The following is a 55814-nucleotide window of genomic DNA, read 5'->3' as shown; positions in this document are numbered from 1 at the left end:
CCGAGAGGCCGGTCGACTTCTTACTTGGCCTTCTCGACGACCGTGACCAGGCGCCACCGCTTGGTGGCAGAGGTCGGGCGCGTCTCCATGATCTGCACCCGGTCGCCGATGCCGGCGCTGTTCTGCTCGTCGTGCGCCTTCAGCTTGCTGGTGCGACGCAGAACCTTGCCGTACAGCCCGTGCTTCACGCGGTCCTCGACCTCGACGACGATGGTCTTGTCCATCTTGTCGCTGACGACCAGGCCCTCACGGACCTTGCGGTAGCCACGCCCGGCCAGGCCGGGCCCGGTCGAGGTCTCGGTGGTGTTGGTGACCTCGCTCATGCGACACCCTCGTTCGGGGCGACCGAGAGACCCAGCTCGCGCTCGCGCATGATCGTGTAGATCCGGGCGATGTCGCGGCGGACGGTCTGCAGTCGCCGGTTGTTGTCCAGCTGGCCGGTGGCCACCTGGAACCGCAGGTTGAACAGCTCTTCGCGCGACTCGCGCAGCCGGGTGGCCAGCTCGTCGGCGGACAGCTCGCGCAGCTCAGGCGCAGTGAGGCCGGCGGCCATCACACCTCTCCTTCGCGAGTGATGAAGCGGCACTTCATGGGGAGCTTGTGGATCGCGCGGCGCATGGCCTCGCGGGCCACCGGCTCGGCGACACCCGACAGCTCGAACATGATCCGGCCGGGCTTGACGTTCGCCACCCACCACTCGGGCGAGCCCTTGCCGGAACCCATGCGGGTCTCGGCCGGCTTCTTCGTCAGCGGGCGGTCGGGGTAGATCGAGATCCACACCTTGCCGCCACGCTTGATGTGACGCGTCATGGCGATACGCGCGGACTCGATCTGCCGGTTGGTCACGTACGCAGGCTCGAGGGCCTGGATCGCGAAGTCACCGAAGTTGATCGCCGTGCCGCCCTTGGCCCGCCCGGTGCGGTCCGGGTGGTGCTGCTTGCGGTGCTTGACCCGACGTGGGATGAGCACTGGTCAGCCCTCCGTGTTCTCGGCACCGGCGGCCTGCGCGGCCGCGGTGCCCTCAGCACCGGCGGCCTCGCCGATGCTCTGCGCGGGAGCAGCCTCGCCCGAGGCGACGGCGACGGCGCTGGTGGCGTCGGCGGGGACCTCGGCCGGCTGCTCGGTGGAGACCGGGGCGTCGGCCGCAGCGCGGCCGGCCTCGGTGCCCCCGGCAGTGGTGCCGGACGAGCCGGACCGCCGCTGGGGACGCTGGGCGCGCTCACGGCGCTGCTGACGCTGGGCGAGGGCCTCGAGGGCCTCCCGCTCGGCGCGCGAGCCGCTGGCGTCGCCCTTGTAGATCCAGACCTTCACGCCGATGCGGCCGAAGGTCGTGCGGGCCTCGTAGATGCCGTAGTCGATGTTCGCCCGCAGGGTGTGCAGCGGCACGCGACCCTCGCGGTAGAACTCCGAACGGCTCATCTCCGTGCCGCCGAGGCGACCCGAGCACTGCACCCGGATCCCCTTGACCTGCGGGCTCCGCTGCGCGGACTGCATCGCCTTGCGCATGGCCCGACGGAAGCTGACCCGGCTGGACAGCTGCTCGGCGACCCCCTGGGCCACCAGCTGCGCGTCGGACTCGGGGTTCTTCACCTCGAGGATGTTCAGCTGCACCTGCTTGCCGGTGAGCTTCTCCAGCTCACCGCGGATGCGGTCGGCCTCCGCGCCACGACGACCGATGACGATGCCCGGCCGGGCGGTGTGGATGTCCACTCGGACCCGGTCACGGGTGCGCTCGATCTCCACCTTCGAGATGCCGGCGCGCTCCATGCCCTTGCCCATGAGCTTCCGGATGGCCACGTCTTCCTTGACGTAGTCCTTGTACAGCTTGTCCGCGTACCACCGGGACTTGTAGTCGGTGGTGATGCCGAGCCGGAACCCGTGCGGGTTGACCTTCTGACCCACTAGCGGGTCCCTCCCCTCGTGTTGCTCTTCTGCTGCTGGGTGGCCGGGCCGGACTGCCCGGTCTCCCGACGTGCCTTGCGAGACCGCAGGGCCAGCTCAGCGCTGGAGCTGACCTCGGACACCTCGACGGTGATGTGGCTGGTCCGCTTGTTGATGCGGAACGCCCGCCCCTGTGCACGCGGACGGATCCGCTTGAGCGTGGGGCCCTCGTCGACGAACGCGGCGCTGACGACGAGCGCAGCCGGGTCGAGCTGCAGGTTGTGCTCGGCGTTGGCGACGGCGCTGGCGACGACCTTGGCCACCGGCTCGCTGGCGGTCTGCGGAGTGAAGCGCAGGAGTGCCAGGGCCTCGTCCGTGGGCAGGTAGCGGATCATGTCCACCACCCGTCGGGCCTTCATGGGGGTGACGCTGACGAACCGGGCCGTGGCCCGGGCGACCGGCGTCTCCTGTCCCAACTGGGAAGTCATCTGATGTCTTCTCTCTGCCTGGTCAGCCGCGCCGCGAGCGGCGGTCGTCCTTGACGTGCCCACGGAAGGTGCGCGTGGGCGCGAACTCGCCGAGCTTGTGCCCGACCATCGCCTCGGTGACGAACACCGGGACGTGCTTGCGGCCGTCGTGCACGGCGATCGTGTGCCCGAGCATGTCGGGGATGATCGTCGAACGCCGCGACCAGGTGCGGATGACGTTCTTGGTGCCCTTGTCGTTCTGAGCGTCCACCTTGGCGAGCAGGTGGTCGTCGACGAACGGGCCCTTCTTCAGGCTGCGTGGCATGTCTGTCGGACTCCTCTACCCGCTCAGCGCTTCTTGTTGGTGCGCCGGCGGCGCACGATCAGGGCATCACTGGCCTTGCGCTTGCGCGTCCGGCCCTCCGGCTTGCCCTTCGGGTTGACCGGGTGCCGGCCACCGGAGGTCTTGCCCTCACCACCACCGTGCGGGTGGTCGACCGGGTTCATGGCGACACCGCGGACGGTCGGGCGCTTGCCCTTCCACCGCATCCGGCCGGCCTTGCCCCAGTTGATGTTCGACTGCTCGGCGTTGCCGACCTCACCGATCGTGGCGCGGCACCGGACGTCGACGTTACGGATCTCGCCCGAGGGCATCCGCAGCTGGGCGAAGCGCCCCTCACGGGCGACCAGCTGGACGCTCGTGCCGGCCGACCGGGCGATCTTCGCCCCGCCACCGGGCCGCAGCTCGATCGCGTGCACGACCGTGCCGACCGGGATGTTGCGCAGCGGCAGGTTGTTGCCCGGCTTGATGTCGGCCGCCGGGCCACACTCCACCGTGTCGCCCTGCTTCAGCTTCGCCGGGGCGATGATGTAGCGCTTCTCCCCGTCGGCGAAGTGCAGCAGCGCGATCCGCGAGGTGCGGTTGGGGTCGTACTCGATGTGCGCGACCTTGGCCGGCACGCCGTCCTTGTCGGCCCGGCGGAAGTCGATGAGCCGGTAGGCACGCTTGTGCCCGCCGCCCTGGTGACGAGCCGTCACACGCCCGTGGACGTTGCGCCCGCCACGACCGTGCAGCGGTCGGACCAGCGACTTCTCGGGATGGTCGCGGGTGACCTCGGCGAAGTCGGCGACGGACGAGCCGCGGCGGCCCGGCGTCGTCGGCTTGTACTTACGGATGGCCATGGTTCCTCAGAGTCCCTGTCTGTTCTCTCTGGTCCGATCGATGGTCAACGGCGCTCAGGCGCCGGGTCCACCGAAGAGCTCGATGCGGTCACCGGGGGCAACGGAGACGATGGCGCGCTTGGTGTCCTTGCGCTTCCCCATCACAGCGCCCTTGGAGCGCTTCCTCTTCCCCTGGCGGTTGATCGTGTTGACGGCGAGGACCTTCACGTTGAAGACCTGCTGCACAGCGATCTTGATCTGGGTCTTGTTGGCGTCGGGACGGACGATGAACGTGTACTTGTTCTCGTCCAGCAGCCCGTAGCTCTTCTCCGAGATGACCGGGGACAGCAGCACGTCCCGGGGGTCGCGGACGCTCATGCCTTCTCCTCGGTCGTCTCGGTCGTGGTGGCCGGCGCGATCGAGGGCACGTCGCCGTCGATCTCGTGCGTCTCCAGGTCGGGGAGCTCGGCCGAGGAGGCCGCACCCTTGCCGCCCCGGGCCGGGCCGGTGACGTACTCGGTCAGCGCGGTCTCGGTGAAGACGACCTCGTCGGACACCAGCACGTCGTAGGTGTTGAGCTGACCGGCCTCGATCAGGTGCACCCGCGGCACGTTGCGCAGGCTGACCCAGTTGAGGACGTCGTCCCGGTCGAGGACGACCAGCACGCGCTTGGCGGTGCTGACCGCGTCGAGGACCTTGAGCGCCGCCTTGGTCGAGGGCGCGTCACCGTCGACGAACGCGGACACCACGTGCACGCGGCCGTCCCGGGCCCGGTCGGAGAGGGCACCGCGCAGGGCGGCGGCCTTCATCTTCTTGGGGGTCTTCTGCTCGTAGTTGCGCGGCTGCGGGCCGTGCGAGATGCCACCGCCGGTGAACTGCGGGGACCGCAGCGAACCCTGACGGGCGCGACCGGTGCCCTTCTGGCGGTACGGCTTGGCGCCGGTGCCGCTGACCTGGGCGCGGGTCTTGGTCGCGTGCGTGCCCTGGCGGGCCGCGGCCAGCTGGGCCACGACGACCTGGTGGAGCAGCGAGACGTTCGCCGGGGCGTCGAAGAGCTCGCCGGGCAGCGTGACGCTGCCCGAGGTCTCCCCCGCCGGCGTCCGGACGTCGACCTGACGGTCGGTCCGGGTTGCGGTCGACTCGGTCACTTCGCGTCACTCCCCACGGGGCCGCCCTTGACCGCGGACCGGACGAGCAGGAGCCCGCCGCGGGGGCCGGGGACGGCGCCCTTGATCAGGACCAGGCCCTTCTCGGTGTCCACCTGGTGGACCTTGAGCGAGAGCGTGGTGGTGGTGACCGCGCCCATGCGCCCGGCCATGCGCACGCCCTTGAAGACGCGACCGGGGGTGGAGGCCCCACCGATCGAGCCGGGTGCGCGGTGCTTGCGGTGGGTGCCGTGGCCGGCGCCGAGGCCCTTGAAGCCGTGACGCTTCATGACACCGGCGGTGCCCTTGCCCTTGCTGGTGCCGATGACGTCGACCTTGGCCACGTCGGAGAGGACCTCGGCGGTCAGCTCCTGGCCGACCGTGTAGTCGGAGGCGTCCTCGGTGCGCAGCTCGACCAGGTGCCGGCGCGGGGTGACACCCGCCTTGGCGAAGTGCCCACCTTCGGGCTTGTTCACCTTGCGGGGGTCGATCGCACCGAACCCGAGCTGGACGGCGGAGTAGCCGTCCTTCTCGGGGGTGCGCACCTGGGTGACCACGCACGGGCCCGCCTTGATGACGGTCACCGGCACGATGCGGTTGTTCTCGTCGAAGACCTGGGTCATCCCCAGCTTCTCGCCGAGGAGACCACGGAATGTGCTCGCCATGTCTGGGACAGCCCTTACTGGATGTTGACGTCGACCGAGGCCGGCAGGTCGATGCGCATCAGCGCGTCGACCGTCTTCGGCGTCGGGTCGAGGATGTCGATGAGCCGCTTGTGCGTACGCATCTCGAAGTGCTCGCGCGAGTCCTTGTACTTGTGCGGCGAGCGGATGACGCAGTACACGTTCTTCTCCGTCGGCAGCGGCACCGGGCCGACGACGCGCGCTCCGGTCTTCGTCACCGTGTCCACGATGCGCCGAGCCGAGGCATCGATGGCCTCGTGGTCGTAGGCCTTCAGCCGGATGCGGATCTTCTGTCCCGCCATCGGTTGTCTTCGCTCCTGCCGATCGGTTGTGAAAGTACAAGTGGGTCTGCTGACCCTGGGCCGGGTTCCCCGGCCCTGCTGACGGGCGGCGGCCGCAACGGCCGCCGCCCGTCAGGGTGTCACTTGAGGATCTTGGTGACCCGGCCGGCGCCGACGGTGCGGCCACCCTCACGGATGGCGAACCGCAGGCCGTCCTCCATGGCGATGGGCTGGATGAGCTCCACCGTCATCTCGGTGTTGTCGCCGGGCATGACCATCTCGGTGCCCGCAGGCAGCGTGACGACGCCGGTGACGTCCGTGGTCCGGAAGTAGAACTGCGGACGGTAGTTGTTGAAGAACGGCGTGTGCCGGCCACCCTCGTCCTTCGAGAGGATGTAGACCGAGCCCTCGAAGTTCGTGTGCGGGGTGATCGAACCCGGCTTCACGACGACCTGGCCGCGCTCGACGTCCTCGCGCTTGATGCCGCGCAGCAGCAGACCGACGTTGTCACCGGCCTGGCCCTGGTCGAGCAGCTTGCGGAACATCTCGACGCCGGTGACGGTCGTCTTGGTCGAGTTCGGGCGGATGCCGACGATCTCGATCTCCTCGGAGACCTTGACGATGCCGCGCTCGACGCGACCGGTGACGACCGTGCCGCGACCGGTGATCGTGAAGACGTCCTCGACGGGCATGAGGAACGGCTTGTCGATCTCACGCTCGGGCTCGGGGATCGCCGTGTCGACGGCGTTCATGAGCTCCATGAGCTTGTCGCCCCACTCGGCGTCGCCCTCAAGGGCCTTCAGCGCCGAGACGCGGACCACGGGGACGTCGTCGCCCGGGAACTCGTACTCGCTGAGCAGCTCACGGACCTCCAGCTCGACGAGCTCGAGGATCTCCTCGTCGTCGACCATGTCGGCCTTGTTCAGCGCCACCACGATGTAGGGGACACCGACCTGGCGGGCCAGGAGCACGTGCTCCTTGGTCTGCGGCATCGGGCCGTCGGTGGCGGCGACCACCAGGATGGCGCCGTCCATCTGCGCCGCACCGGTGATCATGTTCTTGATGTAGTCGGCGTGCCCGGGGCAGTCGACGTGCGCGTAGTGCCGGTTCTCGGTCTGGTACTCGACGTGGGCGATCGAGATCGTGATGCCGCGAGCCTTCTCCTCGGGCGCCTTGTCGATCATGTCGAACGCGGACGCCTCGTTGAGGTTCGGGAACTTGTCGTGCAGCACCTTGGTGATCGCCGCGGTCAGCGTCGTCTTGCCGTGGTCGATGTGCCCGATGGTGCCGATGTTGACGTGCGGCTTGGTCCGCTCGAACTTGGCCTTGGCCACTGGGATCCTCTCTCCGTGTCTTCGCAGTCGTGCTCGTGTCTGGGGTGGTCCGTGCTCGGGGGGCGGGCCCGGGGTACCCGGGCCCGCCGTCCCGTTACTCGCCGGTCGCCTTGGCGATGATCTCCTTGGCGACGTTGGCCGGGACCTCGGCGTAGGTGTCGAACACCATGGTGTAGCTCGCCCGCCCCTGGGTGCGGCTGCGCAGGTCGCCCACGTAGCCGAACATCTCCGACAGCGGCACCAGGGCCCGGACGACGCGAGCGCCGGAACGCTCCTCCATCGCCTGGATGGTCCCGCGGCGGGAGTTCAGGTCGCCGATGACGTCGCCCATGTTCTCCTCAGGGGTGACGACCTCGACCGCCATCATCGGCTCCAGCAGGGCCGGGCTGGCCTTGCGGGCGGCCTCCTTGAAAGCGATCGAACCGGCGATCTTGAAGGCCATCTCCGAGGAGTCGACCTCGTGGTACTGGCCGTCCAGGAGCGAGGCCTTGACGCCGACCATCGGGTACCCGGCGAGGATGCCGTACTGCATGGCGTCCTGCATGCCGGCGTCGACCGACGGGATGTACTCCCGCGGGATGCGACCACCCGTGACCTTGTTCTCGAACTCGTAGGTCGCCGAGTCGCCGCTCATCTCCAGCGGCTCGAGGGCGATCTGCACCTTCGCGAACTGGCCGGAGCCACCCGTCTGCTTCTTGTGCGTGTAGTCGTAGCGCTCGACGGCCTTGCGGATCGTCTCGCGGTAGGCGACCTGGGGCTTGCCGACGTTGGCCTCGACGCGGAACTCGCGCCGCATGCGGTCGACCAGGATCTCCAGGTGGAGCTCGCCCATCCCGGAGATGACCGTCTGACCGGTCTCCTCGTCCAGCTTGACCTGGAAGGTCGGGTCCTCCTCGGCCAGCTTCTGGATGGCCGTGCCCAGCTTCTCCTGGTCGCCCTTGGTCTTCGGCTCGATCGCCACCGAGATGACCGGCGCGGGGAAGGTCATCGACTCGAGGATCACCGGGCTCTGCGGGTCGCAGAGGGTGTCACCCGTCGTCGTGTTCTTCATGCCGTTGACGGCGACGATCTCGCCGGCGCCCACGCCCTGGCGCTCTTCGCGCTTGTTGGCGTGCATCTGGTAGATCTTGCCGACCCGCTCCTTGCGGTCCTTGGTGCTGTTCAGCACGGGGGAACCCGCGTCGAGCTTGCCGGAGTAGACCCGGATGTAGGTCAGCTTGCCCAGGTGCTGGTCCGTCTGGATCTTGAAGGCCAGCGCCGAGAACGGCTCGTTCTCGTCGGCGTGCCGCAGGACCTCGGTCTCACCGTCGAGCGCGGTGCCGACGATCGACTCGACGTCCAGCGGGCTGGGCAGGTAGTCGACGACCGCGTCGAGCAGGGGCTGCACGCCCTTGTTCTTGAAGGCCGTCCCGGTGAGCACCGGGTTGACCTGGCCGGCGATGGTCGCCTTGCGGATCGCGGCCTTGAGGCGCTCCGGCGCGATCTCCTCGCCGCCGAGGTAGTCCTCCATCAGCGCGTCGTCGAAGTCCGCGATGTTCTCGAGCAGCTTCTCGCGGTACTCGGCGGCCTGGTCGGCGAGCTCGGCGGGGACCTCCTCGATGGAGTAGTCCTCACCCATCTTGGTCTCGCCGCGCCAGGTGAGTGCGCGCATGTAGACCAGGTCGACGACGCCGATGAAGTCGGCCTCGGCGCCGATCGGCAGCTGCAGGACCAGCGGGTTGGCCCCGAGCCGCTCGACCATCATGTCGACGCAGCGGAAGAAGTCGGCACCGGTGCGGTCGAGCTTGTTGACGAAGCACATGCGCGGGACGCTGTACTTCTCCGCCTGCCGCCAGACCTGCTCGGTCTGCGGCTCCACGCCGGCCACGCCGTCGTACACGGCAACCGCACCGTCGAGCACGCGCAGGGACCGCTCCACCTCGACGGTGAAGTCGACGTGCCCCGGGGTGTCGATGATGTTGATGTCGTGGTCCGCCCAGGAGCACTTCGTCGCGGCGGACGTGATGGTGATGCCGCGCTCCTGCTCCTGCTCCATCCAGTCCATCGTGGCCGCGCCGTCGTGGACTTCACCGATCTTGTAGTTGATACCGGTGTAGAAGAGGATCCGCTCGGTCGTCGTCGTCTTGCCGGCGTCGATGTGCGCCATGATCCCGATGTTGCGGGTCTTGGCGAGTTGGGCCTCGTTCTGGGCCATTACGTCACTCCTCTTCTGTCTCGTCCGTGCGCGGCGCCCGGGGGTCGCCCGGGTCCACCGCGGGCAGCGGCTGCTGAGGGACTGTCGTCACCAGCGGTAGTGCGCGAAGGCCTTGTTCGACTCGGCCATCTTGTGCGTGTCCTCGCGGCGCTTGACCGCGGCACCGAGACCGTTGCTGGCGTCCAGCAGCTCGTTCATGAGGCGCTCGGTCATCGTCTTCTCGCGACGCGCCCGGCTGTACTGGATGAGCCAGCGCAGGCCGAGGGTCGTGCTGCGGGACGGACGGACCTCGATCGGCACCTGGTAGGTGGCGCCACCGACGCGGCGGCTGCGCACCTCGAGGGCCGGCTTCACGTTGTCCAGCGCACGCTTGAGGGTGACGACCGGGTCGGTGTCGTTCTTCGCCCGGACGCCCTCGAGGGCGCCGTAGACGATCGCCTCGGCGACGGAGCGCTTGCCGTCGACCAGCACCTTGTTCACCAGCTGGGTCACCAGCGGCGACTGGTACACCGGGTCGGCGACGAGCGGACGCTTCGGGGCGGGGCCCTTGCGAGGCATTAGCTCTTCTCCTTCTTCGCGCCGTACCGGCTGCGAGCCTGCTTGCGACCGCGGACGCCCTGGGTGTCCAGCGAGCCACGGATGATCTTGTAGCGGACGCCGGGGAGGTCCTTCACCCGGCCGCCACGCACGAGCACCATGGAGTGCTCCTGCAGGTTGTGGCCGACGCCCGGGATGTAGGCGGTCACCTCGACACCGCTGGTGAGGCGCACGCGAGCGACCTTGCGCAGCGCCGAGTTCGGCTTCTTCGGCGTCGTCGTGTAGACGCGCGTGCACACGCCGCGGCGCTGAGGGGATCCCTTCAACGCCGGGGTCTTGGTCTTCTCGACCTTGTCCTCGCGGCCCTTGCGGACCAGCTGCTGGATCGTGGGCATGGGTGGCCTGGATCTCCTGCCTGCGCTGGGTCGTGCTGTGGATGTGGTGCACTGCTCGTGGTGTGCCCGGTGGCCCGGCCCTGTCGAGTCTGCCCGCGACCCACCCTCCGGCCCCCGCGCTCGGGCGTGTCGCCCTTTGCGAGAACCGGCCAGTTGATCGGATCGGACTCGTCGCCCCTCGCGACTCGGTACCGGCCACACCACCTTGCAGTGGGCCCCGTCGGTGACGGGAGTGGCCCCCGGCATCCGGTCGGTCCGGAGACCGATGGACACCCAGGTGCACCGCGAACGGGAGCAGGCCCAGTCATCCTGGGCACAGCTGACCACAGTACCCGGCCCTGCCGGACCGGTCAAAGCCGGGTCGACATGTGGGCTGTGCACCGGGTCAGCCGCTCTGTCCGGCACCAACTGCCGGTGCCCCGGGCACATTCCCGGGGGCCTGCACGTGGCCGCCCGAGGGGTCGTGCGGGGGAACGTACCGGACCCGGGCCGCCACCGGCAGGTCTCCCAGCGTCGGCCACCTCCGGCGTCGCGTCGCTTCTGTCGGACCCCGGCCCTACGGTCAGTGCCGACCCGCTCACGTCCCGCACCTCGTTGGTGGTGCGGCCGCCCCTCGGAGGTACGCCGTGCTCCCCGACAACGCCCGCGAACTGAAGGCCCGGCTCTCCAAGCGGCTGAGCGAGGTGCCGCCCTCCAGCGTCGTGGCGAGCTCGGTCGACGGTCCTGCCCGGTGGAGCGGCGTGGCCCTGGGCCTGACCCCGGTGGCCGAGGGGCAGGTGCACCTGGCGATCCGGCTGATCGAGCAGGCCGACGCCGACGTGGTGCTGTCCGGCCTGGACGCCGCCGCCCGGGAGGAGGTCGACGTCCGGGTGATCGGGCCGGTCCGGCCACTGACCTCCCCGACCCCGGAGGAGCTGCAGCGGCGGGCCCGTCCGCTCCGTCCCGGTGCGTCCGTCAGCCACCGCGACGTCACCGCCGGCACCCTCGGCGGGTTCGTCCGCCGCCGCGGCACCGAGGGGCTGCTGGTGCTGAGCAACAACCACGTGCTGGCCAACAGCGACGCGGCGGTGACGGGCGACCCGGTGCTCCAGCCCGGTGTCGCCGACGGTGGTCTCGAGACCGACCGGATCGGCCAGCTGGCCGCCTTCGTCCGGTTCCGCCTCGACCCGGGCAACCTCGTCGACGCCGCGGTCGCCGCGCTGGACCCGGGTGTGACCGCCGATCCCGCCGGCTACCCCGGCGGTCCGCTCTCCCCCGTGGTCGCCGCCGCGGACGACGCCGACCCCGAGGAGCTGGTGGAGAAGGTGGGGCGGACGACGGGCCACACGCACGGACGGATCACCGCCGTCGAGGTCGACGGGGTCGGCGTGCAGTACGACGACGCCGTGCACACCTTCGACGACCAGGTGGAGATCGAGGGCCTGCGCGGTGCGTTCAGCGCCGGTGGCGACAGCGGGTCGGTGATCTGGCGCAGCCGCGACCGGGCACCGCTCGGGCTGCTCTTCGCCGGGTCGGCCACGGGCGGCAGCGCCGGGGGCGGGGTCACCTTCGCCAACCCGCTGGCCACCGTGCTGCGCGAGCTGGACGTGGAGTGGTTCGCGGGCTGAGCAGCCCGCAGGGAGGGCATCGGCGGCCGTTGCCCTGTCCTGATCACGCGGCGGGGGGCACCATGGGTCCATGACCGACCGCGCCGCTGCCCGGGCTGCCAAGAACACGCTGGCCTCCCGCTTCGCCGCCGACCCCGGCGTCGCCGCGGTCGGGCTGGCTCGGCAGGCCACCGACTACGTCGTCCGCGTCGACCTGACGGAGGCCGACGCCGGCGCCCGCGTGCCGGCCGACGTCGACGGCGTACGGGTCGTCACGCACGTGGTCGGCACCGTCCACGCTCTCTAGCGGCCCCGGGGGCCCACCACCCCGGCTGGCCGTTACCGTCGCGGCAGTGGCACCGACGAGGGTGCCACGGACGCCGAGGAGGGCGCGTGCGCATCGGGATCCAGGCCAGCTACGCCGGTGACTTCAAGCAGACCGCGGACGAGATCCGTGACCTGGAGTCCGCCGGGCTCGACGTCGCCATGTGCGCGGAGGTGTACACCTTCGACGCGGTCAGCCAGCTGGGCTACCTGGCGGCCGTGACCGACCGGGTCGAGTTGATGAGCGGCATCCTGCCCATCTACAGCCGCACCCCGGCGCTGATCGCGATGACCGCGGCCGGCCTGGACTTCGTCTCCGGTGGCCGGTTCACCCTCGGGCTCGGCGCATCGGGTCCGCAGGTCATCGAGGGGTGGCACGGACTCCCCTACGACGCCCCGCTGCAGCGGACCCGGGAGATCGTGGAGATCTGCCGCCAGGTGTGGCGCCGCGAGCGACTGGAACACGACGGGAAGAAGTACCAGGTCCCGCTGCCGGCCGACCAGGGCACGGGCCTCGGCAAGCCGCTCAAGCTGATCAACACCCCCGTCCGCCCGCAGATCCCGGTGCTGCTGGCCGCCCTCGGGCCGAAGAACGTCGAGCTGGCCGCCGAGATCGCGGAGAAGTGGGAGCCGATCTTCTTCCACCCCGAGCGGGCGGCCGACGTGTGGGGCGCCTCGCTGGAGGCGGGCCGGGCCAAGCGGGACCCGTCGCTGGGTGACCTCGACGTCGTCGTCGGGGTCCCGGTGGCGATCGGCGAGGACGTCGACCACCTGGTGGAGGCGGTCCGGCCGGGTATCGCGCTGTACGTCGGCGGCATGGGCGCCAAGGGCAAGAACTTCTACAACGACCTGGCCCGCCGCTACGGCTACGAGGCCGAGGCCGAGGCGATCCAGGAGCTGTACCTGGCCGGCCGCAAGGACGAGGCGGCCGCCGCCGTCCCGGAGGACCTTGTGCGTGCGACGTCCCTGATCGGGCCGGAGTCCTACGTGGCGGAGCGGATCGCGGCGTTCGCCGCGGCCGGGGTGACCACGCTCAACCTGCAGCCCCTGGACGACAGCCGGGAAGGCCGGCTCCGCACCGTCGAGACCATGCGCCGCCTGGCGGGCTGAGTCCGCGGGTGCCGGCCCTCAGCCGGCGCCTTCCGTCACGTGACGGCTGAGGGAACGCAGAAGGGCCCCGGGAGCTCACGCTCCCGGGGCCCTTCTGTCACTCACTCAGCGCATCAGCGCCAGTCGTACTCCTCGAGCCGGACGGCCTCGCCCGTGCCCTGACCGAAGACGTCGGGGCTGTAGTACTGCCCGTCGTCGTAGCCGGCCATGGTGTAGACGGCGGCGCGCGCCTCCTCGGTCGGCTCGACCGTGATGTTCCGGTAGCGGCTGATGCCGGTACCGGCCGGGATCAGCTTCCCGATGATCACGTTCTCCTTCAGGCCGAGCAGGCTGTCGCTCTTGCCCTGGATCGCGGCGTCGGTGAGCACCTTGGTCGTCTCCTGGAAGGAGGCGGCCGACAGCCACGACTCCGTCGCCAGCGACGCCTTGGTGATCCCCATCAGCACCGGACGGGCCGAGGCGGGCTCGCCACCCTCGGCGACCACCCGGCGGTTCTCCGTCTCGAACAGAGTCCGCTCGACCAGCGCACCGGGCAGGAACTCCGTCGCGCCCGAGTCGATGATGGTCACCCGCTTCAGCATCTGGCGGATGATCACCTCGATGTGCTTGTCGTGGATCGACACACCCTGGCTGCGGTAGACCTCCTGGACCTCGCGCACCAGGTGCAGCTGCACCTCACGCGGGCCCATGATCCGCAGCACCTCGTGCGGGTCGACCGCACCCTCGGTCAGCTGCTCGCCGACCTCGACGTGCCCGCCGTCCTCGACCCGCAGCCGCGAGCGACGCGACAGCTTGTCGTAGACGACCTCGTCGGACCCGTCGTCCGGGGTGATGGTCAGCTTCCGGAACTGGTCGCCGTCCTCGATCCGGACGTTGCCGGCCAGCTCGGCGATCGGGGCCTTGCCCTTGGGGACACGGGCCTCGAAGAGCTCGACCACACGCGGCAGACCGTGGGTGATGTCGGCACCGGCCACACCGCCGGTGTGGAAGGTGCGCATCGTCAGCTGCGTACCGGGCTCACCGATCGACTGGGCGGCGATGATGCCGACCGCCTCGCCGACGTCCACGAGCTTGCCCGACGCCAGCGACCGGCCGTAGCAGGTGGCGCAGGTGCCCAGCAGGGACTCGCAGGTGAGCACGCAGCGCACCTTGACCTCGGCGACCCCGGCGTCGACGAGCTGGGCGATCAGCACGTCGCCCAGGTCCGCCCCGGCCGGGGCGATCTGGGTGCCGTCGGCAGCGACCACGTCAGCGGCCAGTGCGCGGGCGTAGACGCTGGTCTCCACGTGGGCGTCGCGGATGACCGCGCCGTCCACCACGGTGCCGATCGGCATGATGACGCCGCGCTCGGTGCCACAGTCCTCCTCGCGGATGATGACGTCCTGCGAGACGTCCACCAGCCGGCGGGTGAGGTACCCGGAGTCGGCGGTGCGCAGCGCCGTGTCGGCCAGGCCCTTGCGCGCACCGTGCGTGGAGATGAAGTACTCCAGCACGGACAGACCCTCCCGGAAGTTGGCCTTGATCGGCCGCGGGATGATCTCGCCCTTCGGGTTGGCCACCAGGCCACGCATGCCGGCGATCTGGCTGATCTGCATCATGTTGCCGCGGGCGCCGGAGTTGACCATGACCCAGACCGGGTTGGTGGTCGGGAAGTTGTCGACCATGGCCTGGCTGACCTCGGCGCGGGCCCGGGTCCAGATCTCGATGAGCTCGGAACGACGCTCGGCGTCGGTGATGACACCGCGGTCGTACTGGCGCTCGATCTTGCGGGCCTCGTCCTCGTGCCGCTCCAGGATCTCGGCCTTCACCGGCGGGGTGACGACGTCGTCGATGGCGATCGTCACGCCCGAGCGGGTCGCCCAGCGGAAGCCGGCCGACTTGAGGGCGTCCAGCGTCGCCGCCACCTGCACCTTGGGGTAGCGCTCGGCGAGGTCGTTGACGATCGCGCCCAGCGCCTTCTTCGGCACCTGGTAGTTGACGAACCGGTAGTCCTCCGGCAGGGCCTCGTTGAAGAGGACCCGGCCGAGGCTGGTGGAGACGACGGCCGGCTGACCGGGCTCCCAGCCCTCGGGGGCCTCCCACGGGTCGTTCGGGCCGCTGTCGACGCCGAAGACCTCGTCCAGGCGGATGAGGACCCGCTCCTGCAGCCCCAGCGCGCCCTTGTCGAAGGCCATGACCGCCTCGGCCGTCGTCGAGTACGACTTCGGCCGCTCACCCTCGGGCACCTCGACCGACCCGGAGAGGGAGGTCAGGTGGTAGAGGCCCAGCACCATGTCCTGGGTCGGCGCGGTGATCGGGCGACCGTCGGCCGGGCTCAGGATGTTGTTGCTGGACAGCATGAGGATGCGGGCCTCGGCCTGCGCCTCGGCCGACAGCGGCAGGTGCACCGCCATCTGGTCACCGTCGAAGTCCGCGTTGAACGCGGTGCAGACCAGCGGGTGGATCTGGATGGCCTTGCCCTCGACCAGCTGGGGCTCGAAGGCCTGGATGCCCAGACGGTGCAGCGTCGGCGCCCGGTTCAGCAGCACTGGGTGCTCGGTGATGACCTCTTCCAGGACGTCCCACACGACCGGCCGCGCGCGCTCCACCATCCGCTTGGCGGACTTGATGTTCTGCGCGTGGTTGAGGTCGACCAGCCGCTTCATCACGAAGGGCTTGAACAGCTCCAGCGCCATCTGCTTGGGCAGGCCGCACTGGTGCAGCTTCAGCTGCGGGCCGACGACGATGACCGAACGGCCGGAGTAGTCGACGCGCTTGCCCAGCAGGTTCTGGCGGAACCGGCCCTGCTTGCCCTTGAGCAGGTCGCTCAGGGACTTCAGCGGGCGGTTGCCCGGACCGGTGACCGGACGGCCGCGGCGGCCGTTGTCGAACAGCGCGTCCACGGACTCCTGGAGCATCCGCTTCTCGTTGTTGACGATGATCTCCGGCGCGCCCAGGTCGAGCAGTCGCTTGAGCCGGTTGTTCCGGTTGATCACCCGGCGGTACAGGTCGTTCATGTCGCTGGTGGCGAAGCGGCCACCGTCGAGCTGCACCATCGGGCGCAGGTCCGGCGGGATGACCGGCACGCAGTCCAGCACCATGCCCATGGGCGAGTTCTGGGTCTGCTGGAAAGCCGCGACGACCTTCAGCCGCTTGAGCGCCCGCAGCTTGCGCTGGCCCTTGCCGCTGCGGATGGTCTCGCGCAGGGAGACGGCCTCGGCGTCGAGGTCGAAGCCGGAGAGCAGCTTCTGCAGCGCCGCTGCGCCCATGCCGCCCTCGAAGTACTCACCGAAGCGGTCGCGCAGCTCGCGGTAGAGGCCCTCGTCGGCGATGAGCTGCTTGACCTCGAGCTTGCGGAAGGTGTCCATCACCTCGTCGAGGCGGTCGATCTCCCGCTGGGCCCGGTCACGCAGCTGGCGCATCTCGCGCTCGCCGCCCTCGCGCACCTTGCGGCGCACGTCGGACTTGGCACCCTCGGCCTCGAGCTCGGCGAGGTCGGCCTCCAGCTTCTGCTGGCGGGCCTCCACGTCGGCGTCGCGGCGGCCCTCGAGGTTGGACTTCTCCGCGCTGATCTCGGCCTCGACGGTCGGCAGGTCGCGGTGACGCGCCTCGTCGTCGACCGAGGTGATCATGTAGGCGGCGAAGTAGATGATCTTCTCGAGGTCCTTGGGCGCCAGGTCGAGCAGGTAGCCCAGGCGCGAGGGGACGCCCTTGAAGAACCAGATGTGGGTGACCGGCGCGGCCAGCTCGATGTGGCCCATCCGCTCACGACGCACCTTGGCGCGGGTGACCTCGACGCCGCAGCGCTCGCAGATGATGCCCTTGAAGCGGACCCGCTTGTACTTCCCGCAGTAGCACTCCCAGTCCCGGGTGGGACCGAAGATCTTCTCGCAGAACAGACCGTCCTTCTCCGGACGGAGGGTGCGGTAGTTGATGGTCTCGGGCTTCTTCACCTCGCCGTGTGACCACTGGCGGATGTCGTCTCCGCTGGCCAGACCGATGCGCAGTTCGTCGAAGAAGTTGACGTCGAGCACTCGATGTACCCCTTTCCGGGGCTAGTTCTTCGCTTCTTTTCGAAAGGTGTGGTGCCGGCCGGCCCCGACTCGGTCAGGGCCGGCCGGCGGCCGATCAGACGTCTTCGACGGACGACGGCTCGCGGCGGCTGAGGTCGATGCCCAGCTCCTCCGCGGCCCGGAAGACCTCGTCGTCGGTGTCACGCAGCTCGATCGCGTTGCCGTCGCTGGAGAGGACCTCCACGTTCAGGCAGAGCGACTGGAGCTCCTTGAGCAACACCTTGAAGGACTCCGGGATGCCCGGCTCCGGGATGTTCTCGCCCTTGACGATCGCCTCGTACACCTTGACGCGGCCGAGGATGTCGTCGGACTTGATGGTGAGGAGCTCCTGCAGCGCGTAGGCGGCGCCGTAGGCCTGCATCGCCCAGCACTCCATCTCACCGAAGCGCTGACCACCGAACTGCGCCTTACCACCCAGCGGCTGCTGCGTGATCATGGAGTACGGCCCGGTCGAACGGGCGTGGATCTTGTCGTCGACCAGGTGCAGCAGCTTCAGGATGTAGACATAGCCCACCGAGATCGGCTCGGGGAAGGGCTCCCCGGAGCGGCCGTCGAACAGCCGCGCCTTGCCGGTCTCCTTGACCATCCGGTTGCCGTCGCGGTTCGGGATCGTCGAGCCCAGCAGGCCGATGATCTCCTCCTCCTTGGCCCCGTCGAAGACCGGGGTCGCGGTCCGGGTGCCCGGAGCGGCCTGGCGCGCAGCGCCCGGCAGCTTGGCCGCCCACTCCGGCGTGCCCTCGACCTCCCAGCCGGTCTTGGCGATCCACCCGAGGTGGGTCTCCAGGACCTGGCCGACGTTCATCCGGCCGGGCACGCCCAGCGGGTTGAGCACGATGTCGACCGGCGTGCCGTCCTCGAGGAACGGCATGTCCTCCTGCGGGAGGATCTTGGAGATGACGCCCTTGTTGCCGTGGCGGCCGGCCAGCTTGTCGCCGTCGCTGATCTTGCGCATCTGGGCCACGTAGACCCGGATGAGCTCGTTGACGCCGGCGGGCAGCTCGTCGCCGTCCTCGCGGGAGAAGACCCGGACGCCGATGACCTTGCCGGACTCACCGTGCTTGACCTTGAGGCTGGTGTCGCGGACCTCGCGGGCCTTCTCACCGAAGATCGCCCGCAGCAGCCGCTCCTCGGGGGTCAGCTCGGTCTCGCCCTTGGGCGTGACCTTGCCGACGAGGATGTCGCCGGGGACGACCTCGGCACCGATCCGGATGATCCCGCGCTCGTCGAGGTCGGCGAGGACCTCCTCGGAGACGTTCGGGATGTCCCGGGTGATCTCCTCGGCGCCGAGCTTGGTGTCCCGCGCGTCGACCTCGAACTCCTCGATGTGGATCGAGGACAGGACGTCGTCCTGCACGAGGCGCTGCGACAGGATGATCGCGTCCTCGTAGTTGTGGCCCTCCCAGGGCATGAAGGCGACGAGCAGGTTCTTGCCCAGCGCCATCTCGCCCTCGTCGGTGCACGGACCGTCGGCGACGACCTGACCGGCCTCGACCCGCTGGCCCTCCTCGACCACCGGGCTCTGGTTGATCGAGGTGCCCTGGTTCGAGCGCTGGAACTTCAGCAGCCGGTAGGTCTGCCGGGTCCCGTCGTCGGCCATCACGGTGACGTAGTCGGCGGTGGAGTCCTCGACCACACCGGCCTTCTCGGCCACCACGACGTCGCCGGCGTCGACGGCGGCACGCAGCTCCATGCCGGTGCCGACCAGCGGCGCCTCGCTGCGCAGCAGCGGGACGGCCTGACGCTGCATGTTCGCGCCCATCAGGGCGCGGTTCGCGTCGTCGTGCTCGAGGAACGGGATCATCGCCGTCGCGACCGAGGTCATCTGCCGCGGCGAGACGTCCATGTAGTCGACGTTCTCCGGGGCGAGGTCGGTGGTCTCCCCGCCCTTGGTGCGGACCAGGACCAGGTCGTCGGCGAACCGGTTGTTGGCGTCCAGCGGCGAGTTGGCCTGGGCGACGACGAACCGGTCCTCCTCGTCCGCGGTGAGGTAGTCGATCTGGTCGGTGACGATGCCGTTCTCGACCTTGCGGTACGGCGTCTCGATGAAGCCGAACGGGTTGACCCGGCCGAAGGAGGACAGCGAGCCGATCAGGCCGATGTTCGGGCCCTCAGGGGTCTCGATCGGGCACATCCGGCCGTAGTGGCTGGGGTGCACGTCGCGGACCTCCATGCCCGCGCGCTCACGGGACAGACCACCCGGACCCAGCGCCGACAGGCGGCGCTTGTGGGTCAGGCCCGCGAGCGGGTTGGTCTGGTCCATGAACTGCGAGAGCTGGCTGGTGCCGAAGAATTCCTTGATGGAGGCGACGACCGGCCGGATGTTGATCAGCGTCTGCGGCGTGATGGCCTCGACGTCCTGGGTGGTCATCCGCTCGCGGACCACGCGCTCCATGCGGGAGAGGCCGACCCGGATCTGGTTCTGGATCAGCTCGCCGACGGTGCGCAGGCGGCGGTTGCCGAAGTGGTCGATGTCGTCGACGCCGTGGTCGGGCTCGCCGGCGTGCAGCCGCACGACGTACTCGATGGTCGCGACGATGTCGTCCTCGGTCAGCGTCGAGGTGCTCTTGGGCACGTCGACGCCGAGCTTCTTGTTCACCTTGTAGCGGCCGACCTTCGCCAGGTCGTAGCGCTTCGGGTTGAAGAAGAGGTTCTCCAGCAGCGCCTGCGCGGACTCACGCGTCGGCGGCTCGCCCGGACGCAGCTTGCGGTAGATGTCCAGCAGCGCCTCGTCCTGGCCGGCGAGGTGGTCCTTCTCCAGGGTGGCCAGCATGGTGGGCGACCACTGGAAGTGCTCGCGGATCCGGTCCTCGGTCCAGCCGAGGGCCTTGAGCAGGACGCTGACCGGCTGGCGGCGCTTGCGGTCGATCCGGACGCCGACGGTGTCGCGCTTGTCGACGTCGAACTCCAGCCACGCACCACGGCTGGGGATCACCTTGGCGCTGTAGACGTCCTTGTCCGACGTCTTGTCCAGGCTCTTGTCGAAGTAGACGCCGGGGCTGCGGACCAGCTGGGAGACGACGACCCGCTCGGTCCCGTTGATGACGAAGGTGCCCTTGCTCGTCATGACCGGGAAGTCGCCCATGAACACCGTCTGGCTCTTGATCTCGCCAGTGGTGTTGTTCATGAACTCGGCGGTGACGAACAGCGGCGCCGCGTAGGTCATGTCCTTGTCCTTGCACTCCTCGAGGGACGCCTTGACGTCCTCGAAGCGCGGGTTGGAGAAGGACAGCGACATCGAGCCGCTGAAGTCCTCGATCGGCGAGATCTCCTCGAGGATCTCGGCGAGGCCGCCGATGGCGGTGGCCTGGTCCTCGGGGGCGAGGGTGGCCTTCCACTCCGGGGCGCCGACCAGCCAGTCGAACGAGGCGGTCTGCAGGGCGAGCAGGTCCGGGACCTCGAGGGGCTCACGGATCTTGGCGAACGAGACGCGGAGCGGCGCGCCGGGGATCTTCTGCTGGTCGGTCCCGCCGGTGCGGGGACCGGGCTGGACGTCGACCGCGGTGGTCTGGGTGGTGCCTGACTCGGTGGTGCCGGGGGTGATGCTGGTGGGGCGAGAGCCTGCCAAGATGCGTCCTTTCGAGGACCTCACGACGTGCGGGCGGTGGGTGCAGTTCGTCCTGGGTCGTCGTCGTTGTCGGCGAGGCTGACCGCGGATGCCTGCCCCGTCGGTAGGGTCAACACGGAGCGACCCGGAGCCGTTCCCGGGCACCCCTCGTGACCCGTCTCGGCGGGCTGGCAGTCAGAGGGCAGCGCAACAGGAGACCCTACCCCTGCTCAGCGCCGGTGTCCACGTCGGACCGCCGGAGCGGTCGGGGACCCACCCGCGAGGGGTGGCCGGCGCCCACCCGGCCCGGGGAGCAGGGGGCTCCAGCAGGAGCCCGGTGCCCCGGGATCGGGGGTGAGCGGGACGAGTGCCCCGCTGATGATGCCAGTGACACCGCCCCCGCGGGGCTGCCACGCCGCGACCTGTGGGTGAACGGAGGCCCTACGGGCACCGCTCCCGGGAGTGGCCAGGACGCACGACAGGGGCCGACCCACCGGAGTGGATCGGCCCCTGTCGTCGGTGCAGGGTGGTGCTACCCGGCCGCCGCCGAGGCGACGGCCGGGCGGGGGGTCACTTGACGGTGACGGTGGCGCCGGCGCCCTCGAGGGCGGCCTTGGCCTTCTCCGCAGCGTCCTTGGCGACCTTCTCCAGGACCGGCTTCGGCGCGTTGTCGACCAGGTCCTTGGCCTCCTTGAGGCCGAGCGAGGTCAGGCCGCGCACCTCCTTGATGACCTGGATCTTCTTGTCACCGGCGGACTCGAGGACGACGTCGAACTCGTCCTGCTCGGCGGCGGCCTCGGGGGCAGCGCCACCACCGGCGGGGCCGGCGGCCGCGACGGCGACGGGGGCAGCGGCGGTGACCTCGAAGGTCTCCTCGAACTGCTTCACGAAGTCCGACAGCTCCAGGAGGGTCATCTCCTTGAAGGCGTCGAGCAGCTCGTCGGTGGAAAGCTTGGCCATGGTGTCTCCTTGGTGGGTCAGGCGTCGCTGGCCGCGGTGTCCGCGGCAGCGTCGGTGGTCTCGGGGGTGGTGTCAGCAGCAGCTGCGTCGGCGGCAGGAGCACCCTCGGCGGGCTTCTTCTCCTTGAGCGCCTCGGCCAGGCGGGCGACCTGCGACAGCGGGGCCTGGAACAGCCCGGCGGCCTTGGTGAGGTTGCCCTTCATCGCGCCGGCCAGCTTGGCCAGCAGGACCTCGCGCGGCTCGACGTCGGCGAGGCGGGTGACCTCGGAGGCGTCGACCGTGCGGCCGTCGACCACGCCACCCTTGACGATGAGCGACGGGTTGGCCCGCGCGAAGTCGCGGATGGCCTTCGCGGCCTCGACCGGGTCGCCGTCGATGAAGGCGATCGCGGTGGGGCCGTTGAGCAGCGGGCCCAGGTCGGAGAAACCGACCGAGTCCGCCGCACGCTTCGTCAGGGTGTTCTTGACGACGGCATAGCTGCTGCCCGCACCGAGGGAACGACGCAGCTCGGTCAGCTGCGCCACGGTCAGCCCGCGGTACTCGGTGAGCACGGCCGCGCTCGATGCCTGAAACCGCTCGGTGATCTCCTGGATCGCGGCGTCCTTGGCCTGCGTGGGCATGGGCCTCCTCTCGCTGTCGGGCGACCACCGGCCGGTGCGCGCTCGCACACGATCGGGGCCCGGAGACGAGGAACGCCCCGGCGCAGGGCGCACGGGGCGAGGGAGGCCGGTGGCTCCGGGTCAGCGACCCGTGCTCCGACGTCTCGATCGAACCGTCCACCTGCGCGGGCCGTCCGGGATGTCCGGACCTTCGATCGCACGCGGACGTGCGACGACCAAGCGGTCATGGGGGGAACAGCGGCAAGAGTACACGCCGCTGTGGGCCCGGACGCACGAGGGCCCCGCAGCGACGTACGCTGCGGGGCCCTCGGGGGAACGGGTCGCCTCGATCAGGCGGAGGCCTCGTCCACGGTGAGGTTGCGGGTGCGGTTCGGGTCGACCGGGATGCCCGGGCCCATGGTGGTGGAGACGGTGACCTTCCGCAGGTACCGGCCCTTGGCCGCCGACGGCTTGGCCCGCAGCACCTCGTCGAGGGCGGCGGCGTAGTTCTCCACCAGCTTGGCCTGGTCGAAGGAGGTCTTGCCGATCACCAGGTGCAGGTTGGCCTGCTTGTCGACGCGGAAGTTGATCTTCCCGCCCTTGATGTCGTTGACGGCCTTGGTGACGTCGGGGGTCACGGTGCCCGTCTTCGGGTTCGGCATCAGGCCACGGGGGCCGAGGATGCGGGCGATGCGACCGACCTTGGCCATCTGGTCGGGGGTGGCGATCGCGGCGTCGAAGTCCAGGAAGCCGCCCTGGATCTGCTCGATCAGGTCGTCGGAGCCCACGACGTCGGCGCCGGCGGCCTCGGCCTCGGCTGCCTTGTCGCCGGTGGCGAAGACGATGACGCGAGCGGTCTTGCCGGTGCCGTGCGGCAGGTTCACCGTGCCGCGGACCATCTGGTCGGCCTTGCGCGGGTCGACGCCCAGCCGGATCGCGACCTCGACGGTGGCGTCGTACTTGGTGGTCGAGGTCTGCTTGGCCAGACCGGCGGCCTGCAGCGGGCTGTAGAGCGTGTCCGCGTCGACCAGCTCGGCGACCTTGCGGTAGTTCTTGCCGTGCTTCGCCATGGTGGTTCTCCTCTCCCCCGGGACCGGGGGTCGCGTGGTGCGCGGGCCTGGCGAGGCCCTCCCACAGTTGCTGTTCGGGTCCGGTACGGACCCGGTGGTGCAGCGCCGCCGTCAGCCGGCGACGCCCGGCGTCACTTGACGGTGATGCCCATCGACCGGGCGGTGCCGGCGATGATCTTCTCGGCCTGCTCGAGGTCGTTGGCGTTCAGGTCGGCCATCTTGGTCTGCGCGATCTCGCGGACCTGGTCGCGGGTGACCGTCGCGACCTTGGTCTTGTGCGGCTCGCCCGAGCCCTTCTCCACACCGGCGGCCTTGAGCAGCATGCGCGCTGCCGGGGGCGTCTTGGTGATGAAGGTGAAGGACCGGTCCTCGAAGACCGAGATCTCGACGGGGATGACGCTGCCGCGCTGCGACTCCGTCGCCGCGTTGTAGGCCTTGCAGAACTCCATGATGTTCACGCCGTGCTGGCCGAGGGCGGGGCCCACGGGCGGCGCGGGGGTGGCCGCACCGGCGTTGATCTGGAGCTTGATGACCGCGGTCAACCGCTTCCTGGGGGGCATGACTACTTCCTTCTACTGACGATGGTGACGTGATGGAACGGCCCCCTCGCAGGGTCCCACGCTGGGCTCGCGAAGCGTGGGGGGCGAGGGGCTCCTTCGATCAGATCTTGGTGACCTGGGTGAACGACAGCTCGACCGGCGTCTCGCGGCCGAAGATGGAGACGAGCACCTGGAGCTTCTGCTGCTCCGGGTTGATCTCGTTGATGGTCGCCGGCAGGGTCGCGAACGGACCGTCCATGACCGTGACGGACTCGCCGACCTCGAATTCGACCTCCGGCGCGGGCCCGGCAGCGGGGGCCGCCTCGGCCGTGGAGACCGGCTTGGCGGTGGTCGCCGGGACCAGCAGGTTGACGACCTCGTCGATGCTCAGCGGCGAGGGCTTCGAGGTCGCCCCGACGAAGCCGGTGACGCCCGGGGTGTTGCGGACCGCGCCCCAGGACTCGTCGTTGAGGTCCATCCGGACGAGCAGGTAACCCGGCAGCTTCTTGCGGTTGACCTGGGTCCGCTTGCCGTTCTTGATCTCGGTGACCTCCTCGGTGGGCACCTCGATCTGGAAGATGTAGTCCTCCATGTCCAGCGACGTGATCCGGGACTCGAGGTTGGTCTTCACCTTGTTCTCGTAGCCCGCGTAGGAGTGGATCACGTACCAGTCGCCGAACTGACCACGCAGCGTGGAGCGCAGGGCCTCCGCCGGGTCCTCGTCCTCCGCGGCCGCGGTCTCGAGGGCCTCGACGACCACGGGGTCGTGGTCGGGGGCGGGCTCGGCCATCGGGTCGGACGCCAGGGTGTCGCGGCCGGCGGTCTCCACCTCGGGGACGGCGTCGGCGGAACCGGTGTCGGTGTCCTGGTCTGCGGTGTCGCTCGACCCCTCGGCGGACCCGGTCTCGCCGGCGCCCGTCTCGAGGTCTGCGCTGCCGCGCACGTCCGCACGCGCGTCGTCGAGGTCGGTGCCCTCGACGGCGCTGTCGGTCTCGAAGGGCTCGCGGGGGTCAGTCACAGGGTCTCTTCCTTGTCGGGTGTGGTGCAGTCGCGGAGGGCGGTCAGCCGAAGACGGCGAGCACGCCCTGGGCGAAGAGGAGGTCCAGGCCGGCGACGATCGCGACCATGACCGCCACGAAGATGATCACCACCGTCGTGTAGGTGATGAGCTCCTTGCGACCGGGCCAGATCACCTTGCGCAGCTCGGCGACGACCTCGCGGAGGAACCGCCCCACGTCCCGCTTCTTGCGCTGCTCGGCGGCGCGTTCCCGCTCGGCGGCGGCGCGGCTGCGGGTCGGGCTGGAACCGGCGTCCGGCGTCCGTCCGGCGGGACGGCTCGACGAGCGGGACCGGCGCTGCGTGGGGGTCGCGACGACCTTGTCCTCGTCGGTCTCGGCCTCGTCGGCGACACCGGCCTCGGCGGCCTCGAGCGCACCGGCGTCGTCCACGCCCGGCGTCTCCGCGTCGAGCCGCTCGGCGTCGACCTGCTCGCCGTTCGGCTCGCCGTCCTTCTCGCTCACAGCGCCTCGCTCACGTCGGTCCGGCTCACTTCGGTCGGCTCTTCTCGGTCGGTCGTCAGGTCGTGGCAGGGGTGACAGGACTTGAACCTGCAGCCTGCGGTTTTGGAGACCGCTGCTCTGCCAATTGAGCTACACCCCTAGGGGACGCCGGGTCCGCGTCGCGGCGCGGCCCGAGTCTCGACGTGACCCCCCGAAGAGGGCCTCCGGGGCACGCCGGTGGCGGGGTCCCACAGGCCCCAGGTCGTCGAGTGTACGGGACCGGCCCGGCCAGCAGCCAACACGGGAGTCGGACCACTCTCCTGGGGTGCGCGGAGCCGGTCGGGAGACCCGGTCCGTCTGCCACGATCGGGTCATGCCGACGGATCCCCCAACCGGGTCAGCCCCCGGCGGTCCGGCTCCGTCGGCGGCGCGGCGGGTGTCCCGGCGGGTCGGCGTCGTCACGCCCTCCTCGACGATGGCCGCCGACGCCCGCGCCAAGGCGCTGCAGTCCGCTGGGCGGCCGGTGGTCAACCTCGCCGCCGGCGAGCCGGACTCCCCGACCGCCGACCACGTCGTCGAGGCGGCCGTGCGGGCGGCCCGGGACCCGGCGATGCACCGCTACACCCCGGTCGGGGGCCTCCCCGAGCTGCGGGAGGCGATCGTCGCGAAGACGCTGCGCGACTCGGGCCTGAGCGCCCAGCCGACCGACGTCCTGGTCACCGCCGGGGGCAAGCAGGCGGTCTCCCAGGCGCTCGCCGCGCTGCTCGACCCCGGCGACGAGGTCCTGCTCCCGACGCCGCACTGGACGACCTACCCGGAGGCGATCCGGCTGGCCGGCGGCGTCCCCGTCCCGGTGGTCGCCGACGAGGCCAGCGGCTACCTGGTCTCCGTCGGACAGTTGGAGGCGGCGCGCACGCCGCGCACGAGGCTGCTGCTGTTCTGCTCCCCCGCCAACCCGACGGGCGCCGTCCACCCGCCCGAGGAGGTGGCCGAGATCGGCCGCTGGGCGCTGGCGGCCGGCCTCTGGGTGGTCACCGACGAGATCTACGAGCAACTGACCTACGACGGGGCGACGGCGCCGTCCCTGCCCGCCCTGGTGCCCGAGCTCCAGCCGCGGTGCGTGGTGGTCAACGGGGTCGCCAAGGCGTACGCGATGACCGGCTGGCGGGTGGGCTGGCTGCTCGGGCCGGCCGACGTGGTGGCCGGGGCGATGGCCCTGCAGTCGCACACCACCGGGCACGTCTCGAACGTCGCCCAGGCCGCCGCGGTGGCCGCGCTGAGCGGTGACCAGTCCGGCGTCGCGGAGCTGCGGGCGACCCTCGACCGGCGCCGCCGCACCGTCGTCCGGATGCTGCGGGAGATCCCCGGGATCGCCTGCCCCGAGCCGCAGGGCGCCTTCTACGTCTACCCGTCGGTCGGCGCCCTGCTCGGACGCCCGATCGCGGGCCGCACGGTCGCCACCAGTGCCGAGCTGGCCGAGCTGCTGCTGGAACGGGCCCAGGTCGCCGTCGTCCCGGGCGAGGCCTTCGGCACCCCGGGGTACCTCCGGCTGTCCTACGCCCTCGGCGACGACGAACTGGTGGAGGGCGTCCGCCGGATGCAGCAGCTGCTGGGCTCGGCCGGCTGAGGCACCGGGACGCCGTTCAGCCCGGCGCGACCGTTCAGCCCAGCGCGACGACGGCGCGGGCCAGGGACAGGACCTTCTCGCCACCACTGGTCACGGTGAGGTCGACGCGCACGCGGCCGTCCTCCAGGAGCGCGGCGACCCGGCCCCGGACGGTCAGCTCGGCACCGAGGTCGTCGTCGGGGACCACCACCGGCCGGCTGAAGCGCACCGAGTAGTCGACGACGGCGCCCGGGTCACCGGCCCAGGCGGTGACCGCCCGGACGGCGAGGCCCGCGGTGAGCATCCCGTGCGCGATCACGCCGGGGAGGCCGACCTCGCGGGCGACCCGCTCGTTCCAGTGGATGACGTTCAGGTCACCCGAGGCGCCGGCGTAGCGGACCAGGTCCGCACGGGTGACCCGGGAGGTCTGTTCGGGCAGCTCGGTGCCGACCTCGACGTCGGTCGGTCGCGGGCTCACGCCGTGCCCCGTGCGACCAGCATCGAGCGGGTCGTGCAGACCGGCTCGCCGTCCTCGGTGGCCAGGTCGACTCGGGTGGTGAGCATGTCGTTGCCGGCCACCGTCTTCACCGCGTCGATGGTGGCGGTGGCGACCAGCCGGTCACCGGCCCGGATGGGGCGGTGGTGGGTGAACCGCTGCTCGCCGTGGACGACCCGGCTGTAGTCGAGCCCGACCTCCGGGTCCTCGACGACGACGTTGCCCGCGCCCAGGGACAGCACGATGGCGAACGTCGGCGGGGCGATGACGTCGGGGTGGCCGGCGGCGCGGGCCGCGGCGGGGTCGCGGTAGACCGGGTCGGGGTCGGCCAGCGCCGTGGCGAACTCCGCGATCTTCTCGCGCCCGACCTCGTAGACGGCAGAGGGCGGGTAGCTGCGCCCGACCAGTCCCGCGTCCAGCGCCATGCTCCCCGCCCTCTCTCGCCTCGCGACCGCTGCGGTCAGCGCGTCTCGCGGTGGACCGTGTGCTTCCGGTCGGTGGGGCAGTACTTCTTCAGCTCGATCCGGTCGGGGTCGTTCCGCCGGTTCTTGCGGGTGATGTAGTTGCGGTTCTTGCACTCCTGGCAGGCCAGGGTGATCTTCGGACGAACGTCGGTGGCTGCCATGAGCGCATCCTCGCCTTGTCGGTGGTCGAGTGTTCCTCGACGCTTCTCAGGTGGTGCCCGTGCCCGGCGGATGCCGAACACGACGACGGACCCCGTTCCCGGGGTCCGTCTGGGGTAGCGGTGACCGGACTTGAACCGGTGACACAGCGATTATGAGCCGCTTGCTCTACCAGGCTGAGCTACACCGCCAGGTGACCGCACGGCCCGGTCTCCCGACCGGACCGGTGGTCGGCATTCGATCGTACGAGCCCCTTTACGGAATCGAACCGTAGACCTTCTCCTTACCATGGAGACGCTCTGCCGACTGAGCTAAAGGGGCCTGCTCCGAAGAGCCGTGGAGAACTGTACCTGATGCTCTTCGGCCTCCTCGCAGGGGCCCGCCGCGAGCCGGTGAGCGGCGGGTGGCCCTCTCTCAGGTGCGGACGAACAGCCGCCGGTGCGTGGCCCCCGGCGCGGCGGCGCGGACCCCGGTGCGCGCCAGCAGCCAACCCTCGAGCCGATCCTCAGGCAGCGGGCGGCTGACCAGGAAGCCCTGCAGCTTGTCGCAGCCCATCTGGGTCAGCAGGTCCCGGGTCATCTCGTCCTCGACCCCCTCGGCGACCACGCGCAGGCCGAGGTTGTGCGCCAGCTCGACGATCGACCGGGCGATGAAGGACTCGTTCGAGCTCGTCGACATGCCCAGCACGAAGGACTTGTCGATCTTCAGCTCGTCGATCGGCAGCAGCCTCAGCTGGGACAGCGAGGAGTAGCCGGTGCCGAAGTCGTCCATGGACAGCCGCAGGCCCAGGGCGTGCAGGTCGGCCAGCACGGTGCTGTTGCGCACCGTGTCGTCGACGACGCTGCCCTCGGTGAGCTCCAGGGTCAGCAGCTCACCCGGGACGCCGTGGCGGCGCAGCGCCCGGCGGACGCGCTCGACGATGTCCGGCTCGGCGAGGCAGTGCGCCGAGAGGTTGACCGCCACCGACAGCGCGATGTCCTGGTCCAGCCACCGCCGGCAGCGGTCCAGCGCACGGTCCAGCACGTGGTCGGTCAGCAGCCCGATCCGGCCGATCTGCTCGGCCAGGCTGATGAAGTCGTCCGGTGAGATGTCCCCGTAGCGCGGGTGCGCCCAGCGGACGAGCGTCTCGACCGAGACGATGTCCGCGGTGCGCGTGTCCACGATCGGCTGGAAGACCACCGAGATCTGCCCGTCGGCCATCGCGGCCTCGAGCTCCGTGCCCAGCTGCAGGCGGCGCAGGCTCTGCTGGTCCAGGACGGGGTGGTAGGTCGCCACTCCCCCGGAGCCCTGTGCCGCGAGCAGCGCCACGTCCGCCCGCTGGATCAGGGTGCCGGAGTCCGAGCCGTGCACCGGCGCCGCTGCCACCCCGATGGTCAGCGCGACCTCCAGGTCCAGCCCGGCGACCCGGGCCCGGGTGGAGGCGGCCTCCCGCAGCCGGCGGGCAGCCCGCTCGGTGGCCGCCAGGGACAGACCGGGCAGCAGGACGGCGAACTGACCGCCCTCCATCCGGGCGACGACGGCCTGGGGCGGCGCGTGCTCGCGGAGCAGCCCGGCGGTGACGAGGAGGAGCTCGTCGCTGGCCGCGTGCCCGAGCGTGTCCGTGACGTCGGTGTACCCGTCCAGGGCGGCCAGCACGAGCCCGACCCGGGCGGTGGCCGGCTCGGCCATCAGCAGGGCGTCGATCTCCCCGCCCAGCCGCTGCCGGTTCGGCAACCCGGTCAGCCGGTCGTGATCGCCGTCGTGCCGGATCTGGCTGAGCAGCTGCTGCTGCCGGATGGCGGCGTTGACGTGGGTCAGCATCGACTCGAGTGCGCTGCGGTCCCCGTCTGCGAAGGAGACGATGTCGCCCTGCCGGTCGCAGACCTCGAGGTACCCCGGCTCACCGGCCGCGGTGGTCACGGGCGCGCCGAGCACCTCGCGTGCGCCACGACGGAGGAGCGCCGCCCGCTCGGCGTCGTCTGCCCGGCCGTAGGAGACGAAGACCGGGCCCTCGGCGCCCGGCACGACGGCGCGAGCACGGACCAGGTCGTCCGGATCGCCGGGCCCGTCGTACCAGGCCACGTCCCGGTCGGCCGCGTCGACGAGCAGTTGCGGTCCCTCGTCGAGGTACGGAGGCAACCACAGCGCGACGCGATCGGCGTTGAGCAGCTCACGGACGGCCTGGACGATCTCCCGGGTGCCGGACTCGTCGGCGGACACCAACTCCACCCGCCGGGCGAAGTCGTAGACCCGTTGGACGGTGCGCCGTTCACGCACCGCGCGGGCGGACTGGCGGAAGACCACGACGACGACGACGAGCAAGGGGATGGTCAGTGCCCAGGTCCAGGACGTCTCGCGGGTGAGCAGAAGGGCGATCACCCCGATGACCACACTGACCGGCCCGAGCACCAGGTTGGGCACGGCTGCCGTGAAGAAGGACCAGCCGGGGAAGCCCTCGGTCAGCGACACAGCAGCGCCGACGCCGACCATGCTGACGATCCCGGTGACCAGGACGGCGATCATCAGGGACAGCCAGGCGATCGGGTCAGTCACGTCCAACGGTGGCAACAGGGTCAGCACGGCCAACGCCGCGCTCAACTCGGCCACGGCCAGCGCCGCATTGAACAGCACCTTGGGGGCGGGGTACCGCTGCCAGGACTCGACGATCACAACGGCAGCCACCCGAGTGACGGCCGTCCACAGACCACCTACTTCGAGCAACCCGACGACGACAGCTATCTCCGTCGGCGACAGCGAGATCGTCTGCTTCCGGAACTCGACGTCGAACTGCACGGACTCCGTGAGCAGGAAGGCAGCCAGCAGGACCAGCACCAACCCGACCGGGGCGTCCTGCCAGCCGGCCGGCAACACGGGCAGCGCAGCAGCGACGGCGACCGCGCTCGCCATGAGGGCGATCGTCCACGGCCGCCGGATCAGGGGGGCCCCCGTGGTCTCGGGGGCCGCGGACTGGGCCACGGGCAGCCTGTCTGTCGAGGTCGGCGAAGGCCGAAGGTAACAGCGCACGGCAGTCCCGTGTCGTGAACTCACTCCTGCGGGCGATCAGGGTTCCCCGCGCCCCCGTCGGCGCGAGCCTGGGGTCAGCGGCCCCACTTCCAGTTACGGCCCCACTTCCAGTTACGGCCGGAGGCGATGGCGGAACGGTCGGCGGTCACAGCGGTGCGTGCGGACATGACGTCTCCCTGAGGGCGTGAAAGGGCTCGAATGTCGCGGCAGCCGCCCACGCGGGGGCAGAGCGTCGTCCGGCACAGACCGCAACTAAGAGACTGCATGGGGTCACCCACACGCGCAATCTGCAACACGACTGGGTTAATGATCTTCGTTGTGTCGTCACTCCTTGCATTGGTCGATCTACTGAAAGTCACCTATCGAGTGATTTTGAGCCGTTCCCACCGGTGGCGGCGCCTGTCCTCGTGTTCCGGGAGCGGCAGGTCGTCGAGCCGGTCGAGCAGCGACGGGGACGGCGGGTCCAGCCGGCCGAGCGTGGCAGCGACCTGCTCGAACCCGTCCCGCGCGGCGGCCTCGACCGCGGCGGTGTCCGGCGCGGCGGGGGTCAGCAGCTCGACCGCGGCCCGCTCGGCGTCCGCTGCCGTGCGGACCGGACCGTCGTCGGGCCCCATCCGCACCTCGCCGTCGGCACCGACCAGGGTCGCGGCACTGTCCACGATCCCCTCGACCAGGTCCTCCGCAGGGCCGTGGACCAGTGAGGTGGGTGTCCCCACGCCGATGGTCCAGAGCAGCTGCCGGTCGACCACCGCCTCCTGCTCCTGGCTGTAGGCGAGCGCATAGCGGAGCCGCTGGCCGTGCTCCTGCACCGCCACGGTGGCACCGACGAGCTCCGCGCCCCTCGGAGCCGGCACCCCGGCTGCCCGTGCGGCGGCGTGGAGCGCGATGACCACCGGCGCGCTCCGGGCCTCCTCGGCGAACAGGTGCGCCAGTCCGCGCAGCTGGGTGTCGGTCGATGCGTCGAGGGCGCCGCCCGTCCCGCCGTCCCGCACGGCCGCCTCGAGGACCGACACCAGGACGCCGGTCTGTCCGGCCACCAGTCCGCTCACCTCCGCGCCGATCCGGGCGAACGTCCCCTGGTCGACCAACACCCGGTTCGGGGAGTCCGGGGCCAGCCCCCGGCCCAGCGACCGCAGCGCCGCACCGGCCGCCGTCGCCGCAGCGGGGCCGGCCGCGGCGAGGGTGACGACCGCAGCCAGGTCCTCAGTGCCGCCCGGCCACGGCCGGCTCAGCAACGTCGTCCAGGCAGCCGCGTCCGCGAGCAGCTCCCCCGCAGCGACCCGGTCACCGGCGCGGCGCACCACGCTCAACGCCGCCGCCACGGGGTCGGGAGCCGTGGGGCCGACCACGGTCGCCGCGCCGGCCCCTCGCGCCGCCTCCCGGGCCAGGAACTGGCGCCCCCAGGACGCGGCCAGGGCGGAGCCACCGACCCCAGCCCGGCCGGGAAGGGCACGCAGCACCGCGCCCATCCCGAGCGCCAGCACGTCGACCGCGCCGTCGGGGTCCGCCGGCGCCAGCCGCAGGTCGCTCAGGGTCCGGTCGGCCGGGCTCCCGGCAGCCACCGCGCTGAGCGTTCCGGCCAGCAGGCCGGCCAGCGCCGGGACGGCGGCACCTCGCTCGCCCAGCACGGTGAGCAGCCAGCGGAGGCCGTCGACGCCGAGCCGCTCGACCACGGCGGCCGCGAAGGCGGGGCCGGCAGCGTGACCGGACCAGCCGGCGGCTGCGGCCTCGAGCTGCTGGGCCGTTCCCGGCCGGAGGAGGATCTCCGCCGCCTCCCGGCCCAGCGCGGCGAACGCACCGTCGCCCCACCCCGGCAGCCGCCCGGCGAGCCAGGCGGTGACCTGCGCAGCGCCTCCGGGGCGGGTGCGGCCACCCAGCGGCGCGGTGACCGCAGCGAGCACCGCCGCGACGGCCGCGGCGTCGGCGGCCAGGTCGTCCAGCAGCGCCCGGTGCTCGGCGGCCCGGTCGACGTCGTCGGCAGCGACCGCGGCGCTCAACGTGGCGGCCTCGTCGCGACCGGAGCCGGGGAGACCGCCGCCCCACGCCGGCCCCTCCAGCACGGCGACCCGCGCCCCGACGCGGGCGAACTGGTCACGCTGGTCGGCGCGGAGGGCGGCGACCCGGGACAGGACGACCAGCCAGAGCTCACGGTGCTCGGCGAGGCGGGCCGCCGCCGTGGTCAGCGCGCGGTGCAGCTCCCCCGCCACGGCCGTCGCCGTGGCGACCTCGGTGGTCACCGCCACCGCGTCGGCGCCCTGCCAGCCGGTGTCGACGGCCGTCGCGCTCAGCAGGTGCACCGTCGTCCCCGCCGCGAAGCCGGCCGACGCCAGCTGTGCGAGCACGTCGCCCAGGGCGGCCGGTGAGCCCGGCGGGTCGGGCAGCGCGACCGGAGTGGGGAGCAACGTGCTCATCGACGGACCGCCGTGCCCCGCCCCGGCAGCAGCCCACCGTCCAGCTGCTGCCACGAGTCGGCAGCCGTCGCCACGGCGCTGCGCAGCCAGGCCAGCTCGCCGGCCAGACAGACACCCGCGGCCGCCACCGTCTCGCCGAACCCGGCCACGACCGGGCCGAGCGGCCCGCCCACCCCCGCCCCGCCGGCCGGCGCACCGACCTGCGCCGCCCGGGCCGACGCAGCGTCCAGCACCCCGGCCAGCGCGTACAGCCGGTCCGGGACCACCTCGATCACCATGCCGGGGAGTCTGTCGGCCCGGCGGCGTCGTCCCGGGCCGTCATCCACAGGGACCGGGCCGGTACAGGCTGCGCCGGGCCCCGTCGTCCACACCGTCCACAGGCGGTGTCCACAGGTGGTGGACGACGGCGGAGCAGCCGTTGCGGCGGCCTCTAGGCTGCGCGCGTGCGAACCGGACAGCCCGACGTCGGCGACCCCGAGGCCGGGTCGACCCTGCCGTTCGTGCTGGTCTGCTGGCTGGTGGGGGCGCTGATGGTGTTCGGCGCGATCGCCGCCTCCGACGCCTTCCTGGAGCAGCAGGAGGTCCAGTCGCTCTGCGACGGTGCGGCGCTGGCGGCGGCGAACCAGGTCGACGAGGCCGCCGTCTACACCCGCGGGGTGGGCACCGAGCTGCCGCTGACCCGTGCGGCGGCCGAGGCAGCCGTGGCCGACCAGCTCGGTGACGCCGGCGTCGTCCTGGACTCGTGGTCGGCGGTGACCGACGGGGCCGAGGTGACCGTGCGGTGCAGCCGGTCGGTCCCGATCGCCTTCGGCTGGCTCTTCCTGGCCGGCGAGCCCCTGGAGCGCACCGCCGTCGCCAGCGCCCGGGCGCCGACCGCGTGAACGAGGACGGCCCCCGACCATGTGGTCGGGGGCCGTCGTACCAGGCGTGGCGGGTGAAGGATTCGAACCTTCGTAGGCTAAGCCGACGGATTTACAGTCCGCTCCCATTGGCCACTCGGGCAACCCGCCGTGGTGGTACCGGGAGAGCGTACAAGACGGGGGACGACGTCCTCGCCGGGTCCCCGGCGGCGCGTCGTCCCCACTGAGGAGGAACCCGACATGGCCGATGCGTCCTTCGACGTGGTGAGCAAGGTCGACCGGCAGGAGGTCGACAACGCCCTGAACCAGGCGGGCAAGGAGCTGTCGCAGCGGTTCGACTTCCGTGGCGTGAACGCCACCATCGCCTGGGCCGGCGAGGAGGCGGTGGCCCTGCAGGCCGACACCGAGGAGCGGGTGGCCGCGGCGCTCGAGGTGTTCAAGGAGAAGCTGGTCAAGCGGGGCATCTCGATGAAGGCGCTGGACGCCGACGAGCCGCAGTCCTCGGGGAAGGTCTACAAGATCTCCGCCCGGATCCAGCAGGGCATCGCCTCGGACAAGGCCAAGGAGATCGCCAAGGCCATCCGCGACGAGGGCCCCAAGGGCGTGCAGGCGCAGATCCAGGGCGACCAGCTGCGGGTCAGCGGCAAGAAGCGCGACGACCTGCAGGCGGTGCAGCAGCTGCTGAAGAGCAAGGACTTCGAGATCGCCCTGCAGTTCGACAACTACCGCTGAGCTGAGGCACGGCCCCCGCGCCCCGGCGTGGGGGCCGTCAGCCCAGCTCGCGGGCCATCTGCTGCAGCCGGGCGATGCGCTCGGCCATCGGCGGGTGGGTGGCGAACATCGACGCCATGCCCTGGCCGCGGAACGGGTTGGCGATCATCAGGTGGCTCTGGGTCACCAGCCGGTCGTCCTGCGGCAGCGGCCGGGCGGCCACACCGCGCTCGAGCTTGGACAGCGCGCTGGCCAGCGCCAGCGGGTCGGAGCTGAGCTGCGCGCCGGAGGCGTCGGCCTGGTACTCCCGGCTGCGGCTGACCGCCATCTGGACCAGGCCGGCGGCGACCGGGCCGAGGAAGACCAGCAGCAGGCCGCCGAGCCCGCCGCCCTGCCGGTCCTCGGAGCGGCCGCCGAACAGCGAGGCGAACATCGCCATGTGCGCCAGGTAGGTGATCACCGTGGCCATGGCGCCGGCCACCGAGCTGATCAGGATGTCGCGGTTGTAGACGTGCGAGAGCTCGTGGGCGAGCACCCCGCGCAGCTCCCGGCGATCCAGCAGCTCGAGGATGCCCTGGGTGCAGCAGACCGCGGCGTTGCGCGGGTTGCGGCCGGTGGCGAAGGCGTTCGGCTGGTTGGTCGGGCTGACGTAGAGCCGGGGCATCGGCTGCCGGGCCTCGGTGGCCAGCTCGCGCACGATCGCGTACAGCTGCGGCGCCTGGGTCTCGGTGACCGGGAAGGCTCGCATCGCCCGCAACGCCAGCTTGTCGGAGTTGAAGTACGCCCAGCCGTTGACCCCGAGGGCGACCACCAGGGCGATGAAGAGCCCACCGCGGCCGAAGAAGCTGCCGACCAGCAAGATGGCGCCGGCCATCAGGCCGAGCAGCACGGCGGTCTTCAGACCGTTGTTCCAGCGTTGCACGAGCGGTAGAACGCCTTCGGCCCGATCCCCGTTCCCCCGGCGGCTGGGGCCCGCCTGTGAGGTGAGCCGACCCTGTGTGGCTTCGCTCACGTCGGCCGCCGAGCGGGTCCCCCGGCGCGGCGCGCACGTAGCCTGGCGGGTCGGAGGTACCTCACACATGACTGGCACCAACCCCGGAATCAGCCCCGCCGCGAACGGTGTTGCCCCTGGCATGCACCCCGCCGTGGACCCCGCCATCGACGCCGCTGCCCACAGCTCCGCCCCCGGCGGACTGGTGAAGAGCGTCGTCGAGCTCGACCGCGTCGTCATCCGGCTCGCCGGGGACTCCGGCGACGGGATGCAGCTCACCGGGGGGCGGTTCACCAGCGAGACGGCCAGCTTCGGCAACGACCTGTCGACGCTGCCGAACTTCCCCGCCGAGATCCGGGCGCCGACGGGCACCCTCCCCGGCGTCAGCAGCTTCCAGCTGCACTTCGCCGACCACGACATCATGACCCCGGGTGACGCGCCCGACGTGCTGGTCGTGATGAACCCGGCCGCGCTGAAGGCCAACCTCGTGGACCTCCCCGGCGGTGGCCTGCTGATCGCCGACTCCGACGAGTTCACCCCGCGGAACCTGGCCAAGGTCGGCTACGCCAGCAACCCGCTCGAGGACGGCTCGCTGGACAAGTGGCAGCTGGTGAGCGTGCCGCTGACCTCGATGACCACCGACGCGCTCGCGGACTCCGGCCTGGGCAAGAAGGAGGCCGAGCGCAGCAAGAACATGTTCACCCTCGGCCTGCTGTCCTGGATGTACCACCGGCCCACCGAGGGCACGATCCGCTTCCTGGAGCGGCAGTTCCGGCGCAAGCCGCAGATCGCCGCCGCCAACATCGCCGCCTTCCGGGCGGGCTTCAACTACGGCGAGACGACCGAGGCCTTCGCGGTCTCCTACGAGGTCAAGCCGGCCCCGATGGCCCCGGGCAGGTACCGGCACATCTCCGGCAACCAGGCGCTCTCCTACGGCCTGGTCGCCGCGGGCCAGCGCTCGGGGCTGCCGGTCTTCCTGGGCGCCTACCCGATCACCCCGGCCAGCGACATCCTGCACGAGCTGTCCAAGCACAAGTCCTTCGGCGTGCGCACCTTCCAGGCCGAGGACGAGATCGCCGGCATCGGCGCGGCGCTGGGCGCCTCCTTCGGCGGGGCGCTGGGCGTGACGACGACGTCCGGGCCGGGTGTGGCGCTCAAGGCCGAGACCATCGGCCTGGCCGTGATGACCGAGCTGCCGCTCCTCATCGTCGACGTGCAGCGCGGTGGCCCCTCCACCGGGTTGCCCACCAAGACCGAGCAGTCGGACCTGCTGCAGGCCCTCTACGGCCGCAACGGCGAGGCCCCGGTGCCCGTCATCGCGCCGCGCTCCCCCGGCGACTGCTTCGACGCCACGCTGGAGGCGGCGCGGATCGCGCTGACCTACCGGACGCCGGTCATCCTGCTGTCCGACGGCTACCTGGCCAACGGCGCCGAGCCGTGGTCGATCCCGGCCACCGACGAGCTCCCCGACCTGCGCACGGAGTTCGCCACCGAGCCCAACGGCGAGGACGGCGAGTTCCTCCCCTACCTGCGTGACCCGGAGACCCTGGCCCGGCCGTGGGCGGTGCCCGGGACGGCGGGACTGCAGCACCGGATCGGCGGGCTGGAGAAGGCCGACAAGACCGGCAACATCTCCTACGACCCGGCCAACCACGACCTGATGACCCGCCTCCGGCAGGCCAAGGTCGACGGCATCGCCGCCTCCATCCCGGCCACCGAGGTCGACGACCCGGACGGCGACGCCCGGGTCGCGGTCATCGGCTGGGGCTCCACGTACGGGCCGATCGGCGCCGCCTGCCGGCGGATCCGCGCCTCGGGCCGCTCGATCGCCCAGGTGCACCTGCGCCACCTCAACCCGCTGCCGGCCGACCTGGGCGAGATCCTCGCCCGCTACGACCAGGTGGTCTGCCCCGAGATGAACCTCGGCCAGCTGGCCATGGTCCTGCGGGCCAAGTACCTGGTCGACGTGCACAGCCACACCCAGGTGCGCGGGCTGCCGTTCCGCGCCGCGGAGCTGGCGGCCGTGTTCCAGGACGTCATCGACGGGACCACCGGGACGGCGACCACCCTCGACACCGGCTCCGACACCCCTGCACAGACGGGAGCGGCCCTGTGACCGCCATCGAATCCAGCAACGGGCACGTGCACGACCTCGGCATGCCCGCCGGCGGTCCGGACGTGACCACCATCTCCGGCGCGATCGACGCCTCGATCGCGGCCAACGGCGCGAAGCAGACGACGCTGAAGGCCAAGGACCTCAAGACCGACCAGGAGGTGCGCTGGTGCCCCGGGTGCGGTGACTACGTCATCCTCAACGCGGTCCAGAGCTTCCTGCCCAGCCTCGGCATCGCCCGCGAGGACATGGTCATCGTCTCCGGCATCGGGTGCTCGAGCCGCTTCCCGTACTACATGAACACCTACGGGATGCACTCGATCCACGGCCGCGCCCCGGCGATCGCGACCGGCCTGGCCGCCTCCCGCCCCGACCTGTCGGTGTGGGTCGTCACCGGGGACGGCGACGCGCTGTCCATCGGCGGCAACCACCTGATCCACACCCTGCGCCGCAACGTGAACCTGACGATCCTGCTGTTCAACAACCGGATCTACGGGCTCACCAAGGGGCAGTACTCCCCCACCTCGGAGGTCGGGAAGGTCACCAAGTCCACCCCGATGGGCTCGATCGACGCCCCGTTCAACCCGGTGTCCCTGGCGCTGGGCGCGGACGCGACCTTCGTCGGCCGGGCGATGGACTCCGACCGCAAGGGCCTCACCGACGTGCTCCGCCAGGCCGCGGAGCACCAGGGCACGTCGCTGGTGGAGATCTACCAGAACTGCAACATCTTCAACGACGGCGCGTTCGAGCTGCTCAAGGACCCGGCCACCGGCCCGATGTGGACCATCCCGCTGGTGCACGGGGAGCCGCTGGTCTTCGGCCCCGGGGGCGCCTCCTGCGTCGTCCGGGACGACTTCGGCGGCCTGCGGATCGCCGAGACCAACCAGGTCGACGCCAGCCAGATCGTGGTCCACGACGCGACCCGCGAGGACCCGTCGTACGCCTTCGCGCTGTCCCGGCTGTCCAGCCAGGACCTGCGCTACAGCCCGATGGGCGTCTTCCGGTCGGTGGCCAAGCCCACGTACGACCGGATGATGGCCGACCAGCTCGAGGACGCCGCGGCGCAGGAGCCCGCGGACCTCGACGCCCTGCTGGCCGGCGGCGACAGCTGGACCGTCAGCTGATCCCGCTCGAACGCTGAACGCCGGTGGCCGGCGGACCTGTCAGGTCCGCCGGCCACCGGCGTCTTCAGGCCTCCCGGAGCAGCTCGGTGAGCACCCTCAGGGCCCCGGACAGCTCGGCCCGGCTGGGGTGCGCGAACCCGAGCACCAGCCCGGCGCGGTACCCGGCGGCGCCGTTCAGGTGGTGGCGCCCCAGCCCGTCCAGGGCCACCCCTCGGCCCGCAGCTGCGGCCGTGAGCGCCTCCTCCACCGTGGGATCCGGCAGCGACACCACGACGTGCGCTCCGGCGGGGTCCCCCTCCGCCACGCAGCCGGCCGCCGTCACCGCCGCGAGCACCTCCGCCCGCCGGCCGGCGAGCTCCCGCCGCAACCGCCGCAGGTGCCGGGCGAGGTCGCCGGAGGCCGCCAGCGCGGCGAGGACCCGTTGACCGGCCCGGGCCGGACGGGTGCCCGTGGTGGTCCGCCGGGTGAGCAGGTCGGCGCGCAGGCCCGGTGGCGCCACCAGCCAGCCGACGCCCAGGGTGGGGCTCACGATCTTGCTGGTGGTGCCGAGGTGCACCACGACGTCCGGCCCGAGGGCGCCGAGCAGCGGCAGCGGCGCGACGTCGTAGCGCAGCTCGCCGTCGTAGTCGTCCTCGAGCACCCACCAGCCCTCGGTGCGGGCGCGGGCGACGAGGGCCAGCCGGCGGGCCGCCGACATCCGCAGACCGAGCGGGTACTGGTGGGCCGGGGTGCAGTAGACGGCGGCCAACCCGGCCGGCAGCGCGTCGACCACCAGCCCGTCGCGGTCGACCGGGACGGGCACCGGCTCCACCCCGGCGTCCACCAGGGCACCGACGACCCGCTGGTACCCCGGGTCCTCCACCCCGACCCGGCTGCCCGGGGGCAGGACGCGGGCGACCTCGGCGACGGCGGCGGAGGTGCCGGACGTGGCCAGCACGTCGGCTGCGGTGACCGACAGGCCTCGGTGGCGCAGCAGGTGCTCGGCGACGGCGGCGCGGAAGGCCGGGTCCCCGGCCGACTCGGCGGTGGCATCGGGCGCGTTGTCGCCGGCGGCGCGCCAGGCACGCCGCCAGGCCGTCTGGTCGAGCACCTCGAGGCAGGGCGTCCCGGCCCGGAGGTCGACGAGCGGGGGCCCCGCCGGCGACGCGACCAGGGCGGGGCGGGTGGTCGTCGGCGGGGTCGTCACCGACCCGGTCACGAACGTGCCCACCCCGCGACGCCCGGCGGCCCACCCCTCGGCCAGCAACTGGTCGTAGGCGGCGGCGGTGACCGTCCGGCTGACCCGCAGGGCCACGGCCAGCTCCCGGGTGGACGGCAGCCGGTCGCCGGGGCGCAACGCCCCGGACACGGCGGCCTGGCGGAGCCCGTCGGCCAGCTGCACCGACAGCGGCCGCGCGGCCGCCCGGTCGAGGACGACGGGTGGGACGTCGATCAGCAGACACCTCCGGTGGACCGGTCGAAGGCGCTCCCCCGGCGAGCGGCCCCGGCGGGAGACCGGCGGCGAGTGGCCTGGTGGAAAAGCGGCGGAATGGCCCTTGGAGGATGCCACGGCGTGCAGCAGGTTGGGGTCATGGACGTCGCGACCCCGCTCTCCCCCACCGCTCGCAGCACCATCCGCCGTGGCGCCCGGCGGGCCCGCACCGACCGCGCCGAGCTGTACGCGGTGCTGGACGCCGGGCTCGTCGGTCACCTGGGCGTCGTGCTCGACGGCGCGCCGGTGGTGCTGCCCACCGGGTACGGCCGGGTCGGCGACACCCTCTACCTGCACGGCTCCACCGGCGCCGCCACGCTGCGCGCCGCCGCCACCGGGAGCCCGGTGGCCTTCACCGTCACGCACGTCGACGGCGTCGTCTACGCGCGCTCGTCCTTCCACCACTCGATGAACTACCGGTGTGCGGTCGTGCACGGCACCGCGCAGCTGGTCACCGACCCCGAGGAGCGGCTGCGGGCGCTGGCCGCGCTGACCGAGCAGCTGGCGCCGGGCTCCTGGACGGCGACCCGCCAGCCGGACCGCCGGGAGCTGGCCGCCACCGCCGTCCTGGCGCTGGACCTCGCCGAGGCGAGCCTGAAGGTGCGCACCGGCCCGCCCGGGGACGACGAGCGCGACCTGGCGGCCGATGCCGGGCCGTCGCCGGTGTGGGCGGGGGTGCTGCCGCTGCGCACCGTGCTGGGCGAGCCGGAGCCCGATCCGCTGCTCCCGGCGGGGGTTCCGGTGCCGCCCCGCGTCCGGGACCGCTCGCTCAGCCGGCCGGGGTGACCCGGAGCAGCTGGTCCTCGCCGTCGCCGTTGTCGGTGGTGACGTAGAGCGCGCCGTCCTCGCCCTGGACGGGGGTGCGGATGCGGCCGTGGGCGTCCTCGAGCTCGGGCAGCCGGAAGGACTCGACGAGCTCGCCGTCCTCGGTCAGCCGGAGCGCGAGGACGCCGGTGTCCTTCTGCACGCCGATCACCAGCAGCCCGTCGTAGTCCCCCCAGGCGTCCCCGTCCAGGAACGTCGCGCCGGAGGGGGCGATGGTCGGGTCGCCGGAGGACCAGACGGCGGGCACGGCCCCGGGGGCGGTCATCGGCACGCTCTCGTCGTAGCTGCCCGCCCCGACCGGGTCCCAGCCGAGGTCGGCCCCCGGCTGCAGCAGGTTCACCTCGTCGTCCCGGTCCGGTCCGTGCTCGACGGAGTACACCTGTCCGGTGCCGGGGCGCACGGCGAGGCCCTGCACGTTGCGGTGCCCGTAGGTGAAGACCCGGTCGGCGGCGTCCTCGTCGGTGAACGGGTTGTCCGGCAGGGCCTCTCCCGTCTGCGGGTCGATCCGGAGGACCTTGCCGGCGAGTGAGCCGAGGTCCTGCGGGTTCGTGCCGACGGCGTTGTCCCCGGTGCCGATGAACAGCGCACCGTCGGGGCCGAACTCGACCCGGCACCCGCCGTGCCGGCCGCTCTCGGCGTTCACCGGGATGCCGCCCAGCAGCGGGTCGGCGACCCGGGTGGCGGTGGTCCACCCCTCGTCCACGGTCCAGGCGATCACCTGGATCTCGGCGCCGTCGGCGGACTCCACGCCCTGGCAGGTGTAGAAGCGCCGGTTGTCGGCGAAGGCGGGGTCCAGGGCGAGACCCATCAGACCGGTCTCCCCCTCGGCGAAGAGGTCGTCGAAGTCCGCGTCCAGCGTGCGCGCCTCGCCGTCGGGCAGCACCGCGGTCAGGCCGCCGGCGCGCTCGTCGACCAGCAGGGTGCCGTCGGGTGCCTGGGCGACGTCCCAGGGGTGGTCCAGCCCGTCGAGCACGACCTCGACCTCCAGCTCAGGAGCACCGGCGGGTGCGGACACCGGCGCCGGGGCCGCGCCGGCGTCGTCCGCACCGGGGTCGGCGGAACCGCAGGCGGCGAGCAGCAGGAGCGGGGGCAGCGCCACCCAGGAGCGTCGGGTCATCCTCCTCAGGATGCCCCCGATCAGGCCGAACGGCTCAGCTGGTGCGGGTCACCACGTACGTGCACAGCCCGGACAGCGCCTCGCGCACCGGGCCGTCGGGCACCGCCGTCAACCGGTTCCGGGCGCGGTCGGCGTACTCGCCGAGCACCGCGGTCGCCCGGGCCAGCGAGGTGGAGCTGCGCAGCAGGGCGAGCGCCTCGGCGTGCTCGGCGTCGTCGACGACCGGGCCCGCCACCAGCTCGCGGAGCCGGGCCTCGGCCGGGTCGTCGCCGGCGAGGGCGAACAGCACCGGCAGGGTGGCGATCCCCTCGCGCAGGTCGGTGCCGGGCCGCTTCCCGGACACCCCGCCCTCGCTGACGATGTCGATCAGGTCGTCGGAGAGCTGGAAGGCCACCCCGACCTCCTCGCCGAACGCGGTGAGCGCCGTGACGAGCTCCGGCGCGGCACCGGCGAACGAGGCGCCGAAGCGGGCGGAGGTGGCCACCAGTGACCCGGTCTTGTCGGCCAGCACCCCGAGGTGGTGGTCGACGGCGTCCTCGCCCGGCTGGGCGCCCACCGTCTCGCGCAGCTGGCCGGTGACCAGCCGCTCGAACGTCCGGGCCTGCACCCGGACGGCCTCCGGGCCGAGGTCGGCCAGCAGGTCCGACGCCCGGGCGAAGAGGAAGTCGCCGGTCAGGATGGCGACGCTGTTGGTCCAGCGGCTGTTGGCGCTGGGGGCGCCCCGGCGGACGGAGGCCTCGTCCATCACGTCGTCGTGGTAGAGCGTGGCCAGGTGGGTCAGCTCGCAGACGACGGCCGCGTCGACCACCTCGGGGGCGTCCGCGTCGCCGAGCTGGGCGGCGAGCAGCGCCAGCAGCGGCCGGAACCGCTTGCCCCCGGCGGCCATCAGGTGGCCGGCGGCCTCGTTCACGAACGCGTGCTCGCTGGCGACCGAGGCGGCCAGCCGGGCTTCCACCCGCGCCAGCCCGTCGGACAGCGCCTCGCCGAGCTCGCCGTCGGGGAGCCAGGGGCCGATCGTCGAGGCCGGGCTCGCGGGCCGGTGCCACGACTGGCCCTCACGCTGGGGGTCGCGTCCGCCGCCCTGGGGGCTGGTGGTGCCGGCTCCGGTCATCAACCGACGAAGATAGCCGCCGTGCACGACCCCCGGCGCACCGGCCTGCCGCCGGCCGGGGCGCGCGGAGCCGGTCAGCCGACGAACACGGCGGCCGACTCGGCCAGCTCGAGCACCGCCCCGGGCAGGACGCCGAGCACCAGCGTGGCCGCCGCGGTGACCGCGAGCACGATCGTGGTCGGCATGCCGGGGACGCCGACGGTGGGGCCGTCGGGCGCGGGGTCGGAGAAGTACATGAGCACGACCACCCGCAGGTAGAAGAACGCCGCGATCGCACTGGCGACCAGCGCGACGAGGGCCAGCGGCCAGGCCCCGGCCTCGATCGCGGCCCGGAAGACGGCGAACTTGCCGGTGAACCCGCTGGTGAGCGGGATGCCGGCGAGCGCGAGCAGGAAGAAGGTCATCAGTGCGGCGACGAGCGGGGAGCGCTGGGCCAGGCCGGCCCACTGGGCGAGGTGGGTGGCCTCGCCGTCGCCGTCCCGGACGAGGGTGACCAGCCCGAACGCGCCGAGCGTCGTCAGGCCGTAGGTGACCAGGTAGAACATGGTCGCGGCCAGCCCGTAGCCGGTGCCGTCCGGGCCGAGGCCGATGACCCCGGTGAGCAGGAAGCCGGCGTGGGCGATCGAGGAGTAGGCCAGCATCCGCTTGACGTCGGTCTGGGTGAGCCCGAGCACCGCGCCGACCACCATGGAGGCGATCGCCAGGGCGTAGACCAGCGGCCGCCAGGTCCAGTCGGCGGTGCCGAAGGCGACGTAGAGCAGCCGCAGCACCGCCCCGAAGGCGGCGACCTTGGTGGCCGCGGCCATGAAGGCGGTCACCGCGGTGGGGGCGCCCTGGTAGACGTCGGGGGTCCAGCTGTGGAACGGCGCGACGCTGGCCTTGAACATCAGCCCGACCACGAGCAGGCCCAGCCCGAGCACCATCAGGGCGCCGCCGCCCTCGGTCACCACGGCCACCCGCACGTCGGACAGCCGCACGCTGCCGGTCGCCCCGTAGACGAGGGCGAGCCCGTACAGGAAGAACGCCGAGGCGAAGGCGCCGAGCAGGAAGTACTTGACCGCCGCCTCCTGGGACAGCAGCCGCCGGCGGCGGGCGAGCCCGCACATCAGGTACAGCGGCAGGCTGAGCACCTCCAGCGCCACGAACATGATCAGCAGGTCGTTGGCGGCGGTGAACAGCATCATGCCGCCGATGGCGAAGGTGGCCAGCGGGTATACCTCGGTCTGCACCCGCTCGGAGGTGGCCAGTTCGCGGTCCCGGACGCTGCCGGCCGGCACCGCGGCGGCGGCGACGAACGCCGAGCGGGCCGGGTCCAGGGCGCGCTCGCTGAACAGCAGGACCGACAGCGCGCCCAGGACGGCGATCGTCCCCTGCAGGAACAGCGCCGGCCCGTCGACGGCCAGCGCCCCGCCGGCGGTGACGTCCTCGGTGCCGGCCAGCAGCAGCGTGGCGACCAGGGCCCCGACCGTGCCGACCAGGGCGATCGCCACCTGCACGGGGTGGCGCACGGACCGCGGCGCGAACGCCTCGACCAGGACGCCGACGCAGGCGGCACCGAAGACGAACAGCAGCGGTGCGAGCGCTGCGTAGGACAGGTCCGGTGCCTCGATGGCGCCCATCAGTCGGTCCCCCCGGTCCCGGTGCCCGGTGCAGCCGGCGTGCTGCCCCCGGGGTCGACGCCGATGTCGGTCATGGTCGCCTCGACCGCCGGGCTGACCAGGTCGATCAGCGGCTGCGGGTACACCCCGAGCACCAGGATCAGGGCGACCAGCGGCGTGACGACGGCGATCTCCCGCCCGGACAGGTCCCGGACGGCCCGCAGCCGCGCCCGCACCGGCGCGTCGAGCACGGCGGTCGCGCCGTGCGGCCCACCGACGGGTCCGGCGGACAGGTCGCCGTCCTCAGGGCGGTCGTCGGGGTCGGCGTCGGTGTCGGCCAGGAGCACGCCGCGCGGCGGGCCGTGCATGACCCGCTGGTACATCAGCAGCACGTAGAGGGCGGCCAGCACGATCCCGGCGGTGGCGATGATCGTGAACACCGGCCGGGTCGGGAACGCCCCGATGAGCACCAGGAACTCGCTGACGAAGCTGTTGGTGCCCGGCAGCGCGAGGGAGGCCAGCCCGGCGAGCAGGAAGACCCCGGCCAGCACCGGCGTCCTGGCGGCCAGCCCGCCGTAGTCGCGGATCTGCCGGGAGCCGCCGCGGGCGATCACCATGCCGACGACGATGAACAGCAGGCCGGTGGCGATGCCGTGGTTGACCATGTAGAGCACCGCGCCGGTGGCCGCCTCGGTGGTGAAGGCGAAGATGCCCAGCGCGATGAAGCCGAAGTGGGCGATCGAGGTGTAGGACACCAGCCGCTTCATGTCGCTCTGCCCGACGGCGAGCAGTGCCGCGTAGATGATCCCGGCGACCGCGAGCACCAGCACCCAGGGGGCCAGGTCGCGGGAGGCGTCGGGGAACAGCGGGAGGCAGTAGCGCAGGAAGCCGAAGGTGCCGACCTTGTCCAGCACCCCGACCAGGAGCACGGCGCCGCCGATGGGGGCCTCGGCGCCGGAGTCGGGCAGCCAGGTGTGGAAGGGCACCAGCGGCGCCTTGATCGCGAAGGCGAGGAAGAACCCGGCGAAGAGCAGCTTCTGCACGTTCGGGTCGATCTCCAGCTGGCGCAGCGCGTCGAAGGCGAAGGTGCCCTCGCCCAGCTGGGAGTTGCTGACCACGTACAGCCCGATCACCGAGGCGAGCATGACCAGGCCGCCGAGCAGGCTGTACAGGAAGAACTTGACCGCGGCGTACTGCCGGTTCTCCCCGCCGAAGCTGCCGATCAGGAAGTACATCGGCACGAGCATGGCCTCGAAGAAGACGTAGAACAGGAAGACGTCGGTGGCGGCGAAGACCCCGACCATCAGCGACTCGAGCAGCAGCAGCCACGCCCAGAAGGCGGTCATCGACCGCGCCGGGCGGCCCGGCCGGGGCACCGGGGCGTCCCGCCAGGAGGCGCCGACCACGATCGGCACCAGCACGCCGATCAGCAGCAGCATCGACAGCGCGATGCCGTCGACGCCGAGGGCGAAGTCGACCCCGAAGTCGGGGATCCAGGCGACCGAGGTGGTCAGCTGGAACCGCTCGCCGTCGGGGTCGAAGGCGACGGTGGTCAGCACGGCGAGCAGCAGCACCAGCAGGCTCACCGCCAGCGCGAGCCGGCGGGCCAGGGCCTCCCGGGCGGCCGGCAGCGCCGCGACCACGGCGGCGCCGACCGCCGGGACGACGATCATCAGGACCAGCCAGGGGACGTCGCTCACGGCCGGGCCGCCTCTCCGCGGGTGGGGCTGTCAGGGGTGGTCATGCCGTCACCGCGAACAGCGCGCCGGCGATCAGCACCGCGCCGCCGAGCATGCCGAGGGCGTAGCTGCGGACGAACCCGGTCTGCACCCGGCCCAGCCGCGCCGAGCTCCCGCCCAGGGCCGCGGCCGTGCCGTTGACCGCGCCGTCCACCCCGCGGGCGTCCAGCCAGACCAGGGCGCGGGTCAGGTAGATCCCGGGGCGCATGACCAGCGACTCGTTGACGGTGTCTGCGTAGAGCCCGCGGCGGGCGGCGGCGACCACCGGCGAGACGCGGGCCGGCGCCGTCGTCGGCACCTCGCGGCGGCCGACGTACAGCCAGGCGGTGAGCGCCCCGAGGGCGACGACCACGGTGACGACGATGCTGACCACCAGCGGCGACACCAGGTGCGCGGCCTCCTCCGGCTCCCCGAAGACCGGCTCCAGCCAGCCGCTGAGCGGGAAGACCGCCACCAGCAGGGCGCCCGCGGCGACCGACCCGACGGCGAGCAGCACCATCGGCGCCGTCATCACCGCCGGGGCCTCGTGCGGGTGCACGCCGTCCTCCCAGCGCGGCCGGCCGAAGAAGGTCATCAGCATCAGCCGGGTCATGTAGAAGGCGGTGAGCCCGGCGCCGAGGACGGCGACCCCGCCGAGCACCCATCCGGAGACGCCGCCGCGGTCCAGCGCCGCCTCGATGATCGCGTCCTTGGTCCACCAGCCGGACAGGAACGGGAAGCCGATCAGCGCCAGGTACCCCAGCCCGAAGGTGACGAAGGTGACGGGCAGCTTCCGGGCCAGGCCGCCGAAGCGGCGCATGTCGACGGAGTCGTCCATCGCGTGCATGACCGAGCCGGCGCCGAGGAAGAGCCCGGCCTTGAAGAAGCCGTGGGCCAGCAGGTGGGCGATGGCGGCCGCGTAGCCGACCGGGCCGAGCCCCACGGCCAGGAACATGTAGCCGATCTGGCTGACCGTGGAGTAGGCCAGCACCTTCTTGATGTCGTCGTGGGCGCAGCCGGCGATGGCGCCGATCAGCAGGGTGACCGCGCCGACGGCCAGGACGACGGTGCGGGCGGTGGGCGTGGCGTCGTAGACCGGGGCGCTCCGGGCGATCAGGTAGACCCCGGCGGTCACCATCGTGGCCGCGTGGATCAGCGCCGAGACCGGTGTCGGGCCCTCCATCGCGTCGGGCAGCCAGGCCTGCAGCGGGAACTGGCCGGACTTGCCGCAGGCACCGAGCAGCAGGAGCAGCCCGATCGCGGTGACGGTTCCGCCGGCGAGCAGCCCCACCGAGCCGAAGACGCCGGCGTAGGACGTCGTCCCGAGCTGGGCGAACATCACGAAGATCGCCAGCGCGAGGCCGACGTCCCCGACCCGGTTCATCAGGAAGGCCTTCTTGGCCGCCGTGGCGGCCGCCGGGCGGGTGTACCAGAACGCGATCAGCAGGTAGGACGCCAGGCCGACGCCCTCCCAGCCGACGTAGAGGGCCACGTAGCTGTTGCCCAGGACCAGCAGCAGCATCGCCGCGACGAAGAGGTTGAGGTAGGCGAAGAACCGGCGGCGGCCGGGGTCGTGCGCCATGTAGCCGATCGAGTAGACGTGGATCAGCGCACCGACCCCGGTGATCAGCAGGACGAAGACCGCCGACAGCGGGTCGAACAGCAGCCCGGCGGTGACGTCGAGGCTGCCGGTGTCGATGAAGGTGAACAGGTCCAGGCTCACCGTGCGGCCGGCCCGGTCGACCAGCGCGAGGGTGCAGCCCACGGCGAGGGCGAAGGACGCGACCACGGTGCCGGTGGCCAGCAGGTGCCCCCAGCGGTCGGTGCGCCGCCCGCCGAGCAGCAACAGCGCCGCACCGGCCAGCGGCAGCACGATCACCAGCCACGTGACGGACAACAGCCCGTCGACCGGGACCGACGCAGGCACGACCTCGTTCACCCCTGGGCTCCCGTTCCGCTCAGTACTTCAGCAGGTTGACGTCGTCGACCGAGGCCGAGCGGCGGGTGCGGTAGATCGACATGATGATGGCCAGGCCGACGACCACCTCCGCGGCGGCGACGACCATCACGAACAAGGCGATGACCTGGCCCTCGACCGTCCCGGTGCTCCGGGCGAAGGTGATCAGGGTCAGGTTCACCGAGTTGAGCATCAGCTCGATGCACATGAACACCACGATGGCGTTGCGCCGCACCAGGACGCCCACGGCGCCGATGGTGAACAGGATCGCCGCCAGCACCAGGTAGTTGGTGATCGTCATCGGGGCGCCTCCTGGCCGCTGCCGGGGACCGGGCCGGTGGTGCCGCTGCCGGGGACCGGGCCGGTGGTGCCGCCGCCGATCGTGCCGAGGGCGGCGTCGGTGCCCCCGGCGTGCGGCAGCCCCTCCCGCTCGGCGCCGACGCTGCCGGTGCGCGGCAGCTCGTCGACCCGGACGGGCTCGACGCCGGTGGCGAAGCTGCTCGGCGCCAGGCCGCCGTCGGGCAGCCGGCCGGGCGCGGCGATGGAGTTGGCCCGCGCGTAGACGCCGGGGCCGGGCAGCGTCTGCGGCCGGTCGGTGAGGAACCTGGCCTGGGAGCGCTCCTTCTGGCTGCGCTGGGTGCCGGGCTCCCGTTCGGTGTGGGTGAGCAGCAGCGCGCCGACGGCGGCCACGATGAGCAGGGCGCCGGTGACCTCGAAGGCCAGCACGAAGCGGCCGTAGAGCACGGCGGCGATCGCCTCGACGTTGCCGGCGGCCGGCCCGCCCGCGGTGCCCTGCACCGCGGTGAGCCCGGCGACCGGCAGGTCCTCGGTGGCCCGCGCGATGCCGGCGCCGACCAGCCCGGCGAAGCCGATCCCCAGCACGATCGCCGCCACCCGCTGCCCGCGCAGCGTCTCGACGACCGAGTCCGACGTCTCCCGGCCGACCAGCATGAGCACGAAGAGGAACAGGATCATGATCGCGCCGGTGTAGACGATGATCTGCGCCGCGCCCAGGAACGGCGCCTCCTGGACGACGTAGAAGACGCCCAGGCTCAGCATGGTGGCGACCAGCCAGAGCGCGGAGTGAACGGCGTTGCGGGACAGCACCATCCCCAGCGCGCCGGCCAGGGCCACCGGGGCGAGCACCCAGAAGACGATGGTCTCCCCGGTGCCGATGACCACCCCGGTGTCGGCCGCTGCCGCCAGGACGGTCGGGGCGAGCACGGTCATGCCCGCTCCCCGACCACCGGCTCGGCGGCGGACCCGGGCTGCGGGGCCCGCACGTAGTAGTCCTGCTCGTTCTCGCCCAGCCGCATCGGGTGCGGCGGCTGCTCCATCCCGGGCAGCAGCGGGGCCATCAGCTGCTCCTTGGTGTAGATCAGCGCCTGGCGGTCGTCGTCGGCGAGCTCGAAGTCGTTGCTCATCGTCAGCGACCGGGTCGGGCAGGCCTCGATGCACAACCCGCAGAAGATGCAGCGCAGGTAGTTGATCTGGTAGACGGCGCCGTAGCGCTCACCCGGGGAGAAGCGGGCGTCCTCGGTGTTGTCCCCGCCCTCGACGTAGATGGCGTCGGCCGGGCAGGCCCAGGCGCAGAGCTCGCAGCCGACGCACTTCTCCAGGCCGTCGGGGTGCCGGTTGAGCACGTGCCGACCGTGGTAGCGGGGCTTGGTCTGCTTGGGGACCTCGGGGTACTCCTCCGTCGTCACCTTCTTGAACATCGTGGCGAAGGTGACCCCGAACCCCTGGGCGGGCCCGGGCAGCCAGCTGGACCGCTTGCCGGGGGCCGTGGTGGCCGGCGCCGTCGAGGACTGCCGGGCGACCGCACTGCTCTCCCGCCGGGCCGGGCCGGCCCCGGCGGAGGCACCTGACGTGACGGGCGGCGGGGTGGGCTCAGACATCGTCGTCCTCCTCGGGCGTGGTCGAGCTGGTGCGCCGGCCGGTGCCGACCACGGTCCCGGCGCCGACGGACTCGCGACGGCGCAGCCGCGGCGAGGGCGGGACGACCAGGTCCATCGGGGGCACCGGGAACCCGCCGGGCGCCCGGTCCCGGCCCCGGGGGTCCAGCACCTGCGGCTCGGCCGGCGCCGGACCGCCGGCAGCGGCCTCACGGGCGGCGACCCGGGTGTCCCGGTTGCGCATCCGGGAGGCCAGGAGCAGGCCGCCCAGCAGCACCAGTGCGATCGGCACCCCGACGAAGACGGCGACCTGACCGGCGTCCAGGTCCGACTCGCGGGCGACGGCGCGCAGCGTCGCGACGACGAGGATCCAGACCAGCCCGACCGGGACCAGCACCTTCCAGCCGAACCTCATGAACTGGTCGTAGCGGAGCCGGGGCAGGGTGCCGCGGAGCCAGACGAAGACGAACAGCGCGACGACGACCTTGGCGAAGAACCACAGCAGCGGCCACCAGCCGGTGTTGGCGCCGTCCCAGATCGAGATCGGCCAGGGCGCCCGCCAGCCGCCGAGGAACAGCGTCGCGGCCAGCGCGGAGACGGTGACGATGTTGATGTACTCGGCCAGGAAGAACAGGGCGAACTTCAGCGACGAGTACTCGGTGTGGAACCCGCCGACCAGCTCGCTCTCGGCCTCGGGGAGGTCGAAGGGCGCCCGGTTGGTCTCGCCCACCACGGCGATGACGTAGATGACGAAGGAGACCGGCAGCAGGACGGCGAACCAGCTGGGGCCGGTGAACTCCAGGCCGAAGAAGGAGAGCTCGGTGCCGTCGGCCTGGGCGGCCACGATCTCCGAGGTCGACATCGAGCCGGCGTAGAGGAACACCGCGACGATCGACAGGCCCATCGCGATCTCGTAGCTGATCATCTGCGCCGCACTGCGCAGCGAGCCGAGCAGCGGGTACGTCGACCCGGAGGCCCAGCCACCGAGCACGATGCCGTAGACGCCCATCGCCGAGCAGGCCAGCACGATGAGCACCCCGATCGGGGAGTCGATGAGCTGCAGCGGCGTGCGCTCGCCGAAGATGCTGACCGTCGGCCCCAGCGGGATGACCGAGAAGGCCAGGAAGGCCGGGATGGTGGCGATGACCGGCGCCAGGAAGTACACCGGCTTGTCGGCCAGCGCCGGCATGATGTCCTCCTTGAACGCCAGCTTCAGGCCGTCGGCGAGGCTCTGCAGGTAGCCCCGCGGCCCGACCCGGTTGGGGCCGATCCGCTGCTGCATCCGGGCGACGACCTTGCGCTCGAAGACGATGGCGAACAGCGTCATCAGCACCAGCACCCCGAAGATGCCGACGATCTTGATGAGCACGATCCACCAGACGTCGTTCCCGAAGTCCTCCAGCGTCGGCTGGTCGGCGGCGGCGAAGACGGTCACTCCTGGGCCTCCCGCAGGCTGGAGAGGGAGGTCGCGCCGGCCGGGGTGGGCGGCGGCCCGGCGAGCCGGACGACGGAGCCGGGGCCGGTGCCGAGCTGGGCGCGGACCTCGCTGCCCGGGGAGCGCATCGGCAGCCAGACCACGCCGTCGGGCATCTCGACCAGCCGCACCGGCAGGGTGACCGCCCCGGCCGGGCCGGTGACGGTGAGCGGGTCGCCGTCGGCCAGGCCGAGCCGGCGGGCGGCGTCCTTGCCCAGCCGGGCGACCGGCGGCCGGGCGGTGCCGGCCAGCGCCGGCTCCTCCCGCTGCAGCGTGCCGACGTCGACCAGCTGCCGCCAGGAGGCGAGCACCGCCTCGTCTTCGGCCAGCTCCGGCAGCGGCGCCGGCGCGACGCCGCCGCCGGTCGCGTCGGGTGCCTGGGCCGCGCCGCCGAGGGCGATCAGCTGGGCGCGGACCTCGCTCACCGACCCGACCCGCAGGTCGACGCCCAGGTGCTCGGCCAGGCCCTGGAGCGCCCGGCCGTCGGTCAGCTGGCCGCTGCCGTGCAGGGTGGCGTCGAACGGGCGGACCCGCCCCTCCCAGTCCAGGTAGCTGCCGGCCTTCTCCGGGGCGGCGGCGACCGGCAGGACGACGTCGGCGTGCGCGGTGACCGCGGTCGGGAACAGCTCCAGGCTGACCACGAACCGGGCCGCCTGCAGCGCCCGCTCGGCCAGCAGCGGGTCGGGCAGGTCCGCGGGGTCCACGCCGCCGACGAGCAGGCCGGCCAAGGCGCCGTCCCGCGCGGCGGTGAGGATGCCGGTGAGGTCGCGGCCCGGGGTCGACGGGACGTCGGCCCCCCACCGCTGGGCGACGGCGGCCCGGTCGGCCGCGCTGGCGACGGTGCGGCCGCCGGGGAGCAGCGTCGGCAGAGCGCCGGCCTCGACCGCACCCCGCTCCCCCGCCCGGCGCGGCACCCAGCCGATCCGGGCGCCGGTCTCGGCGGCGAGGGCGCTGACCGCGGTGAAGCCGCCCGGCACCTCGGCCAGCCGCTCGCCGGCCAGGATGACCGCGCCCGGGCGGAACAGCGCCACGGCGGCCTCGGCCAGCACGCCGTCCACCGGGTTGGCGGCCAGGTCGTGCAGCAGCCGGGCCTCCTGCCCCGGGACGGTGGTCAGCACGGTGGCCTGCAGCTTCTCCGCGGCCCGGGTGGTGAACGGGGCGACGTCGAAGACCTGCTGGCCCGCCGTCCGGACCGCCCGGCGCAGCCGCAGGAAGACGATCGGCGACTCCTCCTCGGGCTCGAAGCCGACCAGCAGCACCGCCGGGGCGGCGGTCAGGTCGTCGTAGCTGAGCCCGCCGGCCCCGGGCGCGGTGCCGGCGACGTGCGTGGCCAGGAAGTCCAGCTCCTCGGCGGAGTGCGCGCGGGCCCGGGCGTCGACGTCGTTGGTGCCCAGCGCGACGCGGGCGAAGGCGGCGTAGGCGTAGGCGTCCTCGACGGTCAGCCGGCCACCGGGGAGCACCCCGACCCCGCCGGCCGCGTGCGCGGCACGCAGCCCCTCGGCCGCGGCGGCCCACGCCTCCGGCCAGGACGCGGGCTGGAGCTCGCCGTCCGCCCCCCGCACCAGCGGCGTCATCAGCCGCTCGTTGCTGGCGGCGTAGCGGAAGGCGTAGCGGCCCTTGTCGCAGTTCCACTCCTGGTTGACCGCCGGGTCCTCGCCGGCCAGCCGGCGGGTGACCGTGCCGCGCCGGTAGTCGGTGCGCTGGGCGCAGCCGCTGGCGCAGTGCTCGCAGACGCTGGGCTCGCTGCGCAGGTCGAACGGGCGGGCGCGGAACCGGTACGTGGCGCTGGTCAGCGCGCCGACCGGGCAGATCTGGGTGGTGTTGCCGGAGAAGTAGGACTCGAACGGCTCGTCCTCGTAGATCGCCACCTGCTCCAGCGCCCCGCGCTCGAACAGCTCGATGAACGGGTCACCGGCGACCTGCTGGCTGAACCGGGTGCACCGGGCGCAGAGCACGCAGCGCTCGCGGTCCAGCAGCACCTGCGAGCTGATCGGCAGCGGCTTGGGGTAGGTGCGCTTCGCGTCGGTGAACCGGGACTCGGTACGCCCGTTGCTCATCGCCTGGTTCTGCAGCGGGCACTCCCCGCCCTTGTCGCAGACCGGGCAGTCCAGCGGGTGGTTGACCAGCAGCAGCTCCATCGTCCCCTGCTGGGCCTTGTCCGCGACCGGGCTGCTCAGCTGGGTCTGCACGACCATGTCCGGGGCCACCGGGGTGGTGCAGGAGGCGACCGGCTTGCGCTGCCCCTCCACCTCCACCAGGCACTGCCGGCAGGCGCCGATCGGGTCCAGCAGCGGGTGGTCGCAGAACCGCGGGATCTGCACGCCGATCTGCTCGGCCGCGCGGATGATCAGCGTGCCCTTGGGCACCGCGACCGGAAAGCCGTCGATCGTGCAGTGCACGGCGTCGGGCGGGGTGTGCGGGCCGGGTGCGCCGGGCGGCAGCGCCGCCGCGGGCTCGGGGGTGGCCGGGGTGAGGGTCATCAGGCTGCTCCCACGGGCTCGAGCCGCAGCGACCGGCCGAGGCGGGCCTGCTCCTCGGCCGGCAGCAGGGCCACGTAGTCGTCCTTGAAGTACTTCAGCGAGCTGGCGATGCAGCTGGTCGCGCCGTCGCCGAGGGCGCAGAACGAGCGGCCGAGGATGTTGTCGCAGGTGTCGGTGAGCAGGTCCAGGTCGGCGGCCCGGCCCTGCCCGTGCACCAGCCGCTCCAGGATCTGGACCAGCCAGTAGGTGCCCTCCCGGCACGGGGTGCACTTGCCGCAGCTCTCGTGCGCGTAGAACTCGGTGAACCGCAGGGTGGCCTCGACGATCGAGTCGGTCTCGTCGAAGACCATCAGCGCGGTGGTGCCGAGCATCGAGCCGGCCGCGGCCACCGAGTCGAAGTCCAGCGGGACGTCGAGGTGCTCGGCGGTGAAGTACGGCGTCGAGGAGCCGCCCGGCGTCCAGAACTTCAGCTCGTGGCCGGGCCGCACACCGCCGGCCATGGCCAGCAGCTCGCGCATCGTCGTCCCCATCGGGGCCTCGTACTGGCCGGGGTGCACCACCCGGCCCGACAGCGAGTAGATCTTCGGGCCGGGCGACTTCTCCGGGCCCATCGTCTTGAACCAGTCCGCGCCGCCGCGGACGACGTAGGGCACGCTGGCCAGCGTCTCCACGTTGTTGATCACCGTGGGCGAGCCGTAGAGGCCGGCGACGGCGGGGAACGGCGGCTTGAGCCGGGGCTGCCCGCGGTAGCCCTCCAGGGAGTCCAGCAGCGCGGTCTCCTCGCCGCAGATGTAGGCCCCGGCGCCGGCGTGCACCACCAGCTCGAGGTCGTAGCCGGAGCCGAGCACGTCGCTGCCGAGGTACCCGGC

The 55814-nt window shown here is 72.0% G+C and carries 51 protein-coding genes and 4 tRNA genes (1 of these 55 only partly in view); 9 read left to right on the top strand and 46 right to left on the bottom strand.

The features are described from left to right. Positions 1 to 20 precede the first annotated feature (20 nt). From rpsQ to rpsL, 15 genes are all read right to left on the bottom strand, one after another. Positions 21 to 323: a 30S ribosomal protein S17 gene (gene rpsQ, locus FB380_RS10010; RefSeq protein WP_166754923.1), complete on the bottom strand. Its 303-nt coding sequence runs from the start codon at positions 321 to 323 to the stop codon at positions 21 to 23. Next, on the bottom strand, positions 320 to 553 hold the full coding sequence (rpmC, locus tag FB380_RS10005; RefSeq protein WP_014742850.1) for a 50S ribosomal protein L29: 234 nt from the start codon (positions 551 to 553) through the stop codon (positions 320 to 322). The genes rpsQ and rpmC overlap by 4 nt, the downstream gene beginning before the upstream one ends. Next, positions 553 to 969, bottom strand: a complete 417-nt coding sequence (gene rplP / locus FB380_RS10000) for a 50S ribosomal protein L16 (RefSeq protein WP_014742851.1) — start codon at positions 967 to 969, stop codon at positions 553 to 555. The genes rpmC and rplP overlap by 1 nt, the downstream gene beginning before the upstream one ends. 3 nt (positions 970 to 972) lie before the next feature. Next, positions 973 to 1902 (bottom strand): 30S ribosomal protein S3, encoded by a 930-nt coding sequence (rpsC, locus tag FB380_RS09995; RefSeq protein WP_166754922.1) that lies wholly within the window; start codon positions 1900 to 1902, stop codon positions 973 to 975. Then, on the bottom strand, positions 1902 to 2369 hold the full coding sequence (rplV, locus tag FB380_RS09990) for a 50S ribosomal protein L22 (protein WP_166754921.1): 468 nt from the start codon (positions 2367 to 2369) through the stop codon (positions 1902 to 1904). The genes rpsC and rplV overlap by 1 nt, the downstream gene beginning before the upstream one ends. A gap of 22 nt (positions 2370 to 2391) precedes the next feature. Continuing rightward, the gene (rpsS, locus tag FB380_RS09985) at positions 2392 to 2673 is read right to left on the bottom strand and encodes a 30S ribosomal protein S19 (protein WP_153359827.1); all 282 of its coding nucleotides are present in this window, start codon (positions 2671 to 2673) and stop codon (positions 2392 to 2394) included. Positions 2674 to 2696: 23 nt separating this feature from the next. After that, positions 2697 to 3530 carry a 50S ribosomal protein L2 gene (rplB, locus tag FB380_RS09980; protein ID WP_166754920.1) on the bottom strand — a complete coding sequence of 278 codons (834 nt, stop codon included), beginning with the start codon at positions 3528 to 3530 and terminating at the stop codon, positions 2697 to 2699. Positions 3531 to 3584: 54 nt separating this feature from the next. Beyond that, complete coding sequence (rplW, locus tag FB380_RS09975) at positions 3585 to 3887, bottom strand: 50S ribosomal protein L23 (protein ID WP_014742856.1); 303 nt, start codon at positions 3885 to 3887, stop codon at positions 3585 to 3587. Next, positions 3884 to 4657: a 50S ribosomal protein L4 gene (rplD, locus tag FB380_RS09970; RefSeq protein WP_166754919.1), complete on the bottom strand. Its 774-nt coding sequence runs from the start codon at positions 4655 to 4657 to the stop codon at positions 3884 to 3886. The genes rplW and rplD overlap by 4 nt, the downstream gene beginning before the upstream one ends. Next, complete coding sequence (gene rplC / locus FB380_RS09965) at positions 4654 to 5319, bottom strand: 50S ribosomal protein L3 (protein WP_166754918.1); 666 nt, start codon at positions 5317 to 5319, stop codon at positions 4654 to 4656. Before rplC ends, rplD begins: the two co-directional genes overlap by 4 nt. A 14-nt stretch (positions 5320 to 5333) precedes the next feature. Continuing rightward, positions 5334 to 5639: a 30S ribosomal protein S10 gene (gene rpsJ / locus FB380_RS09960; protein WP_014742859.1), complete on the bottom strand. Its 306-nt coding sequence runs from the start codon at positions 5637 to 5639 to the stop codon at positions 5334 to 5336. Between the two features lie 119 nt (positions 5640 to 5758). Continuing rightward, on the bottom strand, positions 5759 to 6952 hold the full coding sequence (gene tuf / locus FB380_RS09955; RefSeq protein ID WP_166754917.1) for an elongation factor Tu: 1194 nt from the start codon (positions 6950 to 6952) through the stop codon (positions 5759 to 5761). Between the two features lie 94 nt (positions 6953 to 7046). After that, positions 7047 to 9146, bottom strand: coding sequence for an elongation factor G (gene fusA / locus FB380_RS09950; RefSeq protein WP_166754916.1), 2100 nt, complete (start codon positions 9144 to 9146; stop codon positions 7047 to 7049). 87 nt (positions 9147 to 9233) lie between these two features. Continuing rightward, positions 9234 to 9704 carry a 30S ribosomal protein S7 gene (gene rpsG / locus FB380_RS09945; protein ID WP_164699907.1) on the bottom strand — a complete coding sequence of 157 codons (471 nt, stop codon included), beginning with the start codon at positions 9702 to 9704 and terminating at the stop codon, positions 9234 to 9236. Continuing rightward, positions 9704 to 10078, bottom strand: a complete 375-nt coding sequence (gene rpsL, locus FB380_RS09940; RefSeq protein WP_036334266.1) for a 30S ribosomal protein S12 — start codon at positions 10076 to 10078, stop codon at positions 9704 to 9706. The genes rpsG and rpsL overlap by 1 nt, the downstream gene beginning before the upstream one ends. Before the next feature lie 626 nt (positions 10079 to 10704). On the opposite strand from rpsL, the gene FB380_RS09935 reads away from it, so the two are divergent. From FB380_RS09935 to FB380_RS09925, 3 genes are all read left to right on the top strand, one after another. Then, a complete protein-coding gene (locus tag FB380_RS09935) occupies positions 10705 to 11685 on the top strand; it encodes a hypothetical protein (protein WP_166754915.1) in 981 nt (326 codons plus the stop codon). A gap of 70 nt (positions 11686 to 11755) precedes the next feature. Beyond that, positions 11756 to 11971 (top strand): hypothetical protein, encoded by a 216-nt coding sequence (locus tag FB380_RS09930; RefSeq protein ID WP_166754914.1) that lies wholly within the window; start codon positions 11756 to 11758, stop codon positions 11969 to 11971. Between the two features lie 86 nt (positions 11972 to 12057). After that, the gene (locus FB380_RS09925; protein WP_166754913.1) at positions 12058 to 13098 is read left to right on the top strand and encodes an LLM class F420-dependent oxidoreductase; all 1041 of its coding nucleotides are present in this window, start codon (positions 12058 to 12060) and stop codon (positions 13096 to 13098) included. 113 nt (positions 13099 to 13211) lie between these two features. Here FB380_RS09925 and FB380_RS09920 read toward each other — a convergent pair whose 3' ends face one another. The 9 genes from FB380_RS09920 to FB380_RS09880 all read right to left on the bottom strand — a co-directional run bounded on the left by FB380_RS09920 (position 13212) and on the right by FB380_RS09880 (position 25521). After that, positions 13212 to 17111, bottom strand: a complete 3900-nt coding sequence (locus FB380_RS09920; RefSeq protein WP_166754912.1) for a DNA-directed RNA polymerase subunit beta' — start codon at positions 17109 to 17111, stop codon at positions 13212 to 13214. Positions 17112 to 17205: 94 nt separating this feature from the next. Continuing rightward, positions 17206 to 20715: a DNA-directed RNA polymerase subunit beta gene (gene rpoB / locus FB380_RS09915; protein ID WP_208382811.1), complete on the bottom strand. Its 3510-nt coding sequence runs from the start codon at positions 20713 to 20715 to the stop codon at positions 17206 to 17208. Positions 20716 to 21264: 549 nt separating this feature from the next. Further along, entirely contained in the window at positions 21265 to 21654 is a 390-nt protein-coding gene (rplL, locus tag FB380_RS09910; RefSeq protein ID WP_166754911.1) for a 50S ribosomal protein L7/L12, read from the bottom strand. A 17-nt stretch (positions 21655 to 21671) separates the two neighbouring features. Continuing rightward, a complete protein-coding gene (rplJ, locus tag FB380_RS09905) occupies positions 21672 to 22274 on the bottom strand; it encodes a 50S ribosomal protein L10 (RefSeq protein ID WP_166754910.1) in 603 nt (200 codons plus the stop codon). 329 nt (positions 22275 to 22603) lie between these two features. Continuing rightward, positions 22604 to 23323, bottom strand: coding sequence for a 50S ribosomal protein L1 (rplA, locus tag FB380_RS09900; RefSeq protein WP_166754909.1), 720 nt, complete (start codon positions 23321 to 23323; stop codon positions 22604 to 22606). 131 nt (positions 23324 to 23454) lie between these two features. Next, the gene (gene rplK / locus FB380_RS09895; RefSeq protein ID WP_166754908.1) at positions 23455 to 23883 is read right to left on the bottom strand and encodes a 50S ribosomal protein L11; all 429 of its coding nucleotides are present in this window, start codon (positions 23881 to 23883) and stop codon (positions 23455 to 23457) included. A gap of 100 nt (positions 23884 to 23983) precedes the next feature. Continuing rightward, positions 23984 to 24880, bottom strand: coding sequence for a transcription termination/antitermination protein NusG (gene nusG / locus FB380_RS09890; RefSeq protein ID WP_166754907.1), 897 nt, complete (start codon positions 24878 to 24880; stop codon positions 23984 to 23986). Between the two features lie 43 nt (positions 24881 to 24923). Next, the gene (gene secE, locus FB380_RS25440) at positions 24924 to 25382 is read right to left on the bottom strand and encodes a preprotein translocase subunit SecE (RefSeq protein ID WP_188959504.1); all 459 of its coding nucleotides are present in this window, start codon (positions 25380 to 25382) and stop codon (positions 24924 to 24926) included. Between the two features lie 63 nt (positions 25383 to 25445). Further along, positions 25446 to 25521, bottom strand: a tRNA-Trp gene (locus FB380_RS09880). A gap of 213 nt (positions 25522 to 25734) precedes the next feature. Here FB380_RS09880 and FB380_RS09875 point away from each other — a divergent pair. Continuing rightward, on the top strand, positions 25735 to 26988 hold the full coding sequence (locus tag FB380_RS09875; RefSeq protein ID WP_166754906.1) for a pyridoxal phosphate-dependent aminotransferase: 1254 nt from the start codon (positions 25735 to 25737) through the stop codon (positions 26986 to 26988). A 34-nt stretch (positions 26989 to 27022) separates the two neighbouring features. On the opposite strand, the gene FB380_RS09870 is transcribed toward FB380_RS09875, so the two are convergent. The 8 genes from FB380_RS09870 to FB380_RS09835 all read right to left on the bottom strand — a co-directional run bounded on the left by FB380_RS09870 (position 27023) and on the right by FB380_RS09835 (position 33778). Beyond that, positions 27023 to 27445 (bottom strand): MaoC family dehydratase, encoded by a 423-nt coding sequence (locus tag FB380_RS09870; protein WP_166754905.1) that lies wholly within the window; start codon positions 27443 to 27445, stop codon positions 27023 to 27025. Then, complete coding sequence (locus FB380_RS09865) at positions 27442 to 27888, bottom strand: MaoC family dehydratase N-terminal domain-containing protein (protein WP_036334244.1); 447 nt, start codon at positions 27886 to 27888, stop codon at positions 27442 to 27444. Before FB380_RS09865 ends, FB380_RS09870 begins: the two co-directional genes overlap by 4 nt. Positions 27889 to 27923: 35 nt before the next feature. Further along, on the bottom strand, positions 27924 to 28088 hold the full coding sequence (gene rpmG / locus FB380_RS09860) for a 50S ribosomal protein L33 (RefSeq protein WP_014742879.1): 165 nt from the start codon (positions 28086 to 28088) through the stop codon (positions 27924 to 27926). Positions 28089 to 28203: 115 nt separating this feature from the next. Further along, positions 28204 to 28277 (bottom strand) — tRNA-Met (locus FB380_RS09855). 57 nt (positions 28278 to 28334) lie between these two features. Then, positions 28335 to 28407, bottom strand: a tRNA-Thr gene (locus FB380_RS09850). A 93-nt stretch (positions 28408 to 28500) separates the two neighbouring features. Then, positions 28501 to 30972 carry a putative bifunctional diguanylate cyclase/phosphodiesterase gene (locus FB380_RS09845; protein ID WP_166754904.1) on the bottom strand — a complete coding sequence of 824 codons (2472 nt, stop codon included), beginning with the start codon at positions 30970 to 30972 and terminating at the stop codon, positions 28501 to 28503. Between the two features lie 476 nt (positions 30973 to 31448). Further along, positions 31449 to 33500 (bottom strand): hypothetical protein, encoded by a 2052-nt coding sequence (locus tag FB380_RS09840; RefSeq protein WP_166754903.1) that lies wholly within the window; start codon positions 33498 to 33500, stop codon positions 31449 to 31451. Further along, a complete protein-coding gene (locus tag FB380_RS09835; protein WP_166754902.1) occupies positions 33497 to 33778 on the bottom strand; it encodes a hypothetical protein in 282 nt (93 codons plus the stop codon). Before FB380_RS09835 ends, FB380_RS09840 begins: the two co-directional genes overlap by 4 nt. A gap of 165 nt (positions 33779 to 33943) precedes the next feature. Here FB380_RS09835 and FB380_RS09830 point away from each other — a divergent pair, with 165 nt between their 5' ends. Next, complete coding sequence (locus FB380_RS09830; RefSeq protein WP_166754901.1) at positions 33944 to 34381, top strand: pilus assembly protein TadG-related protein; 438 nt, start codon at positions 33944 to 33946, stop codon at positions 34379 to 34381. Positions 34382 to 34428: 47 nt separating this feature from the next. Here FB380_RS09830 and FB380_RS09825 read toward each other — a convergent pair. Then, positions 34429 to 34510 (bottom strand) — tRNA-Tyr (locus tag FB380_RS09825). 90 nt (positions 34511 to 34600) lie between these two features. Between FB380_RS09825 and FB380_RS09820 the strand changes: the two genes are divergently transcribed. Continuing rightward, complete coding sequence (locus FB380_RS09820) at positions 34601 to 35092, top strand: YajQ family cyclic di-GMP-binding protein (protein WP_166754900.1); 492 nt, start codon at positions 34601 to 34603, stop codon at positions 35090 to 35092. A 37-nt stretch (positions 35093 to 35129) separates the two neighbouring features. Here FB380_RS09820 and htpX read toward each other — a convergent pair whose 3' ends face one another. Continuing rightward, entirely contained in the window at positions 35130 to 35993 is an 864-nt protein-coding gene (gene htpX / locus FB380_RS09815) for a zinc metalloprotease HtpX (protein WP_166754899.1), read from the bottom strand. A gap of 211 nt (positions 35994 to 36204) precedes the next feature. On the opposite strand from htpX, the gene FB380_RS09810 reads away from it, so the two are divergent. Both FB380_RS09810 and FB380_RS09805 read left to right on the top strand, forming a co-directional pair. Next, on the top strand, positions 36205 to 38178 hold the full coding sequence (locus tag FB380_RS09810) for a 2-oxoacid:acceptor oxidoreductase subunit alpha (RefSeq protein ID WP_166754898.1): 1974 nt from the start codon (positions 36205 to 36207) through the stop codon (positions 38176 to 38178). Continuing rightward, on the top strand, positions 38175 to 39299 hold the full coding sequence (locus FB380_RS09805; protein WP_229681862.1) for a 2-oxoacid:ferredoxin oxidoreductase subunit beta: 1125 nt from the start codon (positions 38175 to 38177) through the stop codon (positions 39297 to 39299). The genes FB380_RS09810 and FB380_RS09805 overlap by 4 nt, the downstream gene beginning before the upstream one ends. A gap of 64 nt (positions 39300 to 39363) precedes the next feature. On the opposite strand, the gene pdxR is transcribed toward FB380_RS09805, so the two are convergent. Next, on the bottom strand, positions 39364 to 40680 hold the full coding sequence (pdxR, locus tag FB380_RS09800) for a MocR-like pyridoxine biosynthesis transcription factor PdxR (RefSeq protein ID WP_229681861.1): 1317 nt from the start codon (positions 40678 to 40680) through the stop codon (positions 39364 to 39366). Between the two features lie 189 nt (positions 40681 to 40869). Between pdxR and FB380_RS09795 the strand changes: the two genes are divergently transcribed. Further along, positions 40870 to 41556 carry a pyridoxamine 5'-phosphate oxidase family protein gene (locus tag FB380_RS09795; RefSeq protein WP_166754897.1) on the top strand — a complete coding sequence of 229 codons (687 nt, stop codon included), beginning with the start codon at positions 40870 to 40872 and terminating at the stop codon, positions 41554 to 41556. Here the strand turns inward: FB380_RS09795 and FB380_RS09790 are convergent. The 11 genes from FB380_RS09790 to nuoF form a co-directional block, all read right to left on the bottom strand. Beyond that, complete coding sequence (locus tag FB380_RS09790; protein WP_166754896.1) at positions 41540 to 42712, bottom strand: PQQ-dependent sugar dehydrogenase; 1173 nt, start codon at positions 42710 to 42712, stop codon at positions 41540 to 41542. The two genes, FB380_RS09795 and FB380_RS09790, sit on opposite strands and share 17 nt — an antisense overlap. A gap of 34 nt (positions 42713 to 42746) precedes the next feature. Next, on the bottom strand, positions 42747 to 43823 hold the full coding sequence (locus FB380_RS09785) for a polyprenyl synthetase family protein (protein ID WP_166754895.1): 1077 nt from the start codon (positions 43821 to 43823) through the stop codon (positions 42747 to 42749). Positions 43824 to 43897: 74 nt separating this feature from the next. After that, complete coding sequence (gene nuoN / locus FB380_RS09780; RefSeq protein ID WP_166754894.1) at positions 43898 to 45442, bottom strand: NADH-quinone oxidoreductase subunit NuoN; 1545 nt, start codon at positions 45440 to 45442, stop codon at positions 43898 to 43900. Next, entirely contained in the window at positions 45442 to 47121 is a 1680-nt protein-coding gene (locus FB380_RS09775; protein WP_166754893.1) for an NADH-quinone oxidoreductase subunit M, read from the bottom strand. Before FB380_RS09775 ends, nuoN begins: the two co-directional genes overlap by 1 nt. 40 nt (positions 47122 to 47161) lie before the next feature. Beyond that, a complete protein-coding gene (nuoL, locus tag FB380_RS09770) occupies positions 47162 to 49078 on the bottom strand; it encodes an NADH-quinone oxidoreductase subunit L (RefSeq protein ID WP_166754892.1) in 1917 nt (638 codons plus the stop codon). A 19-nt stretch (positions 49079 to 49097) separates the two neighbouring features. After that, the gene (nuoK, locus tag FB380_RS09765; protein ID WP_166754891.1) at positions 49098 to 49397 is read right to left on the bottom strand and encodes an NADH-quinone oxidoreductase subunit NuoK; all 300 of its coding nucleotides are present in this window, start codon (positions 49395 to 49397) and stop codon (positions 49098 to 49100) included. After that, positions 49394 to 50326, bottom strand: a complete 933-nt coding sequence (locus FB380_RS09760) for an NADH-quinone oxidoreductase subunit J (protein ID WP_166754890.1) — start codon at positions 50324 to 50326, stop codon at positions 49394 to 49396. The genes nuoK and FB380_RS09760 overlap by 4 nt, the downstream gene beginning before the upstream one ends. After that, the gene (gene nuoI, locus FB380_RS09755; RefSeq protein WP_249523239.1) at positions 50323 to 50994 is read right to left on the bottom strand and encodes an NADH-quinone oxidoreductase subunit NuoI; all 672 of its coding nucleotides are present in this window, start codon (positions 50992 to 50994) and stop codon (positions 50323 to 50325) included. Before nuoI ends, FB380_RS09760 begins: the two co-directional genes overlap by 4 nt. Beyond that, entirely contained in the window at positions 50987 to 52426 is a 1440-nt protein-coding gene (gene nuoH / locus FB380_RS09750; RefSeq protein WP_166754889.1) for an NADH-quinone oxidoreductase subunit NuoH, read from the bottom strand. Before nuoH ends, nuoI begins: the two co-directional genes overlap by 8 nt. After that, positions 52423 to 54945, bottom strand: coding sequence for an NADH-quinone oxidoreductase subunit G (locus tag FB380_RS09745; RefSeq protein ID WP_166754888.1), 2523 nt, complete (start codon positions 54943 to 54945; stop codon positions 52423 to 52425). Before FB380_RS09745 ends, nuoH begins: the two co-directional genes overlap by 4 nt. After that, positions 54945 to 55814, bottom strand: the 3' portion of a protein-coding gene (gene nuoF / locus FB380_RS09740) for an NADH-quinone oxidoreductase subunit NuoF (RefSeq protein WP_166754887.1). It continues 456 nt past the right edge of the window; 870 of the gene's 1326 nt are visible here — the last part of the coding sequence; the start codon falls outside the window, past its right edge; the stop codon is at positions 54945 to 54947. The genes FB380_RS09745 and nuoF overlap by 1 nt, the downstream gene beginning before the upstream one ends.

Origin of the sequence: Modestobacter marinus (assembly GCF_011758655.1) — a bacterium.
Taxonomy (GTDB): Bacteria; Actinomycetota; Actinomycetes; order Mycobacteriales; family Geodermatophilaceae; genus Modestobacter; species Modestobacter marinus.
The sequence above is the reverse complement of the archived record's forward strand: the minus strand, read 5'-3'. Positions and strand labels throughout refer to the sequence as shown.

Excerpts from the sequence above, each read along its gene's own strand:
- rplV (WP_166754921.1), bottom strand. The coding sequence starts at position 2,369 with ATGACTTCCCAGTTGGGACAGGAGACGCCGGTCGCCCGGGCCACGGCC.
- FB380_RS09795 (WP_166754897.1), top strand. The coding sequence starts at position 40,870 with ATGGACGTCGCGACCCCGCTCTCCCCCACCGCTCGCAGCACCATCCGC.
- FB380_RS09835 (WP_166754902.1), bottom strand. The coding sequence starts at position 33,778 with ATGGTGATCGAGGTGGTCCCGGACCGGCTGTACGCGCTGGCCGGGGTG.
- FB380_RS09930 (WP_166754914.1), top strand. The coding sequence starts at position 11,756 with ATGACCGACCGCGCCGCTGCCCGGGCTGCCAAGAACACGCTGGCCTCC.
- rplA (WP_166754909.1), bottom strand. The coding sequence starts at position 23,323 with ATGGCGAAGCACGGCAAGAACTACCGCAAGGTCGCCGAGCTGGTCGAC.
- rpsS (WP_153359827.1), bottom strand. The coding sequence starts at position 2,673 with ATGCCACGCAGCCTGAAGAAGGGCCCGTTCGTCGACGACCACCTGCTC.
- rpmG (WP_014742879.1), bottom strand. The coding sequence starts at position 28,088 with ATGGCAGCCACCGACGTTCGTCCGAAGATCACCCTGGCCTGCCAGGAG.
- rplJ (WP_166754910.1), bottom strand. The coding sequence starts at position 22,274 with ATGCCCACGCAGGCCAAGGACGCCGCGATCCAGGAGATCACCGAGCGG.
- FB380_RS09845 (WP_166754904.1), bottom strand. The coding sequence starts at position 30,972 with ATGGCGAGCGCGGTCGCCGTCGCTGCTGCGCTGCCCGTGTTGCCGGCC.
- FB380_RS09840 (WP_166754903.1), bottom strand. The coding sequence starts at position 33,500 with ATGAGCACGTTGCTCCCCACTCCGGTCGCGCTGCCCGACCCGCCGGGC.
- rpsG (WP_164699907.1), bottom strand. The coding sequence starts at position 9,704 with ATGCCTCGCAAGGGCCCCGCCCCGAAGCGTCCGCTCGTCGCCGACCCG.
- fusA (WP_166754916.1), bottom strand. The coding sequence starts at position 9,146 with ATGGCCCAGAACGAGGCCCAACTCGCCAAGACCCGCAACATCGGGATC.
- rplC (WP_166754918.1), bottom strand. The coding sequence starts at position 5,319 with ATGGCGAGCACATTCCGTGGTCTCCTCGGCGAGAAGCTGGGGATGACC.
- FB380_RS09810 (WP_166754898.1), top strand. The coding sequence starts at position 36,205 with ATGCACCCCGCCGTGGACCCCGCCATCGACGCCGCTGCCCACAGCTCC.
- FB380_RS09790 (WP_166754896.1), bottom strand. The coding sequence starts at position 42,712 with ATGACCCGACGCTCCTGGGTGGCGCTGCCCCCGCTCCTGCTGCTCGCC.
- FB380_RS09785 (WP_166754895.1), bottom strand. The coding sequence starts at position 43,823 with ATGACCGGAGCCGGCACCACCAGCCCCCAGGGCGGCGGACGCGACCCC.
- FB380_RS09820 (WP_166754900.1), top strand. The coding sequence starts at position 34,601 with ATGGCCGATGCGTCCTTCGACGTGGTGAGCAAGGTCGACCGGCAGGAG.
- rplK (WP_166754908.1), bottom strand. The coding sequence starts at position 23,883 with ATGCCCCCCAGGAAGCGGTTGACCGCGGTCATCAAGCTCCAGATCAAC.
- nuoI (WP_249523239.1), bottom strand. The coding sequence starts at position 50,994 with ATGTCTGAGCCCACCCCGCCGCCCGTCACGTCAGGTGCCTCCGCCGGG.
- rplW (WP_014742856.1), bottom strand. The coding sequence starts at position 3,887 with ATGAGCGTCCGCGACCCCCGGGACGTGCTGCTGTCCCCGGTCATCTCG.
- nuoN (WP_166754894.1), bottom strand. The coding sequence starts at position 45,442 with ATGGGCGCCATCGAGGCACCGGACCTGTCCTACGCAGCGCTCGCACCG.
- nuoK (WP_166754891.1), bottom strand. The coding sequence starts at position 49,397 with ATGACGATCACCAACTACCTGGTGCTGGCGGCGATCCTGTTCACCATC.
- rpsQ (WP_166754923.1), bottom strand. The coding sequence starts at position 323 with ATGAGCGAGGTCACCAACACCACCGAGACCTCGACCGGGCCCGGCCTG.
- FB380_RS09760 (WP_166754890.1), bottom strand. The coding sequence starts at position 50,326 with ATGACCGTGCTCGCCCCGACCGTCCTGGCGGCAGCGGCCGACACCGGG.
- FB380_RS09865 (WP_036334244.1), bottom strand. The coding sequence starts at position 27,888 with ATGGCGCTGGACGCGGGACTGGTCGGGCGCAGCTACCCGCCCTCTGCC.
- rpsJ (WP_014742859.1), bottom strand. The coding sequence starts at position 5,639 with ATGGCGGGACAGAAGATCCGCATCCGGCTGAAGGCCTACGACCACGAG.
- rpmC (WP_014742850.1), bottom strand. The coding sequence starts at position 553 with ATGGCCGCCGGCCTCACTGCGCCTGAGCTGCGCGAGCTGTCCGCCGAC.
- FB380_RS09745 (WP_166754888.1), bottom strand. The coding sequence starts at position 54,945 with ATGACCCTCACCCCGGCCACCCCCGAGCCCGCGGCGGCGCTGCCGCCC.
- rpsL (WP_036334266.1), bottom strand. The coding sequence starts at position 10,078 with ATGCCCACGATCCAGCAGCTGGTCCGCAAGGGCCGCGAGGACAAGGTC.
- rplB (WP_166754920.1), bottom strand. The coding sequence starts at position 3,530 with ATGGCCATCCGTAAGTACAAGCCGACGACGCCGGGCCGCCGCGGCTCG.
- rplL (WP_166754911.1), bottom strand. The coding sequence starts at position 21,654 with ATGGCCAAGCTTTCCACCGACGAGCTGCTCGACGCCTTCAAGGAGATG.
- FB380_RS09875 (WP_166754906.1), top strand. The coding sequence starts at position 25,735 with ATGCCGACGGATCCCCCAACCGGGTCAGCCCCCGGCGGTCCGGCTCCG.